Origin of the sequence: Leptolyngbya sp. GB1-A1 (assembly GCF_039962475.1) — a bacterium.
Classification (GTDB): Bacteria; Cyanobacteriota; Cyanobacteriia; order Elainellales; family Elainellaceae; genus Leptolyngbya_A.
In genome coordinates this window covers 1-41,711 of sequence record NZ_JAMPLI010000044.1, presented here as the reverse complement: position 1 = coordinate 41,711, position 41,711 = coordinate 1, and the positions used below count along the sequence as shown (strand labels likewise).

At 51.1% G+C, this 41,711-nt stretch carries 31 protein-coding genes and 2 pseudogenes; 7 read left to right on the top strand and 26 right to left on the bottom strand.

The window, feature by feature from the left end; translation table 11 throughout:
- Window positions 1–436: 436 nt before the first annotated feature.
- Together NDI45_RS24995 and NDI45_RS24990 are read right to left on the bottom strand one after the other, a co-directional pair.
- Window positions 437–1,810: a glutathionylspermidine synthase family protein gene (locus NDI45_RS24995; protein WP_190794876.1), complete on the bottom strand. Its 1,374-nt coding sequence runs from the start codon at window positions 1,808–1,810 to the stop codon at window positions 437–439.
- A 2-nt stretch (window positions 1,811–1,812) separates the two neighbouring features.
- Window positions 1,813–2,349 carry a phage tailspike protein gene (locus NDI45_RS24990; protein ID WP_190794877.1) on the bottom strand — a complete coding sequence of 179 codons (537 nt, stop codon included), beginning with the start codon at window positions 2,347–2,349 and terminating at the stop codon, window positions 1,813–1,815.
- Window positions 2,350–3,312: 963 nt separating this feature from the next.
- Here NDI45_RS24990 and NDI45_RS24985 point away from each other — a divergent pair.
- A complete protein-coding gene (locus NDI45_RS24985) occupies window positions 3,313–3,645 on the top strand; it encodes a hypothetical protein (protein ID WP_348249294.1) in 333 nt (110 codons plus the stop codon).
- Here the strand turns inward: NDI45_RS24985 and NDI45_RS24980 are convergent.
- The 7 genes from NDI45_RS24980 to NDI45_RS24950 form a co-directional block, all read right to left on the bottom strand.
- Window positions 3,614–4,129, bottom strand: coding sequence for a DUF1579 domain-containing protein (locus tag NDI45_RS24980; protein ID WP_348249293.1), 516 nt, complete (start codon window positions 4,127–4,129; stop codon window positions 3,614–3,616). The two genes, NDI45_RS24985 and NDI45_RS24980, sit on opposite strands and share 32 nt — an antisense overlap.
- A 69-nt stretch (window positions 4,130–4,198) precedes the next feature.
- A complete protein-coding gene (locus tag NDI45_RS24975) occupies window positions 4,199–4,927 on the bottom strand; it encodes a DUF899 domain-containing protein (protein ID WP_190789747.1) in 729 nt (242 codons plus the stop codon).
- 88 nt (window positions 4,928–5,015) lie between these two features.
- Window positions 5,016–5,417, bottom strand: coding sequence for a VOC family protein (locus NDI45_RS24970; RefSeq protein WP_190789748.1), 402 nt, complete (start codon window positions 5,415–5,417; stop codon window positions 5,016–5,018).
- A gap of 65 nt (window positions 5,418–5,482) precedes the next feature.
- A complete protein-coding gene (locus NDI45_RS24965; RefSeq protein WP_190789749.1) occupies window positions 5,483–5,893 on the bottom strand; it encodes a VOC family protein in 411 nt (136 codons plus the stop codon).
- An 84-nt stretch (window positions 5,894–5,977) separates the two neighbouring features.
- Complete coding sequence (locus NDI45_RS24960; protein WP_348249292.1) at window positions 5,978–6,409, bottom strand: YciI family protein; 432 nt, start codon at window positions 6,407–6,409, stop codon at window positions 5,978–5,980.
- An 87-nt stretch (window positions 6,410–6,496) separates the two neighbouring features.
- Window positions 6,497–6,994 carry a VOC family protein gene (locus NDI45_RS24955; RefSeq protein ID WP_190789751.1) on the bottom strand — a complete coding sequence of 166 codons (498 nt, stop codon included), beginning with the start codon at window positions 6,992–6,994 and terminating at the stop codon, window positions 6,497–6,499.
- Between the two features lie 35 nt (window positions 6,995–7,029).
- On the bottom strand, window positions 7,030–7,389 hold the full coding sequence (locus tag NDI45_RS24950) for a YciI family protein (protein WP_190789752.1): 360 nt from the start codon (window positions 7,387–7,389) through the stop codon (window positions 7,030–7,032).
- 160 nt (window positions 7,390–7,549) lie between these two features.
- Between NDI45_RS24950 and NDI45_RS24945 the strand changes: the two genes are divergently transcribed.
- Window positions 7,550–8,827: an RNA polymerase sigma factor gene (locus NDI45_RS24945; RefSeq protein WP_190789753.1), complete on the top strand. Its 1,278-nt coding sequence runs from the start codon at window positions 7,550–7,552 to the stop codon at window positions 8,825–8,827.
- A gap of 59 nt (window positions 8,828–8,886) precedes the next feature.
- On the opposite strand, the gene NDI45_RS24940 is transcribed toward NDI45_RS24945, so the two are convergent.
- The 5 genes from NDI45_RS24940 to NDI45_RS24920 form a co-directional block, all read right to left on the bottom strand.
- A complete protein-coding gene (locus NDI45_RS24940; RefSeq protein WP_348249291.1) occupies window positions 8,887–9,135 on the bottom strand; it encodes a dihydrofolate reductase family protein in 249 nt (82 codons plus the stop codon).
- Window positions 9,136–9,312: 177 nt separating this feature from the next.
- The gene (locus NDI45_RS24935) at window positions 9,313–10,611 is read right to left on the bottom strand and encodes an SPFH domain-containing protein (RefSeq protein ID WP_348249290.1); all 1,299 of its coding nucleotides are present in this window, start codon (window positions 10,609–10,611) and stop codon (window positions 9,313–9,315) included.
- Window positions 10,608–12,026, bottom strand: coding sequence for an SPFH domain-containing protein (locus NDI45_RS24930; RefSeq protein ID WP_190789939.1), 1,419 nt, complete (start codon window positions 12,024–12,026; stop codon window positions 10,608–10,610). Before NDI45_RS24930 ends, NDI45_RS24935 begins: the two co-directional genes overlap by 4 nt.
- A 108-nt stretch (window positions 12,027–12,134) precedes the next feature.
- The gene (locus NDI45_RS24925) at window positions 12,135–12,758 is read right to left on the bottom strand and encodes an NfeD family protein (RefSeq protein WP_348249289.1); all 624 of its coding nucleotides are present in this window, start codon (window positions 12,756–12,758) and stop codon (window positions 12,135–12,137) included.
- Window positions 12,759–12,937: 179 nt separating this feature from the next.
- Window positions 12,938–13,681 carry an IS6 family transposase gene (locus NDI45_RS24920; protein ID WP_348249288.1) on the bottom strand — a complete coding sequence of 248 codons (744 nt, stop codon included), beginning with the start codon at window positions 13,679–13,681 and terminating at the stop codon, window positions 12,938–12,940.
- A 174-nt stretch (window positions 13,682–13,855) separates the two neighbouring features.
- On the opposite strand from NDI45_RS24920, the pseudogene NDI45_RS24915 reads away from it, so the two are divergent.
- Window positions 13,856–13,954 (top strand): annotated as a pseudogene (locus NDI45_RS24915) (DDE-type integrase/transposase/recombinase); the annotation flags it as partial.
- Between the two features lie 55 nt (window positions 13,955–14,009).
- On the opposite strand, the gene NDI45_RS24910 reads toward NDI45_RS24915, so the two are convergent.
- From NDI45_RS24910 to NDI45_RS24875, 8 genes are all read right to left on the bottom strand, one after another.
- Window positions 14,010–16,160 (bottom strand): alkaline phosphatase D family protein, encoded by a 2,151-nt coding sequence (locus tag NDI45_RS24910; protein WP_348249287.1) that lies wholly within the window; start codon window positions 16,158–16,160, stop codon window positions 14,010–14,012.
- Between the two features lie 485 nt (window positions 16,161–16,645).
- Window positions 16,646–17,272 carry a 2OG-Fe(II) oxygenase gene (locus NDI45_RS24905; RefSeq protein WP_190791481.1) on the bottom strand — a complete coding sequence of 209 codons (627 nt, stop codon included), beginning with the start codon at window positions 17,270–17,272 and terminating at the stop codon, window positions 16,646–16,648.
- Window positions 17,273–17,431: 159 nt separating this feature from the next.
- The gene (locus NDI45_RS24900) at window positions 17,432–17,656 is read right to left on the bottom strand and encodes a hypothetical protein (RefSeq protein ID WP_348249286.1); all 225 of its coding nucleotides are present in this window, start codon (window positions 17,654–17,656) and stop codon (window positions 17,432–17,434) included.
- 169 nt (window positions 17,657–17,825) lie between these two features.
- Complete coding sequence (locus tag NDI45_RS24895) at window positions 17,826–19,670, bottom strand: hypothetical protein (protein WP_348249285.1); 1,845 nt, start codon at window positions 19,668–19,670, stop codon at window positions 17,826–17,828.
- Window positions 19,670–25,282: a hypothetical protein gene (locus NDI45_RS24890; RefSeq protein WP_348249284.1), complete on the bottom strand. Its 5,613-nt coding sequence runs from the start codon at window positions 25,280–25,282 to the stop codon at window positions 19,670–19,672. The genes NDI45_RS24895 and NDI45_RS24890 overlap by 1 nt, the downstream gene beginning before the upstream one ends.
- Before the next feature lie 71 nt (window positions 25,283–25,353).
- Window positions 25,354–28,743 (bottom strand): hypothetical protein, encoded by a 3,390-nt coding sequence (locus NDI45_RS24885; RefSeq protein ID WP_348249283.1) that lies wholly within the window; start codon window positions 28,741–28,743, stop codon window positions 25,354–25,356.
- Window positions 28,740–32,162 carry a DUF6603 domain-containing protein gene (locus tag NDI45_RS24880; RefSeq protein ID WP_348249282.1) on the bottom strand — a complete coding sequence of 1,141 codons (3,423 nt, stop codon included), beginning with the start codon at window positions 32,160–32,162 and terminating at the stop codon, window positions 28,740–28,742. Before NDI45_RS24880 ends, NDI45_RS24885 begins: the two co-directional genes overlap by 4 nt.
- A gap of 23 nt (window positions 32,163–32,185) precedes the next feature.
- Window positions 32,186–34,681, bottom strand: a complete 2,496-nt coding sequence (locus NDI45_RS24875) for a hypothetical protein (RefSeq protein WP_348249281.1) — start codon at window positions 34,679–34,681, stop codon at window positions 32,186–32,188.
- Between the two features lie 705 nt (window positions 34,682–35,386).
- On the opposite strand from NDI45_RS24875, the pseudogene NDI45_RS24870 reads away from it, so the two are divergent.
- Both NDI45_RS24870 and NDI45_RS24865 read left to right on the top strand, forming a co-directional pair.
- A pseudogene (locus tag NDI45_RS24870) lies at window positions 35,387–35,584 on the top strand (DDE-type integrase/transposase/recombinase); the annotation flags it as partial.
- A 296-nt stretch (window positions 35,585–35,880) separates the two neighbouring features.
- Window positions 35,881–36,072 carry a hypothetical protein gene (locus NDI45_RS24865; RefSeq protein ID WP_348249280.1) on the top strand — a complete coding sequence of 64 codons (192 nt, stop codon included), beginning with the start codon at window positions 35,881–35,883 and terminating at the stop codon, window positions 36,070–36,072.
- Window positions 36,073–36,091: 19 nt separating this feature from the next.
- Here the strand turns inward: NDI45_RS24865 and NDI45_RS24860 are convergent, their stop codons facing one another.
- The 3 genes from NDI45_RS24860 to NDI45_RS24850 all read right to left on the bottom strand — a co-directional run bounded on the left by NDI45_RS24860 (window position 36,092) and on the right by NDI45_RS24850 (window position 38,631).
- Window positions 36,092–37,291, bottom strand: coding sequence for a YeeE/YedE family protein (locus NDI45_RS24860; RefSeq protein WP_348249279.1), 1,200 nt, complete (start codon window positions 37,289–37,291; stop codon window positions 36,092–36,094).
- A 16-nt stretch (window positions 37,292–37,307) separates the two neighbouring features.
- The gene (locus tag NDI45_RS24855; protein WP_348249278.1) at window positions 37,308–37,523 is read right to left on the bottom strand and encodes a hypothetical protein; all 216 of its coding nucleotides are present in this window, start codon (window positions 37,521–37,523) and stop codon (window positions 37,308–37,310) included.
- Between the two features lie 124 nt (window positions 37,524–37,647).
- Window positions 37,648–38,631 (bottom strand): sulfurtransferase, encoded by a 984-nt coding sequence (locus NDI45_RS24850; protein WP_348249277.1) that lies wholly within the window; start codon window positions 38,629–38,631, stop codon window positions 37,648–37,650.
- Between the two features lie 493 nt (window positions 38,632–39,124).
- Here NDI45_RS24850 and NDI45_RS24845 point away from each other — a divergent pair, with 493 nt between their 5' ends.
- Complete coding sequence (locus tag NDI45_RS24845; protein WP_348249276.1) at window positions 39,125–40,030, top strand: AraC family transcriptional regulator; 906 nt, start codon at window positions 39,125–39,127, stop codon at window positions 40,028–40,030.
- A gap of 70 nt (window positions 40,031–40,100) precedes the next feature.
- Window positions 40,101–41,093 carry an SDR family NAD(P)-dependent oxidoreductase gene (locus NDI45_RS24840; RefSeq protein ID WP_190792608.1) on the top strand — a complete coding sequence of 331 codons (993 nt, stop codon included), beginning with the start codon at window positions 40,101–40,103 and terminating at the stop codon, window positions 41,091–41,093.
- A gap of 215 nt (window positions 41,094–41,308) precedes the next feature.
- On the opposite strand, the gene NDI45_RS24835 is transcribed toward NDI45_RS24840, so the two are convergent.
- Window positions 41,309–41,503: a hypothetical protein gene (locus tag NDI45_RS24835; RefSeq protein ID WP_190792607.1), complete on the bottom strand. Its 195-nt coding sequence runs from the start codon at window positions 41,501–41,503 to the stop codon at window positions 41,309–41,311.
- Window positions 41,504–41,711 lie beyond the last annotated feature (208 nt).

Sequence of the window (41,711 nt, the reverse complement as noted above, 5' to 3'; positions counted from 1 at the left end):
GAACGGTTTCGCACCATTGAGCGAGTCTTCGCTTGGGAGGATAAATTCAAGCGCTTATTGCTGCGCTTCGAGCGGATCAGCAAGTTGCACTATGCCTTGAAAACTCTGGCTTACACTCTGATCAATCTGCGGCATTTCTGCCAGGGTTAACCCATTTGTCATTCATCCCTTTTGAGGTCTCGGCAATAGAGACTCAGAGTTGTCGTGCTTTGAAGTCAGAAATATGGGCAAGAGTAGCAGGAAATCGATCCTAATCGATCGTTCTGTTCCTTTAAAAGCTCAACTTGGCCTTGCTATTCAATCTCTCCTATCAACTTTTATGCAAAACCCGCAACCAGTTATAACAAACCGCCGTAGCGATCGTTTGGGTCTGAGTATCAGATAGCGGTTGAGGGGTGTGATGAGTGTTCATTGGAGTGAACTCGGAGGGATGAGGTTACAGGGCAACGGGAATCCACAAGCCCTGCTTTGCATCAATTACCCGTTTAGATTGCGGTACAGCGCGACAGCCAATGCCTGTGGCTCGACCTGTTGATGACAGGTAAACGGTAAACATCAGCAATAGCGATTCATCTTCAAACGAGTAAGTGGGCATTGGGCAGTCCTCCTGATAAACCGCCAACATGTTCTTATACCAGTCCTTATCATCAAAGCTGGGGTCATAGGTATCGATCACTGCTTCATTGTCCTCCCACAGAACAATCCCTGCCCCTTCTCGACCGTAGATGGGCTTTTCCCACACCTGTCCTAGCTGATGAGACTTTGCCTCTTCATAGGTGCAGTAGGTTTGAGGAATGAGCGTTTTGATCCAGTGTTGGGTGTCCGGATCAAAGCGATCCGAGTGAACGCCTTCCCACAGGAATGCGAAGAAACCTTTATTTTGAATGACTTCAGACCGGATGGGCGGCACCCGATAAAGCTGATGCTCCAGCACAAGCTGCTGAAGATAGTCCCATGGTCTTGCCGCAGGAATGGTGCTAAAGTCATGGTCGCTAACCATTTCACCCGTATCTTCAACTAGCCATTCGTTGGGATAGTGAAGAAACAGGTATTGAACGACATCACCCTCCGGTGTCTTCAGGGCAACGTTTTTGGCGATGTCTGTTTCAATCACCAAGTCCTCAGTGTATAGAAATTTAGCCTTGCCGCCAAGCTGCTGGAAGTATCCTATTCTGGCATCGAACGACAGAATATCCTCATGCGCTCCAGCATACGGAAAGGAAAAGTAGACCACATCCTTCCCGTGTCGATAACTTGGGAAAGCCTTCTTAAGGTACTGAACAAAGTCCTGGGTCTGAACCTCTCCCAAGTGTTTGTTTGGACACTGATATCCAAAATGCTCGGCAATCAGCGTGTTGAACACGAATGTCTCTGCCCAGAATCCCGGTGTCGCAGCGTTCGCTTCCAGTACTTTGAAGTCGCTTAGCTGAAACTGACCTTGACTGAAAGCGATGGGATTGACAGCAATATCTAGCCGCATTTCTAAAGCGGGAGTGTTGCATGCCAGGAACTGAGGAACATAATCCTCAGGATAACCCCATTCTAAAATTTCTATATCTGTCAAATTTTGGAAAATCTGAGCGGTTGACGTGGAAAGTGCCCAAAATTCTTCAGCCGCTTTTCGGATGGCTTGACAGAAATTAGAACTGACTACCAGCGGGTCAAAGACAAGATAGGGTCGATGATCTTTGTCGCTTCCTTCGAACAAAGTTAGAACGTCAGCGGGAAGATTGGAATACGCTTCCTCAGATAAGCGATCGAAGAACTGTTTTTTTGATTGGCTACTTAGAGCATCCTGTAGTGATTTCATGTCTAACCTCCAACTCCTCTAGATCCACTACGACCAAAGCTGAGTCCTCGACTGGCACTGGTTGTTTTTCCAGCATTGACCCTGCCAACGCCCGGTGCGTCAAATGAGGCGGTGGAACGAACGGGAGTTGTATTGATCGTTGTTGAAGTGCTCCTTGAAGTTGATGTGATTACCGAATCGCCGTTCATCAACGGACTACCGGATTGATTTGTAATGACCGGGGCTTTTAGAGGAACTGTACCGCCTGTGTTCGTTTGATATCGAGGAACATTTCGTTCCACAACAACTGGATCTCCAGTTCCACTGCGGTAGAAAATGGTGGAGCTACCGGGGTTGTAGTAGTAGCCAGAAGAACCATTGTTGTTATTACAATCGTCTTGGAAGGCAGGCGTGCGCTGTTGATAATCGCAGACCTTGGCACCGTTTACTTCATACACTTGCGTATCTTTTGGAATCGAAGCTTCACATCCGCTGAGGTAAAGCGCAGTGATTAATCCAAGAGAGCCGTAAATCAGAAAGCGCAAATATTTCTTAACCATAATAGGATATACGCTAGGCTTACCTTACTATTCACCAATTTTTCGACACAGCCGGCTTAAGGGGCTAGAAGATACTCGCTTGAAGGAATTTAGGAAGCGTTCCGCACTTCAACAGGGGTAAGTTTAGACTACACCTGGAAGAGAACCAATCCCTAAAGATTATTAAAGCAAGCCAGCAGGTTGTGTCGCAAAAACCATTTATGAAGCCTGTGATGCAGTTTATCCGCTAGAGCCAGAGTTTGACGATCGGGCTGATTTATATTGTCTAATCTGGTATCTTAGTCCCAGGTATTATTCTCCTCACCCTGATGACATTGAGGCTAATAATGCGATCGTTGATCCTATCTTAAAAAGATCTTAAAAAGATATTTCGGTTAGCATTTCGATAACAGATTGAAGAAAATATCAGCCATAATGTACGCAGTCTCAGAAATTTCAGATTAATTTCAGTAGAAATTAAAACAATGATGGCTCACTTTTCTAGTCAGCAAAATATGTGACGATCGCGGTGATTAGCTTTACAGCCTTATTTCTCCTCTGGTTCATATCTCCTGTTTTATCTCAGGAATTGACAGAAGAGAAAGTATTCGGCGAAGTGTGGCAAAGTTAATGAGAATTTCCATGATGAAGATTTTAACGGTATTGGCTGGATGGTGATACAGAAAAAATATATGAGCATTGATATCTTTACGAACGCTAATCATCCCAATTAATCAATAAAGCGAACCTTAATCATTCACTTCAGCTTGCGCGCCACCAGCCAGAAAGTAAGAGCCGAGAATTCTATGAGCGCAACCAGATCAATAACGATGTGCTGGAGCATAGGTTTTAGCAACGTTTGTTTTAAGGCTGACGCTGCATAGGTTGCCGGACTCAAATATCCAATGATCTAAACAGTTTCTGGAAGACGACTGGCAGGCAATAAAACGGATCCAACAAACAGTGCCAGCTATCAGTCTCGCAATGTTAACAGCCATTGGTGTAGCATTGGTGATTCGTAGTCTCCTGTATCTTCCTCAATGGAAACGAAAGATCCACGCGACACCCAAATGGCAGATAATATTGGGCATCGCATGGATGTTTTTTCCGTTTGTTGTAGCGCTTGTGGTGTCCTGGCTAATGGGAATGACAAGCGATCTCGAAGAGATATCTGCTAAAGCAGATCGCATCTTCAACTACCAGCAACTATTTCGAGCTATGCCGGATGCCATGCTTTGGCTCAGTCGTTGTGCAGGACTTGGTTTCATCAACGGAACGATACGTCTTATTGCTTGCGCCAATAATGGGCGGTCATGAAGTGCTGCCACTGCCCGTCATCTCTCAACATATGGGAGGTCAATACCCGGTGATCATCGCTTTTGAACTCGATCACATCTTTGTACTTTCCTATTTTCTCCTCACCCGTCATGACAGGTCCATCAGAGTTGAGCGTCAGCACGGTTTCCCCTGCATCTAATTCACCCTCGTATTGCCAGAGATACGTCATCATTGAGCCGATCCAGGTGCCCACATAACGTTGCTTCTGTGGGTCGTAGCCGAGGGTCATTAGCGTTGTTGCATGACCAGTGCAAGGCATCTCGCCCTGTCCTTCTGCCAATATCCAAAGTCCACCCAGTGAGCGCACAGTTTCTGCTCCCGTTGATTTTACGGGAGGTTGATCGGGTCCTATCATCGCTTCGGTTTCATAGGTCCACTCACCGATGAGTTTCTGGAGCCACTGATGTTCTTTTTGAGGTTGAGCAGGCATAGGTGAAGTTTGTTGAGTTTGCGTAGTTTCCATTTTTTGTCTCCTTGTGATGAATGATGGAGGATTCAGATTGCAGTAAAACTGGCGTAGAAGTGCCGCGTCTCATCCATACGTCGGCTTTTGCGGATACCCAGGTGGTGAGTCTTCAAAGTCTTCCTGCCGTCCGTAGGGAGTCATATCCAGCAGGCTGTAGGCGTCGGTCAGAGATTCAACGCCACGGGCGTAAGTCGAGTAGGTGTGGAAAACATCGTTACCCAAGCGGAAGAAAACGCTGAGTCCGTGACTCTCGCCTTGCATTACATTCGGTCCATTTCGTTTCTTTAACTCCGCTTTGTCCCGATAGTTGTATTCAATAGGCGCGATGTTTTCGTCTAGCGTGACATGGAAATCGTAGTTAAAATCGCTGCCAAAGGAGGAATACCAGGGAACCGTCCATCCCTTCAGCCTCTTGTAGGCTTCCAGTTTGGGGAATGGGGCACGGGAGACCAGCACGAAGGTTGTGTCACGCTCATTCAACGTTGACAGATCACCCAAGGCATTCACGTAGCCTGTGCAACCCATACAGCCATTCTCCCATTCTGGAGCAAACATGAAGTGATAGACGATCAGTTGGGTTCGTTCCTCAAACAAATCAACGAGTTTGGTAGAACCATTTGACCCTTCAAAGGTATATTCCTTCTCAAGTTTGACCATTGGTAGTCTGCGTCGTTCTACGTTGATCCGATCGCGATGCTTGGTCAATTCTTTCTCATGTTCAAGCAATGTTTTACGAGCAGACAGCCATTCGTCTCTTCCAACGATTTCTGGATGTGCAATTGCATTTTGAATCATGCAGATCTCCATAGTGTAATGGTTGAACTCAGATCAAAAGCTATGTTGCTGTGATAGCTTACACCTATACCTTCTGGGTAGATTCAGCTTAATCGCTTGCGCTGGGTTCCATGTAAACCAGTTCCCAAATATGACCATCTAAATCTTGAAATCCATGACCATACATAAATCCATGGTCTTGCGGCTCTTTATAGGTTGTGCCACCAAAGGCGACTGCTTGACGAACCATCTCGTCTATTTTTGCTCGGCTCTGAGCCGATAGGCATACCAGCACTTCGGTACTTTGGGTAGCATCACAAATCGCATTTGGCGTGAACGTCTTGAACTTTTCATGAGTCAAGAGCATCACGAAGATGTTCTCAGAAACAATCATGCAAGTGGCCGTTTCGTCGGTAAATTCAGGATTGAATTGAAAACCGAGTTGTGTAAAAAACTCGATCGATTGCTTGAGATTTTTGACAGGTAGATTGACGAAAATTTGAGTACTCATGGTTTCTCCTGTGTAGTGTGTTGTAGGACAGTCTGTGAAACTAGAGGTGAAGGGCGGTAAGAGGGTCAAACAACCTGCTCACAGTTGACCATCCAAGGTGTACCGAACTGATCGACCAACATACCAAAGCGAACTGACCAGAAGGTTGGGGCGATCGCCATTTTCACTTTGCCGTTTTCTGCCAGAGCGTGAAAAATTCGTTCTGCTTCGGATGGTTCAGGTACACTAACCTGCACGTAGAAACCTTGAGGGGTTTCAAAATATCCGGGTGGGCAGTCAGATCCCATTAAGAGGCGATCGTCCAACTCAAGACAGGCGTGCATAATTTTGTCATGCCATTCCGGTGAGACCTCTTCTGCGGAAGGTGCTTCTTTGTGAGTCATCATCATAGTGATTTTGCCGCCGAGACATTGCTCGTAGAACTTGAACGCTGCCTCACAGTTGCCGTTGAACATCAGGTAAGGATTGAATTGCATTGATTTCTCCTTTCTTAATTGATTCTGCGTTTTGATAAGCTGATCGTTCGCGCGTGAACATCATTTGCGCGGCAGCTGATGAAGTTACTCTTGCTGTTGCGTTTCAACCTGGGCACGAATGCGGTCTTCCTGCTCCCTTAATTCGGGGGTCAGGGCTTCACCAAAATCCTCTGCTTCGAATATGGGACGGATCTCAATCTCGGATTCTCCTGGCATTGGGTTAGGGCAGCGCTTCACCCAAGCGATCGCGTCTTCAATTGAGTTCACCTGCCACAGCCAGTACCCTGCAACTAGTTCCTGCGCTGGAGTGAATGGTCCCTTAATGACAGTGCGATCCGTTCCTGAAAAGTGAACTCGCACCCCTTTTGAGCTAGGATGAAGCCCCTCACCAGCTAGCAAGATACCGGCCCTGGCTAATTCTTCGTTGTACTGTCCCATTTCAGTCAAAAGCTGTTCGCTTGGCATGATGCCAGTTTCGGAGTCTTGGGTTGCTTTGACGATGACCATGACTTTCATTGTGAAATCTCCTGTTGAGTGGTTTTAAGTTGAATTGCTAGGGGTTTGGTGTGCTGATTAGCGCAAAGCGCAACTCCGAAGGAACCGCTAACTCGCAGCGACACGCTTGAGTTCATCAATTTCGATCTTCTTCATTTGCAGCATGGCAGTTGTAACTTTTTGAGATGTTGCCGCATCGGGGTGATTGAGCAATTCAATGAGAATGCGAGGAATAATTTGCCACGAGACGCCATATTGATCTTTGAGCCAGCCGCATTGCTGTGCGGTTTCATCCCCACTTACAGACAGTTTTTGCCAGTAATCGTCCACTTCCTCCTGGGTATCGCAAGAGACCTGGAAGGAAATTGCCTCGTTAAATTTGAAGGCCGGACCTCCGTTCAGCGCTGTGAACGGCTGACCATCTAGTTCAAAGCTGACGGTCATAACGGTTCCGGCTGGTTTTCCGTGAATTTCCTGCCCTGCTTCTCCATATCGGCTGATGTGGACGATCTTGGAATTGCGAAAAATTGACGTATAAAACTGAGCGGCTGCTTCGGCTTGATCATCAAACCATAAACAGGGAGTGATTTTGGGATTGTTTTGCATGAAGGTTCTCCTTAAGTTCAAGCGGTTGAGGACGGTCATGACTGTGCTGGTAGTCCCGCAACTTCAATTACAGGACGGATTTCGACGGTACCGACTTTTGCACCTGGGATTTGGGTGGCGATCGCAATGGCTTCATCCAAATCCTGAGCATTAACGAGGAAGAATCCGCCCAATTGTTCGCGGGTTTCGGCAAACGGTCCATCTGTCACCAGTGATTTGCCGTCACGGACTTGAACACTGGTTGCGGTTGCCACAGGATGGAGTGGAGCCGTTGCCACAAATTGTCCCTTCGTATGGAGATCCTGGGCGACTTGGGCAGATTCCACGTAGCAATGCTCTCGCTCAGAGTCGCTCATGGCGGTTTCGTCCATATATATCAGCAGCAAATATTTCATTGGGTTGCCTCCTTTGTAGTTAAGTCGAATGGGAATTACTCAAATCGACATCTTGTTGAAAAACTTCTATTTAGTACAATTGAACCTTACTGCCTTTGTTACTCAGTCGAACGAGAACTCCTCAAATCGACACCTTGCTAAAAAAACTTTGTGTCTTTTTATGACAGGTATGGCTTCAACTCCAAAATCAGATGTTGCTCAAGCAATTGCCTCGATTTATCGAACTGAATGGGGACGCATTGTTGCTATCCTGATTCGGCTGCTAGGAGATTTTGATCTGGCTGAAGAAGCCGCACAGGAGGCGTTTGCAGCAGCAGTGAACCAGTGGGAAACCAGTGGTATTCCCGATCTTCCCCGTGCCTGGATCATCCGAACCGCACGGTACAAGGCGATCGATCGCCTCCGACGACGGACACGACTGACCGAAAAACTAGACTGGTACGCGGCATCAGGGTTGATTCCATCGAGCGAAGAACCAACCTACGACAGCGATGAAATTGGAGATGATCGCCTGCGATTAATCTTCACCTGCTGCCACCCGGCACTAGCGATCGAAACTCAGGTGGCATTGACCCTACGAATGCTCGGTGGACTGGAAACTGACGAAATTGCTCGCGCCTTTCTGGTTCCTACTGCAACGATGGCGCAACGACTAGTTCGTGCCAAACGCAAAATTCGAGACGCAGGCATTCCCTACAAAGTGCCTGACATAACTGATCTATATCCGAGGATAGAGGCAGTATTGGCAGTAATCTACCTCATCTTTAACGAAGGTTATGCCGCGACGAAAGGAGACTCGATGGTGCGGGCGGACCTCTGCACTGAAGCGATTCGACTGGGACAACTGGTGCGGCAATTGATGTCACCCCAACCCCCGTCTGAAGTCACAGCACTGGTGGCACTGATGTTGCTGCACGACTCGCGGCGCGATGCCCGTCTGGATGAAGCTGGCAATCTGATTCTGTTGCAAGATCAGGATCGGAGTCGTTGGAACCACCAACAAATTGCGGAGGCTTTGCCCTTGGTGGAAGAAGCCCTACGCAGTGGAACGGGAGTGTATGCCCTGCAAGCAGCGATCGCCGCCCTGCACTGCCAGGCTGGACGAGCCGAAGAAACAGATTGGGCACAAATCGTGCGGCTCTATGAGGTGTTGGAACGCCTGCAGCCTTCACCCATTGTGACCTTGAATCGAGCGGTGGCGATCGCGATGGCAGATAGTCCTCAAGCGGCGTTTGAACTGATTGATAGCCTTGCCCCAGAACTTGACAGCTATCATCTGTTTCACGCCACCCGTGCGGATTTATTACGGCGTGTCGGAGCATCAGAGGAAGCGACCCAGAGCTATAGGCGAGCACTAGAATTGGTGACAAATGACAGTGAGCGCCGCTTCCTAAAGCGTCGGTTGAGCGAAGTTCAGTCTAACATCCAATCTAATTAGAGATTTGCAACAGTTTAGATTGAGTAAAAGATATGAAAGCTGTCCACTTTCCATATCTCCTAACTGCGTTTCGGCTCGTAATTCAGAGCAACAATACCGTATTCAAATGATGTTGATTTTACTAATGTCAAATCTTGTCTACGGTCAAGTTCTCTGAAAATAGCCATTCCATTACCAATTGCAACTGAATTAATAAACAAATAAATCTCATCAATGAGTTTGTGTTGGATGAGAGCCAATACAAAGGTCGCACCGCCATAAGCAATGATATCGTTCCCCTCCTGGTTTTGGATTAACGACGCGAGCATAGAATTGGCACGCCATTGCTACCTATCCCACATTAGTTTAATGCACCACTAAAAACCGCGACTAGAAAGAGAGCTAAAAAGCTGGATCGTGCACCGTGCCAACCCAGATAGGCTGCAAGGTTTACTGGATTCGAGTAATCTGATTCATAGGGTTTCATAGTTGGAATGTGGTAATTCTCATGAAACCCTTTCCTGCTCTTCCTGTGCAAGTTTTTGTCCCGTACTGAGCTCTGAAGGAAGCTGCTGAGAACTCGTCAAACGTTGTAGAGTTTCTGATAAATCAACGCCCGTCGTTTGCCGGAACTGCTCTATAAAGGCAGTGAGTTTAGTGGCTGTCGTGCCGCCCTGAGCATCAATCACTGTCAGATTGTGCACCACGACATCCGGTACAGCCTCGGTGAGCGTTTTGAGCAAGGTTTCCAGTCGCTGAAGCAGGTAAATATCGCGGGCGTTGGGTCCAGCCGATCGCCAGGATTCTGCCAGACGGCGGGTTCCTTCAGCTCTTGCTTTCCCTTCTTCGATAATTTGGGAAGCATTCCCCTGCGCACGGGCAATCGCTTCCTTACAGCCTGCTTCTGCGAGGGCTACAACATCAGCCTGGAGTTGTTGTTCAACCTGCTTGATCCGCTCGTGCTGGACAGGCACTTCAGCCTGAATCCGCACCAGTTCTGAAGCAATTTCTGCCAGGGCTTCTGCAATTACGGCATCGCGTTTGGTAATGGCATCTTTCACTCGGCGATCGGCATCCGCTCTTGCAATCCCGGTATCACGCTCAATCCGGCTCAGTGCCGTAATTTTTTCGTTCTCAGCCGTTTGGATTGACGATTCAGATTTTGCCTTAGCTTCGGCAATCCGGGCATCGCGCAGCATATCTGCTTGTTGTTTGCGCCCGATCGAATTGAGGTAGCGCACATCATCGGAAATATTCTGGATTTGCAGCGTATCCAGCACCAGTCCCAGTTTGCCCAGATCTTCTTCAGCTTCGTCCAGCAGGCTTTTCGCAAACGCAATTTTGTCTTCGTTCACCTGCTCTGGTGTCAGGCTTGCTAATACGCCGCGCAGATTCCCTTCCAGGGTTTCCTTTGCCATTTGTTCAATCTCCTGGCGGCTCTTCCCCAGCAAACGCTCGATCGCATTATGGATCGCAGGTTCTTCCCCCGCAATTTTAATGTTTGCTACCCCTTCCACCGTCAGCGGAATGCCGCCTCTGGAGTAGGCGTTCGATACACGCAGATCAATAATCATATTGGTTAAATCCATGCGCAGCACCCGCTCTAACAGCGGAACTCGCACACTGCTGCCGCCTTTCACCAGGCGATACCCCACCTTACGACCGTCGCCAAGCTCGTGAGAACTGCCTGCAAAAATCAGCACTTCGTTGGGCTGGCAGATGTAATACAGGTTGCGAATGACGAAAAATCCGGTTCCGGTTCCCGCTCCTAAAATTGCCAGTAAAGCGACGAGTGCCTCAATCATGACTGTTCTCCGTTGTAACCCTTATGGCCCTTATGACCGTTATAACCGTTGCGATGTTTTAGCGTAGCGGCGACATCGATGCCCAAAGTTTGATCAACGCGATCGAGGAATTGACGCACAACTTCGGGATAGACGTTGATTAAGCTCGCGAGTGCCTTGCCGTCACCGTTGTCGATTACGCTCACCTGTTGCAGATTCAACCGAGTTGGAATTTTTGCCGCTTCTTGCAGCACCATCTCAATCTGCTGAATCAGAAAGACTTCTGCCGCATCGACTCCCGTTTCCTGCCACACTTTGGACAGCATATCGTTGACCAGTGCTGCTGCTTTGGCATTTTCTGCAAGCTGAGCCGCACTGCCTTTTGCCTGCAATGCTTTTGCCTGTTTCTCCGCCTCAGCAGGAAGAACCTGATCCGCTTCCAGACGTAACCGCTCCAGTTCAGCGCGAACCGTTTGAAGCTCCTGTTCCGCACGAGCACGGGCTTCCTTTTCGGCAGCTTTGGTTCGTTCTTCTTCCGATCGTGCCTGCTGCTCCAGTTCTGCCTTAATTTTGCGTAGCTCGTTCTGCTTCTGCTGAATGACTGCCAGTGCTTGGGATTTTGCCACCGCTGCCTGCTGGTGACAGTCTGCTTCAATCCGCTCTGCCTGGCTCATTGCTTCCGCTTCCGCGATTTCGGCATCTCGGACAATCTGAGAAATGCGCTTGCGTCCAATCGAGCTGAGATAGTCCACATCGTCAGCAACGCTTTGAATTTTGAGAATGTCCAGCTGCAAGCCCAGTTTTGCCAGATCCCGCGACACATCTCCAGCCATACGTTCAGCAAACTGTAGTCGATCTTCGTTGATCTGTTCCGGCGTGAGCATGGCAACAACGCCCCGCAAGTTGCCTTCCAGGGTTTCGCGCGCCACACGGGAAATTTCAGACCGATCGCGTCCCAAAAACCGCTCGATTGCATTGCCGACTACAACCGGATCGCTAGATACTTTGACATTGGCGATCGCCTGGATTCGCAGCGGAATACCGCCCTTAGAATACGCATTTTTGACTTCTACCGGAACGGGCATCGTAGTCAAGTCCATCCGTGTCACGGTTTCCAGAATGGGTATGACGATCGTGCGTCCGCCAAAAATTACCCGATAGCCAACTTCTTGCCCTTCCTTGGTTCGATGCTTACGCCCCGATAGAATTAAGATTTCGTTGGGATTGCAGATCTGCATGAAGCATTTGACAAACCAGACAAACAGAATGGCTCCCAGGATAGATAGTCCAAACAGCGGAGCCATCGACAGCAAAGAGGATGAGTCGTTTGTTCGATTCTCTCCTCCGATATTCGCCTGAGCAATTTCAACGGTTACACCTTCCGATGTCTGTGCTGCTTTGAATTGATATCTAGGTTCAGTAAATTGTTTGCTCATCACATTCTGCTATCTATTCATTAAATCGGAAAAATCGCTTCTTTTTTGATGTACTAGCACTGCTTCTAAGAAGCTGCGCTATCACTGGTTCAGTACTCGTTTAACCCTCTATCCCAGATTCTTATCCTCCTCACCTAAACTCTCTGCGGCTACAACCCACAGGCGATTCTGCTCTCTGCCAATAACCAGCACTCGGTCTCCCACGTTCAAGGATTTATCGTCACTGGTATAGGCGATCGAATCGATCAAGTTCCCTTTAATCTGTAACCGCACCTTCCCGCGACTCTCCTTGTCAAACGGTAGCTCGACCGTTCCAGTTAATCCCACTAAATCATCAGACCGAATCAGGCTATTCGATTTTTGCTGGCGTAATGCCCGCAGACTACCTGCAACGAGAGCTCCGCATAGGATGCCCATCAGGATGGAAACGATCGCTACTACCAGTGGAGCCACAGAAAAAGAAAGGTGGGATAATACCAGCCCGGTCAGCCCAAAGAAACAAATGCTGAACGTCCAAAACTTGAGGCTACTGAAGATACGGAGCGCGGAAGACCAAGAGTTTTGCTGGTAGATAGAAGCTTGCTGAGGACAATCGGCTGCATCCAACAGCTCTACATCGGGATCGAAGGGAACATCAGCATCGCCAAAATCTGCGCCGTCAATTCCACCCAGGACAGCCAGAAGTACAAATGCCCCACCGATCGCGAAACAGAGCCAGTAAACGTTCAACATGACGGACGATCAGGAAAATCATCCCCATCTTGGCACCTATTTCTGGCAGACGCTTTAATTCGGAACGATTGTTAATCTATGGCAGTCCGGGTTTAAGTAGCATTGAAACAATAAACAATGCTAAAGCTAGAACCTTGAGTTTACAGGGCTTTCAGGAGGGGTTGTGTCGCAAGAACTTGTTAAGGACAAACGATGGTATCGTCTGCATTCTCGTAACCAGCAATTCTAAAGATCGCTTCGATAAATTTTACTTGAGACATACTGTCCCCTTGTTTGATGCCGTTTACTTGTCCTTTGCAGACCATGTTCATCGCCTCGATCCCATGCAAAGTGCTTCTCGCGCTGTTGAACGTCTTAAATTCCATCATCGGTTTCACAACGCGTTTAATCGATCGATGCTCTTGCTCAATCCCATTATTCAAATATCCGCCCTGCCTTAATTTGGTCTCTTTTTCCATCGTCTCATCTGCTTTGAGAGCGTCTATTGCCACTGGGTAAGCCGCATTCTTGTCCACTGTAATCACTCGTGGAGCTTGAGTGTGCTGACTCTTGAGCACTTTGCGCAAGAACCGGGCAGCTGCCTTGCCACCCCGCTGGGCACTCAGCATAAAGTCCAGCGTGTTACCCTCTGAATCGACCGCTCGGTACAAATACTTCCACACGCCCTTGGCTTTGATATACGTCTCGTCCACCCTCCAGGAATCGTTCGTTGGCTTTAGATGCGGTCGAATCCGTTTGTTCAGCTCTGGCACATACTTCAGCACCCAACGATTGATCGTCGAATGATCCACTCCCATCCCCCGCTCCTGCATCATCTCCTCCAGGTCTCGATAGCTGGGGGAGTAACAGCAGTACCAGCGGGCATTGAGCAGGATGATTTCAGGCAGAAAGTGCTGCCACTTAAACAGAGCAGCAGTAGACATCGGAGGGCAAGGGGAGAAGTTTGAGCCTGCTCACTTTACCATTGGCTGTTTTTTGCGACACAACCCTTAGGTTCACATATAACTCATACGACATCTGGCTTGACCGACTGCTAGGGGTACAGAAGTATCAACTACCAGCGTGACCGGAGCCGATGACTCTTGTAGTGGGGACAGTTAAAGCCGACGACTGATTCCTGGAAGGTGGACGAGACGTATATCAAAATTAGGGATGTGTGGAAATATCTGTATCACGCAGTCGATTCGGAAGGTAATAGATTTTTTGTTCTCCACCCGTTACGATCGCCACTTTCCAATCATTCAGTAGCATTTAGATAAAGTCAGCTCCTGTTATCTGTATTGCATTACTGTTGTTAAGAACCGCTAGCGTTTTACCGTTCAATTCGATCGCCACATCATCATTTCGTTGCACGACCTCTAAATTGCTGAACTTCAATCCGTTCAACAACTGTAGACGATCGCGGCTATCCTGATAAGTTTGAATAATGGCAAGTCCGCCTTGTTCAATCCCAAATGTATCCTGCCCTTGCTCACCGATATAGATATTGCGACCTTTTCCGCCGATCAAACTATCATTGCCGAAACCACCGACTAGCCGATCATCACCGCCTTTGCCGCGCAGAGTATCTTTACCCTCATTACCCAGCAAAATATCACGACCTGCCTTACCGTCCAACGTATCATTATTTCTGAGTCCCTTGATCCGGTCATTACCGCCTGTTCCAGACAGCACATCTTTCGCATCTGTTCCCAGTAAGCTAATTTGCTTCGGATTAAAGCCCACTGGATCAATTGTGAACTGGCTGACAATGAACGGTTGTTGTCCAGCAATAGCATCTGGATTTGCCTGTAAATCGGCTTGAGTATAAGGATTAACCCCATAGGTTGTTACTAACAACTTTTGAGTACGCGGGTTAATCTCAAACTCCGTCCAACCATAAGTATGAGCCGCAATATACTGACCTTGGAGCAGTTGAGCATTAATGCCTGAGCCTTCCAAGCCGATCGGATCATTGCCTAATGCTGTAATTCGAGTATCCAATACTTCTCGGACGAACTGATCTTTGGCAGCGCGATCGCTCAATCCAAGATATTGAGCTTGAGACTTGCCTTGAGTTGCCAGCAGACTCGGCGGTGTAAAGGCAACGGTTGCCGTTCCAAACGGAGCAGCAAAGGTTTGATTAAACGGCGCAGGTAAGAATGGAACAGTGAGTTGAATGCCAACCGGACTAGTCATCACATCCACTACCCCCGTCGGAATTTGTGGCTGACCGAATCCTTCTTGATAAGTGACGTTGTTAACTACATTGCCATGAAAATCTCCAGTGACAAATACAACATTCTCAATGTTGTTCTGCTGAATGAAACGCAGTAAATCAGCTCGCTCTGCGGCAAATCCTTCCCAGCGTTCTCCTAAAGTTGGTATGCCAAAATTTTGAATTGGTACGCTTGACATGACGAACTTCCAGGTCGTACCGGCTTTTTGAGCAGCTAATAAATCAGCTTTAAACTGCTGTAGCTGTGCTGCTCCCAGCATGGTGCGTCCAGGCTGAAAGGCGTTTTGCAAATACTGATTGACAGCATCAGGAGAAGCCGTTTCAGCCAAAAACGGTAGCGGTGCATCGCGGAACGATCGCACATCTAGGACAAAGGACGCAGCATCTCGCCCAAATTGGTTAAAGCGATATAGCTTTTGCTCATTGGATGTTCGAGGATCTGCCGTATTGCCATAAAACTCATCACGCAATGGCTTATGGTCTTGAAAGGCGCGCAGAGCTGCATCAAATACAGGCGTGTCGTTGACAAACCCTTCTGTCGCTGTACCAAAAATGCCTTGCTTCTGAGGCGATCGCGCTGGCGTCGCTCCACCAGCAAAGTCATTGGTAATTTCGTGATCGTCCCAAGTCGCATAGGTAGGCGTTGATGCTCTCAAATCAGCCCAGAAATTGCGTCCAAAGCGATCGCTATAGATCTCAGCATGTTTGATACGAAACTGTTCTAGAGTCTTTGCCTGTGTGACTCCAGGTAAAGCTGGAGATTCGCTATCTGCTTCTAGCGTATCGCCCACCTGCATAAAAAAATCTAAGTTACGTTCATCTGCGTTGCTAATTGAAGCATAGGGACTCAGTTCACCTTGCCAATCCCCCGAAACTCCAAATCGTAACCCCTGATAAAATCGTTGTGGGGCAGGCGTTCGAAAGCGACCAACTGTTGCCTGTCCAGTCGGGTCGGTCGCGCGGTAGTAATACTGTGTAGCAGGTTCCAACCCTTTAATCTGCACTTTAACGGGAATGGCTGGATCACTCACCTGTCGTCTTGCCTTGCCGAAAATTGACTTGAAACCAGCATCAGTAGCGTATTCAAACAGGACTCTACCAGGAGTGGTGCTGCGAGTCCAAAGCACTGTGGAAGTTTGAGTTGTGTCGCCGCTAGCCACACCATTTACGAGAGTTCCAGCCATAGAGTATTGAAAAGAATTACTTCTAAGCAGGTATCGCTAACTAGTTGAAAGAAGGGAGCTGAGGCTATACGCCTAGGCAGAGAATATACTCTTTTCAACCCCAAATTCTATCTTCAATAAAGCACCAACTTAGTTTGCTTAGTCGTTGTATCACAGTTAACCTTGCCTTCCATCATTTTCTATTTGAATTTAAGATTCTGTTTACATCAGGACTTACGATCCTTCAAGCTGCTTAACAAAAAAAAGGAGCAGGGAAGATATCTTTATGAATAAAGAGGCGAGATTGAATATTCAGCTTTGATAATTTCTTTGTCAACAGCAGTTCTCCAGAATGAGAGCCAATTTACCCTTTATTACATCAGACTGTTAAGCGCGATCGGCTAGAGTTGAGAAGTTACTGGCAGTCGGTGAATGTCGCCGTTAGGCACAAGAAACACATCTGTTAGGAAGATCAGCAGGGGAACTTGCTTACCAAAGCTATTGCTTCAACTTCTTTTTCTTCGCTTATTTCTCCCCTTCGCTACTCTAATTGCCCTTGACTCTAATTGGAGTTCTGGGATTTCCCTTAATTGAGCATCATCCAGGTTGTATTGTTCACAAACAAGGCTCAGGCGAATACCTGGACTCGTCACAGGATTCACTGAATGGGTCAAATCTCCCTGGAAAAATAGCAGGGTGTTTGGTTGAGGGCGAATTTGTCCAATTTGGCGTTTGTGTGATCGCAGCACCAGTTCCCCTCCGTCTAAATCTGTGGGTACCTCGACATAAAGAACGCTGACTACAACAGGAGGGGCGATCGTTTCGCAGTAGGAGCGCAGGGAGCGATCAATGTGGGGGTCTACCCGAGACCCTAGTTCGAGTAGTAGGGGGTTGAGGTAAAAAGCATTGCACTCTTGTTGCACTACCCGATTCAGGTAGAGCTTGAGATAAGGGAAACGCTGCTTGACCTCCATTAGATGAGACCGCCGAAATACTATAGAAAACCCCTTCGTCCCTACAAAATCACGATTTAGATTATTTACGGCAAAGTATGGACAAGCTAATATTTGTCCTTGCAACTCACTCAGGTAAGTTTGAGAAAACGCTTGGGGATACTGATGATAGTAGGACAAGGGAAGAAGTTATGCTTTGAGTTGAGCCATCAACATTCTACCTACTTATCTCCCTAGATCTACTAAGCAAAGCAAACTACAATACAACACCTCAGTTAGTTACTCTTTCAGGCTCAGTCCGTGCCTAACACATTCTCTGAGGAGGACGAGATCAGGTAGTCACTTAATCTGTTTCATTAGATACAGCCGTTGCCCGCGATGGAAATGCTGCTTCAGCCAATATTTGAGGATGGGCAACCACAGAGTTTTGAGATTCAACTGCGGCAGTTGTAGAAATCGTTGGAGATTCCGGCGGCGACTTTCAAATTGAATCGGTTGAGCAAACAAGGTGGCTAACCGCTCGATGCTCACACAGCGTTCCTGTTGTAACAGGGCAACCAACATTTTCAAAGTGATGAATTGGATTGAACTCAGTTGCGCTTGCAGACAAACCTGATAAATGGAAGCAACATTTTTTGATTCTGGGGTGAGTCTTCGGATTTACCCTATTTTTTCGGCCGCAAAGCGTCTCTCTCTGCTACCAGCCTTACCTCTCTGCCTTGCTGTCACCCCATCAGGCCAGGTAGTCAAAGCGTAGATTGCTGAATCCTTCCCCACGTCCGGTTTGCTTGCGGATTCCCAACCAGGTAGTCACGCTGCCGTTATGCCAGCGGGTGCGCTGAAAGGTCTGCATCACGCGAATACCCGCACGGGGGACTTCTTCTTCGTGGAGAAAATAGGCGGCATTGACGGCTCGCCCCTCGCCCAGTAAGGCAGTTCGCGGACGAATCTTTTCAACCATCGAGGCTGGATTGCGGGCAACAATGCGCGGTAAGGCAGATCGCTGAAGCTGAATTTGCCGATTGTCTCCCGGAACCTGCACAGGGATAAAGGGAATCCAGTTTTCCGGCACCTTATTGGACATCACCGTATAGCGAACCGGGGCAGCCGCAGGGGGTGGTTCTGGTGCAGGCGTGGCGTTTAGCAGACGATCGTAAAAGCGAGCCAGATCGATCGCCGCTTCGTGACCGGGGCGACTGCGCCCATGCGGGAGGGGAACACGTGTTTCGATACCCCAAACCATGTTTGCCATTTCATCACGAATCAGCAGCACATCCTCGATCGGATCGCTTTCCTGAATTTTAGGAACTGTGGGCAGCAGCACAAACCGCATATCCGCCTGCAAATCTTCTGTGCCGCTAATTGCCATCGTATACAGATTCCATCGCTGCCAATCTTCATCGGCTCCGCGTCCGGCAGCTTCGATCCAGGTGCGCTCGCCAAAAACATTCGTGACGGCTAAACCCTTGATGCGCGTGGTTGTTCCAATCGGCAGCGTCAGCGGAAACAGAAACCAGTCGTTGGCATAGACCAAACCAAACTCCATGAGCATCAGCTTAGAGAGATCCTTTGTGCCAGGGCTGAGGTTGCCGAAGTTGGTGCGGGAGTCTTCAAACGTCCACCAGCGCGTGTTGGGCATTCCTTCAAAGCTGAGCGGAACCGGAATAAAGGATTGGGTAGGCGGGGGAATTGTCTCTGGTGCTGAGTCAGGAGCGGCCGGTTCCAGCGTGGCGCGATCGGGATCGATGTCCAGGTTATACCAGTCGAGTCGCCCGTGATAGTACTCTTCTGCCTGCATTACTGGGCGATCGGTTTCATCGGGGGCAGAGATGGCAAATTGATATTCTAAATATTCTGGCTTCCAGGCATCGCTGCCATTTGCATCTGGCTCAGGAGCGGGCTGGTAATACAGGGCTTCAAACCAGGTGACAAATCGGGTTGCCAGATCGTTCACTGCGGCATGGTCGGCGGCGGAGATGGTTGTGCCGTCGTGAGCAGATCCGCCTGCTTTGAGATGCTGGTAGAGCTGATAGCCGTCCATCGCGCGTCCAGCAACAGCGGCAACGTGCTGCCAGGCTTCGAAATCGGCACAGACGGCTGCATTGGATCGATCGCTGGGGTCAGGTAGGGCGATCGGATAACGGTCGAGAAATTCCTGCCGAAAATTGCCGATTCGCTGCATTAGTTTGAGCCACTGTCGTCCCATCAGCAAACGCAGATCGAGGGCGATAAACTGTCCCTCCCGCTCAAAGGAAATCGTGCGCCGCTCCACCTGTGCTTCCAGCGGAATGTCGGTGTTGAAGGGCTGCGTCGAATGATCGCCTGCTTGAAACGCATCGAGACGTGCAGTGCTGAGGTGAATTTTGGCAAAAACGGGTGAACCGGCATCATCGCCCTTAAACTCGCCCATTTGCCACTGCTTCGTCAGCATCCACAGCGGGTCACGCACAGCGGCTTTGAGTGCCTCGTTGAAGTCATGGGTTCGGGGTCGCCCTTCCAGCCGATTCCACAAAGTAATGGTGGGAAAGCGACGCACCCGCATTGCCTGACGGATGTCGGTAATGGTAGGTTCAGGCATTATTCTTCCCTCGTTTGAAGATTAATTCGGTCATAAACCTGATTTGCCACGGCGTAATTGAGCGCGATCGTGATCGGATTGAACGTGACCGCCGTAATCGTTGCGGGTAAAAAGCGGGCATAATCAGTGCTGGCAATCTGATCGGGTTCGATCGCCCGCCGTTTGGCAAGCTCGATCGTTTCGTGCAGCGTATCGACTAAATCTGTCCATTCCCAGCGTCCGTTAATCTGCGGCGGTGTGACCAGCAGCATCACCTGCGGCGGTTCGGCACTAGGGCGATCGAAGTGAAAGGCAACGCTGGTCGTTTCCTCGGTCGTGGGAATAATCTCTGTCCATTCATCCAGCAACAAACCGCATTGGGGCAGGGTGCGATCGAAGGGGACGGCGAAATGTGCCGTGTATAGCAGCTTATCGGTATCAAACTTCAGATCCGGCGGGTAGGGCAGAGCCAGCCAGCGATCGTCCTTTTGGTAGGGCAATTGCAGCGGATGCAGAAGCAGTTCCCGATTCACAAACGCCTCGCTCAGCATCGTTGCCGTTTCCCAGTGCTGCATCATCGATCGCACACGGGCAACGCCGTACAGCCATTCATCAACAGGGAATTCGAGGTTGAGCGTGGCGGTCAGATAGGTGAGCAGCGTGTTTTTGTCGGTGTATGCCTTCTGGAGTTCGTCTGCCTGCGCCGAACCGAGCTGAAACTCTGGAACTACCTGGAAGTCATCACCCAGCAGCAAATGCGCCGCCTCGGTAAACGCAGACTCTCGATCGCGGGCAGTGGTTACCGTGCCGTATGCGGTCAGGCGATCGCTAATTTTTGCCAACCGCGCCTCGATATCCGTAACGATATTTTGAGCATTCGTGAGCAAATCGCCGCTGAACCGTACAATTTCATCTCCATCCGGGTCAAGCTCCAGCCGCACAAAATCGAAATCTGTCAGATTGGTGCTGGTGCTTTGAAGGTCTGCTAGCAGCGTTGCCAGATTGGGCGTTGACGTTTCCCTCAGGGCAGCGAACTGATTGCGTTTAGCAATAAACTGGGCGCGTCGATCGATCACGATTGCCCGATAGTCAGCAGGATTGGCAGGCAGGGGGTCGGTGAGAACGATCGCAACCTCAGCTTCGATATTCGCCAGCAGGGCAAAGCGATCGTCGTCGGTGGTTGCAGCGGGGAGGGCATCGTATTGCGTCAGCAAGGTATCGAAGGCATCGAGCTTATCCTGCCAGCGATTCAGCAAGTCTTCAATTTTGGCAATCAGGGCGCGGTAGCGCAGGCGTTTCCAGTCCAGGGCAAAGCCATAGCCCGTTTGCGGCAAGCCAAATTGGTTTAGAGCAGCGGCAGATTCGATGAAGCGATTCAGGCGATCGTCAATGTTGCTAATCAGCGCAGTGCGGTTGGCCCTCGGGTCGCTGAGCAAAGGCGTGAGTTCGCTTATGAGAGTTCGCAGGGGCTGAACGGGATTCCCTGAAGCAGTGAGGCGATCGCGCACATGGTTGAGCCGCTCCGTCCGGTATTCGGGCAGGGGTTGAGTCTTCGAGTCGGCTTCATTGGGGAGAATTAGATCGGCAGCATTGAGCGATCGTGCCCCCAGAAGCAGCCCTCGCAGTTCAGACATCAGAGCTGCCAGTTCAAAGAAAGCGAAGCGGGGGGCAATGCGCTGGGTATAAAGAATCGTGATCGGGGTGTCGGGTCGCTTTCCGGCACTGACGGATTTCACGATCTGATCGTCCAAAGCAGTCCTTCCCTGCTCGCCATCTAGATTCAGCAAATACAGCAGATCGATCGGCTGTAGCCCCAGTTCTGCCTGCGTCACAATTTGCTGTCCAGTCATTCCGTCCGCATCGACGTAAGACACCCTCACGCCAACTCGATCGGGTGGAGGCAGCAACCGGGCTAACCAGTGGTTGATCGCTGGCTCTGCACTGGCGCGAGGCGTAACTGCCAGACCAATCGGAGAATCGGTGGGCAACAGTCCGGGTTGCAGGTGGAGTCCGACGCGATGGGTCAATCCCTTGCCGCTGCGGGGTGTTTGAACCACATCGGGAATGGGCGGCAGATCGCCACTCGCAAACGCATCCACCGAAGCCGCAGCGCGATCGTAGTTGCCCTGCACCACCTGATGAATTCCCTCGGCGATGCCCAGATCGGCGACAGCATCGTGGGTATCGAGCAAGCGACGCACTTCGGCGTTGATCGCGTTTTGCTGGGCTGGTTCTGCGGGAGGCAGCCAGTTTTTGCCAAAAGGATAGGTGGCATTGCCCGTAGACTGAATATGCTCCACCAGAGCCACGCCATCAATCACGTTACGGGCTTCGATCGCTTCGATCGATTCTTGAGTATCGGCAGCACTATCCTCGACGGGGCGGGCAGTGTCGCGAATGCGATCGGCAACTAGGGGAAAGGCTTTTCGCAGCTTAAAGATAAACTGATCGACCTCGGCTTCCTCGTAGCGATCGTGCAGCCCGCGTTCAAACTGATAGCCCAGGAGTGCAGCCAGACTTTGCCCGCTGTGCATTCCTTCAACGATCGCCATTGCCCGCCGCACCCGTTCCGAAGAAAGGTTAACAGCAAACACGCCTGGATCTTCCGGGGTGGCATTGCGAGCATAGCCGTTTCGCAGCACTGCCGCCGTCACTGCATGGTTGGGAGAAGGCGCATGGACATAGCCCAGGTTATCGGCATCTCGCACCAGGGGCACATCCCCCTCGCGGTTAAAGACTTTCGCTAACTCAGGATCTCTCAGCGATACCGGAGTTTGCGCCTTATTTTTCGGACGCACCGCTTCCAGCCAGCCAAACGCCCCCAGATACAGCCCCGATCGCGCCTGTTCTTCCTCATCCACGCCAACATAGCGCATTACGGCAAGCTGATACTGCACCAATCCTTGCAGCCAGGCATCCAGCCGGTAGGTGCAGGTATCCAGGTGTTCCACAAAGGCGCGTTCGAGCTGAGCGGTAGACAAATTCTGTAATCGCTCCAGGGCAAGGATCTGTTCCTGCAAGCGGGCAGCATCATCGGCGGTAGACAGGATAGAGGTAATGTAGTCTGCGACGGTTTGACCTGCGGGACGGTCAGGAATATTCGCAATGTTGTCATAGAGAAGCTTGTAGCGGCTTTCGCTGCTTTCCGTTCCGGCTGCGATGTGGATAAAATTGGCTTCGCGGCGAATCTGCTGGAGTTGAGGCTGCGATAGATTGCCCGCCGTGAGGTTCAGCCGCAGGGCAGTGTCGTAATAGCCAAGCGTCAGCGCGTGTTTCAGCATCAGGTACAGCAGCGATGTAGGCTTTTCGTCTAATCCGGCTTGCTGACGAATCGTTTCGAGCGACGTGCGGGCAGCATCGATGAGCCACTGAATGTAGTTGCGTTTATCAGCGGTGTAGGCACGAATTCCTTCTGTTTCAGAAAGCGGCAGATCGTGGATCAGGTTCTCTGGATTGACCGCGTAGGGTTTGGCGAAAAAATACTTGTCCAGCAAATCGGGACGACCCAATCGATCGGGGTCATAGCCGTGGTCGCGCAGAATTTGGGTTCCCTGCATGAGTAGCGATAGCGTGACCAAAAGCTGATCGAGCCAGCCCTGCAAGTTGAAGGTGTTGATTACCTGCGCCAGGCTTTCCGCATACCGCTGGTCAAACTCAACCGACGTGGGATGCAGACCCAGCACATCCAGCAAAATCTGATGCGGATCGCCCGATTTGCCTACATAAGACACGCGATCGCGCAATGTGCCCCACACGCCATAGGCCCGCATCAGCACTTCGTAGAGCTTGGCAAGTCCTGGTGAGCCGCTGCTGCCAACACTCGCAAATAACGCCGCGCTGAAGCCTTCCTGCCGCGACCAGTTCATCCGGCTATAAACCGTAGCAGGCAAAATGCCATAGGGCTGCTGACCCATCCGAATCGCGCTTAGCATTCCCCGTCCGCTGACAAACCGCGTGAAAAACTGCCGCACAAATTCGATCGATCGATCGTCAAACACCTGCGCCAGCATCGTATCCATAAAGTAGCCCAGGGTTGCCGGAAACAAAGCCAGATTCATTGCCTGAGCATCGCGCACATCAGTCTGGTTTGCCCCCTGCACCTGCTGAAGCAAGGTTAGATCAATCCCTAGCAGCTCTGCCCACCACTGGCCATCGGCGCGATCGTACCAGTCGTCATTTCGCTCAAATAATCGTTTACTTTTGGTGAGGGTCTCATAGCTCGCATCCGCGTCCGCTGTGCTGGAAAAGCCAGACCCTTGCTCATCGGTATTGTTCGTCGGAGTGCCCTGCCGAATCAAACTGAGACCGCCCCGGCTGTAGTGATGGCTTCGCAATAGCTGCTCAAAAATTTGCTTGCTGTTTGTTTCGTCCGAGCTGAGCCGCACCCCCAGCACCAGCAGCTTATCAAAGCCCGCTGCATATTGCGCCTGGCTCAAGTTGACCCGAAATCCCATGCCAACCCGCACCGCTTCCTCAAAGTCCACCATCCAGCGCATTGCAGAACTGACGGCAATATCGTCTCCTTCCTGGCGAATCTGGTCGTCCTCGGCTGCCAGCGGGTCGGGTCCAACAATCAGCGGCGAGGGAATCGGGTTGCCCAGAGCTTGCAGCGTCAGGCTGTTGCCGCTGTAGCCCATGAGAACCAGGCGATCGGGCAACACAGAAACCTGCGGGGCACGCGACCAGGCGCGGCGTTTGGTCTGGGTGGCTTCGTCAGATTCAAAGGCGATCGTTGTGACGATCACGGCGGTTTCAGCGCGATCAGGAGAACCTGCGGGCGGCGGATCGTCCAGGTTAAAGGGGCGATAGTCTTTGAGAATGCGCTGTGCCTGCTCCTCGCCGACCGCTTCAGCCAGAAAATTTTGGGCATTTCTCAGCGCAACCGCATCATCATGGGCACGCCAGACCCGTTCCCAAAAGATGGCAGTTTGTTCAGCCATGCTCCCCGTCAGCGGCTCCCCGGTCGGAATCACTAGGACGATCGTTTGGTCATCGCGTTCGGGAATCTGATCCTCGTTGAGGGGACGGTAGTTTTCCACAATCCACAGTGCCCGCCCAGAACCATGACTGCCCACCAAATTGCGCCATGCTGCCCGCCGCAGCGTTTCATCCTTGCCTGCCCGCCAGACCTGCGCCCAATAGCGACGCGCATTGCGAACTTCGGTTTTGCTGAGGGCGGCTTCAAAGGTATCCACCGCGCAATCATCTGGGAAGACCCGCACCCAAAGCTGATACTGAACGCCCGTCCCGCTTTGCACCTGCTTGAAGCGAGTTTCGATTCGCAAAGGCAGCAGCAGTACCGGATATAGGTCGCTGAGCTGCTCCACCCGTTCGCGGGGGTCGCTGAGGACGGCAAACCGATCGAGGGTAGCTTGCAGCGTGGCATCGGTGGTAGCAACCTGTTCGCCGAGGCGATCGATCTGGCGCACGGTCTGGTCGTGCAGCGTTTGCAGTCGTTTTTGCTCGGCGCGATCGGCTTCTCGATCGGGGTCAAAGGTGCGGTCGAGCTGTGCCTGCTGGGTTTCGATTTGTTTTCGCTTCTCTTCGGTGAGGAAGAGGGACTGTTTATCCTGCTCAAGCTGCCGCCGCGACTGCTGCAACTGGCTCCTAAACATTGGAAACTCGGATACCATAGGACGACCTCGCTCAAGCAAAATAATAAGGATGAATCAGGGTGAAGATTCGGAGCGATTATTTCTAGCGATTATTCAGAAGTTTGGCGCGGCAGCATTTCGGCAGCGTGAACCGCGATCATGACCGGAACCTGATACAGGATGTATGCCACTTGCGCTGCATCCATGCCCGCCGACCAGCGCACCGATCGATCGTCCCTTGCTTGCTCCTGGCGAATATCCGTTGGACTGGGGAGAGTTGGCTCAACGCTGAGGGTGGGGCTGCTGCTGGTAATTTGCAGCATATCGCCGGGCTGCACGTTGGGAATCAGGTTTTCCCAGCCCAGATCATTCCAGGTATAGAGTTTGGGGCTGCTGCCGATGTCCAGCCCGAAACGGGGTTCGCCCGGTCGCTCTTTGATCACAAAAAACCAGCCCGGATCATCGTTCTCGGTTCCTTCCGTGCCGCCCAACGCTTCTTCAACGGTGAGATCAAAGCCGATAAAGGTAATATCTGGATTCACCTTTGCCTCGTAGAGCGGCGTTTTAATCACGTCTCGTGACGGGTTTTGGGCATCGCCAATGCCGGAATCTTCCAGCGCACGCGGTTTAGTGCGATCGATCGCGCCGCTATTGGTGCGAATCCATTTCGCTTTGTGGGCATAAATCACTGCATCGGGATATTTCTTGAGCAACTCGCCCCGAATCACCAGCACCACTTCTTCTTCGACTGCACCATCTTCTTCCCGGTGGTCATGCTGACCCAGCTTGGAGGTTCGCAGCCAGCGATGCAGCGGTGGAATGTCTTTTAGCTTTTCGCGCAGAGTTTCGCGATCGCGATTGGTCGCATCCAGATAACCACTGGGGTCCCAGAACTGGCGGAAGTAGCTGCCGCGCTGATCTGTCACATATTCACGCCACAGCAACTCGCGGGCAAACTCGTGGTTTAAGCCCACCAGGTATGCCTCAATAAATGGCTGATTGCTTTCCAGCAGCGAGATTGTGTTTTGCTCAATGTATTTCAAATTCGGCAAAAAAGACTCTTCCGACGCTTCTACCAGCGGACGATACATCGGCAAATCGATTTCCGGATATGCCATCACTTCCACAAACTGATCGTTTAGGGATTCACTCACCTGGTCGCGAATTCGATCGGGAATTTCGAGCTGCTGACCCACGTAGCGCGGAATCGTAACGCTGGGATTTATCCCCGTCACCAGTCGATCGATCGTTTGATTCAGGTTTAACCGCTGTCGCACCGGTCGTAGAGGCACGCTAACCGTGCGGCTTGCCTGAATAATCGTGTAGGCATCGCGCAGTGCCGCTTTATAGTTCACGGCTTCGCGACTGTCGCTGTTGCCCGCGGTCGGTCGAAACGGATCATTCGGATCAGTAATCACGCGAAAATCTGGGCTTTGGGGCAAATTATCCACCCGATCGGGCGTTTGATTGTCCTCGCGCACACTGACCGACGGAGCCATTAAATCCTGCCATCGCTGCACCAGGGGAATCAGCCAGGCGATCGCCAGAATCACGGGAGCCAGCAAAGCCCCAAACCCTCTCAGCAAAACTGCCAGCACAATCAGCAGCACAATCAGCAAAATCAGGGCTTGCAGCAGCCAGGGAAACCGCCGCAGCAAATTTTTAATGATGTCCGGCACAGTGTTATCTGGCGGTTCAAGTGCGTCTGCCAGATCATCCAGCGTTGGTGCGCCCTCCAACGGAGCCTTGGGCAGATTTGCCGTCACTTCTCCCCGATTGACCCGATCGACCAAATTGCCGGGATTGCGCCCGCTGTCGAAGGGCAGGGTTTTCATTAATCGACTGCCGGGACGCAAGATTCGCCGCGCTTCCGTCGAGAACAGCACCTGCGGCACAATGCTGGTTTTCACCTGCTGATAGACCGTAACGCGATCGGCAAGGATACGCGATCGGACAGGCATGATCAGCGAAAGAGCCAGTTCCCGTTTGGCGGCATTTCTTGCCAGCGGCAGCACCGTTTGCACATACCAACTCCGAGCCACAAATTTGGCGAGCTGTGCCTGTCGAATCTTGCGGTTTGCCTCCAGCACATCGCCAATCTGTTCCCAGGCAGCATTCATATAGGTTTCCTGGTTGCGCTGCACGACTTCCGTGCCAAAATTGGCAGCAATCCGATGGCGCGGGTCGAGGTTGAGCTGATGCACCCAGTTGTCGTTGGGCGTGACTGCTGTGCCGTCTCGTTCAGTTAAAAGGCGAGGCGTGAGCGAATGCCAGCGTCCATATAGCGGCGGCGTAATCAGCGGGTCGGGATCGGTCTGCGTTTCACCCGGATTGCCTGGGTCAGGAATCGTCGCCTCGTAGGAGCTGTCATTATGCGCTTGCAGGGCAGTTTTCTGCTGATAGTCGTCCGCCAAGTTAATAAATGCTGCCAGATCGCGCTGAAACGCCTGGGGATAGCCCGATCGATCCCAGCGATCGTATAACTCAAACTCTTGCTTCTGATCATCATCCAGCGTCTTAAACGGAACGCGCAGTGCCCCACCCAGCCGCAGCACCCCCTTTAGCTTTGGATCAGTGATGCCGCTGATATTCGAGCCGGGAAACTGAACATCAAACTCGCGTTGACCCACCCGGCTATCGATCGGGCGCGGTTCCAGCAGGCGCACCAGATATTCAAAATCGCCCACAGTTGAAGTGATAAACGTCCAGCGATAGTAATAAGGAAAGAAATTGGGTTCTGTTTTGCCGCCGCTCGGTTCCCAGGCTCCGTGATTAACGCTGGGCGCACCTGCCGGATCGTGTCCCAGTCCTGCCAATCGGCCCGATTCAAACGAGGGAACCAGAAAGGCATGATAAGTCGTGCTGGCATCCAGCTTGCGCGGACACAAAAGGCGGGAATAGGCGACATCCGGGTTTTGTCGCAGCACCGCTTCCAGTTTCAGCAGTACAGCATCCATGTTGTTGCTGATGATTTCCTGCGCGTTACTCGCCAGATCTTGATTGACGTGGATATGTGCCCAGGCCCAAAGCTGATCGATCGGCGGAAACACAGCTTCGGGCGCATCGACGTTGAGATAAGGCAGAGGACGGTCTGTCGTTTGCGCGGCTTCGGTGAACTCATCCTCCTTCAGCACCACCAGCGCGATCCAGGGACGCAGGCGATCGTTGTTTGGCACTTCCGGGGTGTATCGCCAGGGAAAATCTTCGTCGTAGAACGCGATATAGGGCAGATAGTTTGGCTCAAAGTTGGTGATCCAGTGCAGCGGCTCAGTTTTGATAATGGCGCGGCGATCGATTCCGATAATGTCGCCGGGACCAAAGAAAGGCACATTGCGGGGAATCGTTCGGGTGAGTTTTGTGCCGTCCAGTCCGGCCCCTTCCAGCGTCAGGACAACCGGAATCGTGGCGCGACTGCCGCTGATGCTGCTGGGATCGATCTGGTTGGCAAGACCCTGCCGCAGCCAGGGAAAGAACGAATAGGAACCGATTTGAGGACTCATCTGCTCACATTTGCCTCATCGAAGGGGATGACGTGCATCGCTTTTGCCTGCTTGGGATTGGCAGCCGCGCGATCGCGCAAATATTCCCGCGCCAGTGCCTCGCTACGAAACTGCTGCGCCTCCGCCGCCACGGGCTTGTTGTCGGCAAGATTAGCAACCGTAAACAGCGGACTCTTCACTGCCACCCGATCGTCAAATGGCTGAAGATCTTTTTTGTGCTTGTGCGACAGTTCTGATTTGCTAACGGCGGCTCCGGCAATAAAATGCACAAACAGCCCAATCCAGAACGCGAAGAAGGCGATCGGGTTTCGCCTGTATTCGGTGTCAATGACGATCGTTTCGTAGCGCACATTGCGCTTCACCAGGCGACTGCTTCGCACCTGTTTGCCGCTCGCTGCCAGCCGCAGTCCTCCCGGCACGGGCTGAAACGCCGGACGCGAGAGCTTTTCGGTATCCGAGAGTTTCTGGAACTGCGCCATCGGGAACAGTTCTTCGCGATCGCCCTGTTTTGCCAGGGTGGAGGTGCTGACGCTGAGGGTAAATTGGTTTGCGTCCGTTGCCTGCTTGCTGCCGACTTGATCGATCTTTACGCCCAACGGCACGGCTCTTTGGCTGACGATCAGTTCCCCGATCGGATGCAGCACCAGCGCATCACTTGCGGCTTCCAGTTTCCGCAGCGACACCAGGAGATTGTTGCCGGGAGGCAGTTCTGCCAGCCAGTTTGTCTCCTTTTCTAGCTCGCCTGCAATCAGCGGCATCACGGCTTCGCCCGGCAGCACCGTATCCACCGTTTCGCCCCAGGTTTCATCCACATCTACATCGATCGAGAAAAACAGGATAGAAACCGATGCTGCTCCCCGCAGCCGCCACGGGGTTGGACCTTCCAGCAAACCGCGCAGCCGCACCGAAAACAGCCCTGCACCGAACACCTTGAGTGAAATCGATGCTGAGATTTCAACAATGAAATAGAAAGGCGAAAACTGAAACAGCACATCCAGCCCCAAATGCCCTTCAAGACTAAGGCTGTCGAAGCCAAAGAACAGCTCTGCGCGTGCCCCAAACTGCACTGTGTTCGATGTGACCGCAAAATATGCCATCACCCGAATTCGTGCCAGCGGATAATTCAGAATATTAATCGCCAGGCGATCGGGAATCGGGAAGGGCAGCGGCGGCGGGGTGAACTGCGGATGAAAGCCACCCACCGAAATCACAAAATTGCTTTCGTTGCCCCAGGCAACCAGGACACCCAGTCCGCCTTCCAGCGTCATCTGCAAAATCCGCGAATCGTAGAGCGTGGCATAAAACCAGGCACGCTGACGGTCTGGCTCAAATGCTCCCAAAAAGCCGACCTTGAGCTGCAACAAAGCTGCCTCTGGCGTGGGCAACTGCACCAGCAGTACGCCCAGAATTGCCACGGTACCAGGCGGAATCTGAATAATCACGCCCAGGGATAGCGTCACCAGCGTCGGCGTACCCCAGCCCAGCTTCAGCATTCCGCCGATCAGGAAAGTATTGTTGAGTGGGGGGAAAAAGGCACGTAAATCGCTAATAATCCGCGAGGCGTTGGCAACAATATTGCGCGGAAACAGAATTCGCTCTGCCGCACCGCTCTTGATGCCTGCTGCCATTGCCTCCAACCGCATCGTGCGATTCAGTCCCAAAATGCCGCCAATGCCGTTCAGCGTAAAGCCCAATCCAAGCTGAAACGCCGGACTAAACTCAACCGCCAGAATTGCCAGCAGTGAAAAGCTATCGCTTCCATCCGGCAAGCGCGTCGTAATCAAACCGATCGCCGTCACCGTCAGCGTTAATTTACTCAGCGCGATACTCAGTTCTAGCCCACCCGCATATTCCTGGCGATCGGGATCAAATAATAGAAAACCTCCGCCCCGAACCGCCACCGCATCGACGGCAAGACCCACCCCATTCGGCGGTTTGAATCCGAGCGTGAACTTGCCGCTTTCAAAAATTACCAGTCCCGCTAAGCCAATCCGATCGACCGATGCCTGCAGCGACCCCAGATCCAGCCCAAAGCTGAGGGACGCTTCCAGTTTGATGCCCGGTTCCTCGCCTGCCGTTTCACCGATCGCCAGCCCCACGGTCAGCGTGTGCATCTTCACAAACAGTACAGTCTCATGCAGCGGCAAACTCATCATCAAGCCCATGCCGCCGCCCACAAACCATTTGCGCTTTTTATAGCCAAAATTAAAGTCAAATTCGGTTTCTAGCTTGCCATTGCTGGTCACAGCATCCAGCATCTTTTTCAGGAAACCATCTGCTGCTTTGGTTGCCAGCACAAAGGCATTTTCTTTTAGCTCTAACTTGAAGCTCTGATCGTTAGGACCAGCTTCCCCTTCCAGCTTCGCGCTGCCAATCCGCAGGTGGATGCCGTTGCGATCGCCCCAGATAACCTCCTTTGCTTCCTCTGGCTCGCCCGCTTCTGACTCGGACGGTGGCTTGGATTTATAGATCAGGCTAATACCCAGCGAAGCATCCGTAGACTCCGGGAAATCCAGCGACCCATCGCCGAAATAAATTAGAAAATCAGGACCGTTGACATCGATCTTGAAGCTCAAATTTTTAGTGATCGGCACTTCCAGCGAGCCGTTGCCTTTGATGCGCGTCAGCACCCCCACGCCGCCATGATCGCGCGGCACCAATACCAGGCTCAGCAGCAGCGACCCTTCGACTTCGTTCTCTTCGGCATCTTTGGTTTTGCCTTTGATCTTCAGCGTCAGCGTTCGGTTCGAGGCAGCATCGGCGATCGGGCTTTCGCTGAGTAGTCCTGCATCGTAGCCATAAACAAACTCACATTCAACCAGCGAGGCGATCGCCACCCCTAAAACAAACAGAATCACATCAGAGGCGCGTTTGGCATCTTCGTCGGTTTGCATATCGTCGATCGACACGCCAATGCTTTCAAAGTATTCGCCGATGCGAAACAAAAGCTGCGTAATGCCGCCAAAGCGAATTCCCTGCTCTTCGATTAGCCTCAGGGCACTGGCTGTAATGTAAACGCCCGGATTTCGCACTCGCAAATAGCCAAGTACGATCGACTCCAGATAAAAGCTAACTGCTTCCTCGACGACAAACCCTGCGGGAGCATCGCTATCCGCCGCTGCCGCCGCTGCGACTAAGTCAATCAGTGCCTGAACAACTCGTGTGATGTCCGACAGCACGCTAATAAAGGCTTGCAAATCAACATCGTCCGCCGCCTGCTGCCGATAAGCGTCAATGCTGGCAAGCGATGCCGGGGGAATCTTGAGCGCGGGGGTTGAGCCAGACGGGTTTAGCCCCAGCGACAGCAAAATCTCGCGCCGGATGCCTTCATCGCTGACGCTTTTGGAAATCGGCTCCAGGATGTCGCGAATCTCACTCACCAGCCGCTGCAAATCGTTGCGAATGTTCTCCGAACTCACCCTTTCCCCCTCTCCGTGCCGGACTAAGAAATTGTTGGCTGACTGTCTGATGTAGAAACTAGCGTCAGGCTGTACACCGTGTATTCCTGCGGATCGTCGTCTTTTTTGTCTTGCGGATGGTCATAGATCAGCGCGTGCTGCAACCCGCGATCGACATTCGTGCCTGTAAACCGCACCAGTCCAAAGTTCGAGGCAAACACCACCGATCGGGCAATTTTGGCTTCGAGCTGCTTTTCGCCCCGCCCCAGCACTGCTACATAGCCAGCCTCCGAGTCCGCCGGAATTAAATCGGGCTGAATCCGCGTCGCCTGAGCATCTTCGGGGCGGGCTTCGCCGCTTTCGTTATCGGGTCGATTATCCTTCATCAAACTGGTGCGCCAAGCCCAATCCGACGGTTCGTCAATGCTGCTGCCCGTTACCCAGCCTTCTGCCGGCAGCACAACCGGAGTACGACGCAGCAGGGCGCGTTTACTGCGAGGAATCGCTCCTCCTGGCACGTTCACCCGACCCACCAGATCGATCGGACTATCCCAGCCCAGCCGCGCCACCGGATAAAAAGCTTTGTGCAATAGCTCCTGCACGGTCACGGTTTCGAGCGATCGCTTGGCGACTGCACTCCATTCATTCTTGAGGGCACTGGATGTAACCTGCACAAATCGCGTCGGTGTGGGCTGGCCGCGCTTCCAGTAGTCCATTTCTGCGCTGTAGCTGTAGTGAACATCGCCACTGAGAATCACAACTTTTTTGAACTGATTCAATCGGGCAAACAACGCTTCTAACTGAGGTGCGTCTAGCGACCATGCCTCCATGTCAAATTCCATGTAGCCCGTAATCTTCGGCGTTTGATTCCAGATCACGGACATAAAGAAATCGGCGTATCCGCGTGCCCCCAGCGGCTGTGCCACTTCTTCGATCAGTGCCAGACCCAGAACCGGAGCCGCTGACACGACAAACAGCAATTCTGCCCCCGGTGAAGGAGCCAGGGACGCAGGCAGTTGGGCATCCAGGCTAGCAGCACTGATCAATCCCGGTGGATTATAGCGACCGACATAGCTGCGCCTTGTGCGGGTATCGAGCACTGCCGTTGTCGTTGGACCTGTAGGCACGGTAAAGTGCCAGTCAATTTTTGGATCTATTCCCCCCAAGCCAAACAGCGTATCGATCTGGTTTGCGACTAAGGTAACAGGTCCGCCTGCTGTCGGAAACAGTGCCTGGGCTTGCGTCAGCAGTTGGGCGTGATCGCCGGTTTCAAATCGCTTCGGATGATTACCCCAGGCTTGAAACAGCGCAAAACTCAGCAGTCCATTTCGCACCACCGTAACCCCCAGCGGACTGGTCAATACCCGGTCGCGCCAATCCTGCGTCAGATACCAATCATCCGTCACCTCATGATCGTCAAAGATCATATAAGTCGGAACATTTGCTAAAACTCGCTGCACATAGGGCAGAGCCTTTTTGAAGGTCTTCACCTCCTCTAGCTGTTTCTTGTAATCCTCTCGTAGTTTGTTGCGATCGTCGATGCGGTCTTTGCGATCGTTTCTAGAACTTCCGGGAGGGGGTGGCGGATACAGATCGCGCAAATGAGCAGGCAATCCGGAGACGATTGTGTTGGCATCCCGACATCGATCGTCCGGGCATTCGGGAAACAGCGTGTCTTTGCTGGCGAAATCGTCCCACAGCACATTCGACCAGTAAAACAAATACAGCGCGCAGAACTCGCCAAACGACAGGACATGGCTGGACGCTTCTCCGCTGCTCATCCTGGCTTGTTGCCGCACGAGTTCCTGCCGCCAAGTCGTCGGAAAGTTGGCAGTCGTGACCTGCACGTTTTGCGTTCCGCTAGAAGTTGTGAGCGGCAGGGTTTCAGGCGCGCCCAGCAGCGCATTTCCCGCCACGGTGAGCTGGGGCAAAAGCATCATCGGCACATCGTCTGCATAAACCTGATCGCCGGTAAGAAAGAGCTGGTGTGGTCGCTGCAAGGGTTCTGCGCGCGTGCGCTCAATCACTTTGTCCAGTGCCACCAGTCCATCTGCCCCATGTCCATGTGCCTTGCGGCAGGAGCCATGCACAATCCGCAAATTTTCGATTTCGGCTGGAGGCAGCGCAAAGGTTGGTAGCCGCCCAGCTAAGTAACCTAATGCTAGCCGTGTAGGTTCGATCGCCGGACCCTTATCTTCTAAATACTTTTCGGTACTGAGGTCTTTGTTATTTGGACCTGTGAAAACGAGGTTGTAAGCGTAATTTTGACCAGGAATTAGCGGCGAAGCCGTCAGGTCGATCGTCGCCAGCGCAAAGTGCAGCTTTTCGCCAATCCGAATTGAAGCGGTACTGCGTCGATGGGCAGCTCCTGCACTGCCAAAAAAGTCGCTAGCAGTTGGCACGACGATTTCACCTACCCACAGCGCCAGTTCCACCGTCCGCGCCGCCGATAATGCAATCCACACCGAAACCAGCGTTGGCTCAACTCGCCGCACGATCGGACCCGCAAGGATCAGCGGTAGCGCATTAAAATCTGGCATAAGGCAACCCATCCTGCTGAGGAGAAATCGAAGATGTGGCGTACCCTGATATCAATCTCCTGATATTGGTCCTGATGCAGCATACTGAATGAAATAAGCTGAATCAAGTGTGCTAAACCAAATGTGTTAAACGGAAAATGACCTGAAGATAACCTGGAGATAATCCCCAAGAGAACAGAACCTGAGCAAGATCGTTGAGGAAACTGTAACGCTGAGGGATGCACCTCAAACACATTAGTCTCCTACTAATTCAATAACAAATTGCCATAAACAAAGTGTGGCACAACTTTTTCAGCAGGTGAGGAAATGACGGATATATTTACAAATTCACCTCAATATGACGATGAAATTCTGAATCGTTCTATACAAGATTTGAAGTCAAGTTTTTCTTAACAAAGATGAAAGCAACAATAGGGTAAATGTATCGAAAATGATGGAGATAAAGGAAAGGAAGCATGAGAAGAGTTGTTGACCTAAGCAGGTAGGTTGCCCCCTGCTCGGTTTCGAAACCATATTTGTCGTAAGGCAGGCGACCAACGAGTGACCATTGCTGGTCTTTTCTCAATTGGCATTCCTGACTCAAACCGCTCCCCTAGCCCCTCAAAATTGAGGAAACTAAACCAGATTAACCTTACTTTCAAAGTTCCCCTCGCACTTAAAGCGCGGCAAAAAACAATTTGAGGGATTTAGGGAGCGACATAGCACATTGAACAGGATCATCGGAACATCAAGCGGGTTGTGAAGCTGATGATGGGGTTCAAGTCGTTTAACAGTGCCAGAAAAACTCTGAGCGGGATCGAGGCAATGAATAGGATGAGAAAAGGACAAGTCAAAGATATAGAACGAGGAGATGTAATTGCTCAGGCAGCACTCGTGTGTCAAATTTTTGGAGCCGTAGCATAGCCTCGTTCTCTGTACAAGAATCATCTGTCCTCAAGAATTATTCGCGATACAACCGTGCTTGGCGCAGAGAAGTGAAATTCATGGCGATGTCCTCTAAGTTCAATTACCTTCGGTTTTTATTAAGCGAAAAACCAAATCTATATCGTTAATGCTTGACATTGCGCTCTGTTTATTCAACTTGTGGTTTCAGGCTTATTCAGCGCTGGTCAAATTCGGGTAGTTGGCGCAACTGCTCTTGAAACCAGCGATCGAATCCCCGCTTTGCCGATCGCACCCGCAGCCAGTTCATCACGATTATGAATAATCTAAACCTGAGCTATCCCAAGAAAATGAATCAGGCAGTATCGGCAAATGAATGCTGCGGTGACTTTATTTCTGACGAAGATCTCAGACTTTTAGTCACAGCAACTCATGATGGACAGGCGAAAGAAGAAGTGACGATATTTATGAATACCGAAAGTCACAATTATTTTGCCATGTATATCTAAAACGCATATCTAGGCAGCCTTAGTTGGAGAGCCGAAACAGCGATCGCAGCCGAATCCCCAATCCTGTTCCTAGTAAAGCAAAGGTAATCCACAGCCAGCCATGCAAACTGGTGGAAGCGATGCCGCTGAAGTAAGCTCCCACATTGCAGCCAAACGCCAGCCTTGCCCCGTAGCCCATCATCAAGCCCCCGATTAGCGCAGCGGCGATCGCCCACCTGGAAACAGGTTTTTTGACCGTCAAGCGTCCTGCCAGCGCAGCAGCGAGGGCAGCTCCCAGCACAATGCCGAAATTCATCACGGAGGTAATGTCAGCAAATATGCTCTGCTCCAGTGCCTCGGCTCCCATCCCCTGACTCCAGAATTCGCTGGTTGCCGGATTCCAGCCCAACGCCTGCGCAATTTTGGCTGTCCACAGGGTAAATCCCCAGGTAACACCCCAGGGTCGACCTGCGATGAGCAGCGTCAATCCATTCAGGATGGCAAGAGCAATTGCACCGAACACGAGCGACCAGGGACCATACAGTAAATGCTTCAGATTAAAAGGCTCAGCAGGAGTAGGGGTTATATCATCCGCAGTCTGATTAGATTTGCCCCATTGCCATAGCAGCAAAGCGATCGCACCCAGCAGAACAAGCTGTAATCCAACCCCTGCCCATCCCCAGGATTTGAGGAGGGAAATGGGGTCAGTCGCAGGAAGTCCTGCCCACACTGATCCGGTCAGACTTGCCCAAAAAGAACCGATGCCAAAGGTCAGCAATGTTAACAGCATCATGCTACTGCCGCCGCCGATCGTGTAGAGCGTACCGCAGGCACAACCGCTGCCTAACTGCATCCCAACACCAAACAAAAATGCGCCGATCGCTCCCTGGACGCCCACTGGCGCAACCGCTGCCCGTAAGCTCTGACCAAAAGCACTTCCGGCTAACAGGAATGGTGCAAAGAGCAGCGTTGCGATCGCCAGCATCAGAAGTTGTGCCAGTACGCCTCTCACATCACGGTGGACAAACAGTTTTCGGTAGGACGAGGCAAAGCCAAAGCTAGCGTGATACAGGCTTATTCCAAACAGTCCGCCAATCAAAAATAAAACACTTTGCTTTAGCCCACCAAAGGGACTGACAACGATCCCTCCCAGCGCAAACAGCCCAAACAGAACGGCGATCGGGATTGTTTGAGGACGGGGAGAAGATTGCGGATACTGGGATAGGGCAATGTTAGACATGGAACTTCTGCGGCGGTTACGACTGAGAAGACGGAGACGGAGACGGAGACGGTGTTGGAGAAGATTCCTGGGAGGAACCCTCTTTCTTGGGTTCTTCGGGCTGACTGGGGGCGCAGCTTGCGATGTATCCCAGGCTAGTTGAACTCACTTCAACCATCCACGAAAGAAGAGCCAAACCCAGAACAGATGTAGTGGCGATCGCTCCACCAAACAGTAAAAAAATAAATCGCATGAGATGACGCAGAAGAGTAATGAGACATTAAGCAAAAAGGAACAGGAATGGAAAGTAGGGAATAGTTAGCTAAGTTTTTGATGCTCCTGCGATCCCATCCTCCACTTTCCTCAAAATACCTGCATTAAGCACCGGCACCTGTCTCTACAGGCAAGTCTGGATTGGAGGAATATTCTGTCCAAGATCCTTCGTAAACCCGAACGTTGGGGTATCCTAACAGGTGCTTCAGAACGTGATACTGCAACGTTGCTTCACGTCCAGTACTGCAGGTCACGATAATGTTGTCTGTGGGTTTCACATTGCGCGATGCCAGAATTTGACGAATTTCATCCAGAGGCTTCAGTTGGTGGAAGTTTGATTCTCCCACGGTAAATGAAACCCAGGGGATATTTTTAGCACCAGGAATATGTCCATTTCGCGCCCAAACCTGCTGCTGCCCGGAGAACAGTTCCGGTGGACGAGGATCAATGAAAGTCACGCCAAGTTTACCAATTAACTGTCTGACCTCAGCTAAAGTCACTCGTACGGTGGGCTGATCGCGTACTGTAAAACGTCCAAGATCGTAAGCAGGAAACTCCTTACTAATGGGCAATCCGGCTGCTTTGTACCCTGCAAAGCCCCCATCCAAAACCGCAGCATCGGCATGTCCAGTGCGTTCGAGCAGATAAGCGACCATCGTTGCTCCTAACACATCCCGACCATCGGAATAAACGAGGACTTTACTATCGTCACTCACGCCTGCCTGAGAAAAGAGCGATCGTAATTTATCGGCTTCCCAGTACTGCACGGGAAGTGTACCATTGGGTCCCCGGAAAGTGTTATCTGCAATATGCACTGCATTCGGGATATGTCCACCAAAGTAATCGAACGGACTAATTCGGACATCCAGGATGCGAAGTTTAGGATCGTTCGCGTGCTGAGTTAACCAAGTGGGCTGCACAAATTGCACATCAGATGTTTCAGTCGCTAGCGAGGGCAGAATTGATAGAGATGGAATTACGATCGCTGCCAGAAACATTGAAACAACAAATGCAAATCCTTTAATTCGCAAGGATTTTGCCGTCCATAATTTCAGCTTGAGACAACCTTGCCAAAGTCTAGAAGCCATGCCATTACTCCATTAGAGAAACCAAAATTAAGGCGAAATTAGTCAGAAGCCGTCCATTTCTGATGGCTTGAAAGTAAACGTCTTCTATCATTTCTATAAAGTACGGTAAATACATCGACTTACCGTGGATGCTAAAGAATATCCCATAATGCTGGATCGATTGCAAGGAGAATCTGCTCGATCAGGTATTTAAGCGGATTAAAGTAGGAGTAACCGCAAATTAAGAATGGGGGTACATCAGTCGACATCAGGTTGAACCTACGAACCCCCGCACGATATTTTTGTTCAGGAATCCTTAACGGCGGTTGTGTCGCAAGAACTTGTTAAGGACAAACGATGGTAACGTTTGTATTCCCTTAAGCAGCAATGCCAAATACCTCAATAGCAGAGGCTATCAAGCACAGAAAATTTCTCTATGTAGGGACAGTAATCAGAAGATTGCCTGTAGAGTGATTTCAGTCCAAAATATACTTAAAATCACTTCCTACTGCCAATGTCAGATAGCCGGATTCATCTGGTCAACAGTCAAACTGGAAATATCTTTCCGGCTGCTCCTGCTGGAAGTGTGTTGTTTTCGAGCGTGAATGCAGGTTGGCAGGGAATCACTGTTGAACTTCACCGAATTTCATCGTTTGAACTGCCCGAACACTATATCGATGGACATCGTTTGGCGGTCAACATTGGTCAACCTGTTTACTACGAATGGAAAGAGGGCAAGCGTTGGCGACAAACGACTTTGAACCCAGGTGATTTTTGCTTACAGACACATGGAGATATCAACTTTCCTCGATGGTGGGGAAACTTTGAGCTTTTGGCGATCGCCCTTGACCCTCAATTTGTTCGCCAAGCGTTTCAAGATACGGGTGCTTCAGAAAACATTAGTTTTCTAACCCGTCGAGGTGAAGCTGATACAACAATTGCTGACTTTACTCGTCGCTTTAGAGCAGAATTAGCTTCTGGAAGCTACTGTGGCACGCTTTATGGTGAATCGCTTGCGGTCGCCTTTGCTCTTCATCTGATTGAGTATCACAGCGGTCGTTCCCAAAAACTGCGTAAAGCAGCTGGAAAGCTCTCATCACAGCAGCTAAAGCAGATTATCGAGTACGTTCATGAACATCTAAGCGAGGAGTTGAGTTTAGTTGACTTAGCCGAACAGATGAACCTGAGCGCATTTCACTTTGCGCGTCTCTTCAAAAATTCGTTGGGACTTTCCCCACATCAATATCTGTTGCAAAACCGAGTCGAGCGTGCCAAGAAGCTGATTGCGATCGCCGGTAAACCAGATCTGACAGAGATCGGGTTGCAGGTGGGCTTCTACGATCAAGCGCATTTTACCAAAGCCTTTAAGCGAGTCGTCGGCATTCCACCCAAAAGCTTCTTCAAGCAGGTTGCAAGCTAAGCAAGATTTTACAATTTTTCGACACGGCTGTTTCGATAAGCTGTCCTCAGAGTTTAGGAGGAGCGAACCAGTGAAGAAGCTAAATCGTTCACGTCGTGGATTAATCAAAGGTGCTGCCTTGGCTGCAACTGGAATGACACTAGGAGCAGGACTATCCCCTTTACGAACCCAAAAAGCAACAGCACAGGCTCCCACTCAGCCCGCTGCACAGCCTCAACCCTCCAGCCCGCTTCCTTTGACTGGAAAGGTCGCATTCGTTACTGGAGCGGCGCGAGGGATTGGACGGGCAATTTCAGAAGTTTTCGCAATGAATGGTGCCGATGTTGCCATGTTGGATATTGCCGATCCCTCTCGTCTGAACTCTTCACGGGGTTATCGTGTTGCCAACCTGGATGAGTTTAGCGCAGCCGTTGCTTCTGTCAAGCAATACGGCACAAAGGTGCTGCAAATTCAGGTTGATGTTCGAGATTTAGCAGCAATGCAGTCTGCGGCAGAACGCACGAACCGGGAATTGGGTGGAATTGATGTTGTCGTTGCCAATGCAGGCTATGTGGCATGGCACAGCTTTGAGGATGGAACCCCTCAACTCTGGCACGATGTATTCGATGTCAATGTTCACGGGGTTTTCAATACAGCAAAAGCTGCCGTTCCGTTTCTCAAGCAGCGGGGTGGTGGACGCATCATCAATATGGCATCTGTGGGGGGCAGGGCTGGATTTGCTGGAAACGGTGCTTATACATCGACGAAGTGGGCTGTGATTGGGATGACTAAGCAAGCTGCTCAAGAGTTGGGGCAATACAACATCACAGTGAACGCGATCGCGCCAGGTGCAGTCAACACGGCGATGTATCGTAGTGAGGGACAGATGCGATCAATGGGTGTCTCCACTCCAGAGCAACAGGACGCACTAATTAATCCAGTGAGTCCACTGGGCAGTGCTGGAGCGATTGAGCCAGAGGATATTGCCCAAACAGCACTTTTCCTGGCAAGCAATGCAGCAAAAACAATTTCAGGAACGACGATCGATAATGCGCTGGGCTTCAATGCGAGCTATACAGCGTGAGCCTCGTTTCTTGAATGTTGAGTATATTATCCTACTGTCTAACAATTGCGTTGCAGCTGCAGACGAAAGATTTTGGTCTAAATATAGAAGCTACCTGCCGCCGCTGAACGCAGCCTTTAACACTCAACACACTGCCAAAAATGACTAGGAACGGCAGCGCTCCTTGCCCCCATCCTCGATAGAGCGAGGCTCTAGGGCGTATTACAGGCGATCGCTCAGCGTTTATTTTCGGCAGTGTGGTTTAGCTCAAGGTTGATGTAGCGGTGGTAAGTGGGACGGCTAATTCCCAAATGCTCACAGATGGAAGTGACCGATCGCTTTGGATCTGCTGCTAACGATCGCCCAATCTCAATCTCTTGGGGTGGCAGCTTCTGCTGTCGTCCCCCTTTCCGACCTCTGGCTCTTGCCACTTGTAGTCCTGTTTGGGTGCGTTCTTGGGCGTTGCAGAATGGGGATATGAAACCAGGGTAAAACCAATGCAATGTTCCGAATGTCGCTCAACTGATATTAACCTGGCAAGTATAGAGAGTGCATAAGGTCAGGCAGCATAAGCAATGGCAGGATGTTTAAAGTACCGCACGATGCGCCCCGGCAACTTCTGAAGCTTATGCAGATGAG

Coding starts and splice junctions, on each gene's coding strand:
- NDI45_RS24995 (WP_190794876.1), bottom strand. CDS start 1,810: ATGAAATCACTACAGGATGCTCTAAGTAGCCAATCAAAAAAACAGTTC.
- NDI45_RS24990 (WP_190794877.1), bottom strand. CDS start 2,349: ATGGTTAAGAAATATTTGCGCTTTCTGATTTACGGCTCTCTTGGATTA.
- NDI45_RS24985 (WP_348249294.1), top strand. CDS start 3,313: ATGTTAACAGCCATTGGTGTAGCATTGGTGATTCGTAGTCTCCTGTAT.
- NDI45_RS24980 (WP_348249293.1), bottom strand. CDS start 4,129: ATGGAAACTACGCAAACTCAACAAACTTCACCTATGCCTGCTCAACCT.
- NDI45_RS24975 (WP_190789747.1), bottom strand. CDS start 4,927: ATGATTCAAAATGCAATTGCACATCCAGAAATCGTTGGAAGAGACGAA.
- NDI45_RS24970 (WP_190789748.1), bottom strand. CDS start 5,417: ATGAGTACTCAAATTTTCGTCAATCTACCTGTCAAAAATCTCAAGCAA.
- NDI45_RS24965 (WP_190789749.1), bottom strand. CDS start 5,893: ATGCAATTCAATCCTTACCTGATGTTCAACGGCAACTGTGAGGCAGCG.
- NDI45_RS24960 (WP_348249292.1), bottom strand. CDS start 6,409: ATGAAAGTCATGGTCATCGTCAAAGCAACCCAAGACTCCGAAACTGGC.
- NDI45_RS24955 (WP_190789751.1), bottom strand. CDS start 6,994: ATGCAAAACAATCCCAAAATCACTCCCTGTTTATGGTTTGATGATCAA.
- NDI45_RS24950 (WP_190789752.1), bottom strand. CDS start 7,389: ATGAAATATTTGCTGCTGATATATATGGACGAAACCGCCATGAGCGAC.
- NDI45_RS24945 (WP_190789753.1), top strand. CDS start 7,550: ATGACAGGTATGGCTTCAACTCCAAAATCAGATGTTGCTCAAGCAATT.
- NDI45_RS24940 (WP_348249291.1), bottom strand. CDS start 9,135: ATGCTCGCGTCGTTAATCCAAAACCAGGAGGGGAACGATATCATTGCT.
- NDI45_RS24935 (WP_348249290.1), bottom strand. CDS start 10,611: ATGATTGAGGCACTCGTCGCTTTACTGGCAATTTTAGGAGCGGGAACC.
- NDI45_RS24930 (WP_190789939.1), bottom strand. CDS start 12,026: ATGAGCAAACAATTTACTGAACCTAGATATCAATTCAAAGCAGCACAG.
- NDI45_RS24925 (WP_348249289.1), bottom strand. CDS start 12,758: ATGTTGAACGTTTACTGGCTCTGTTTCGCGATCGGTGGGGCATTTGTA.
- NDI45_RS24920 (WP_348249288.1), bottom strand. CDS start 13,681: ATGTCTACTGCTGCTCTGTTTAAGTGGCAGCACTTTCTGCCTGAAATC.
- NDI45_RS24910 (WP_348249287.1), bottom strand. CDS start 16,160: ATGGCTGGAACTCTCGTAAATGGTGTGGCTAGCGGCGACACAACTCAA.
- NDI45_RS24900 (WP_348249286.1), bottom strand. CDS start 17,656: ATGTTGGTTGCCCTGTTACAACAGGAACGCTGTGTGAGCATCGAGCGG.
- NDI45_RS24895 (WP_348249285.1), bottom strand. CDS start 19,670: ATGCCTGAACCTACCATTACCGACATCCGTCAGGCAATGCGGGTGCGT.
- NDI45_RS24890 (WP_348249284.1), bottom strand. CDS start 25,282: ATGGTATCCGAGTTTCCAATGTTTAGGAGCCAGTTGCAGCAGTCGCGG.
- NDI45_RS24885 (WP_348249283.1), bottom strand. CDS start 28,743: ATGAGTCCTCAAATCGGTTCCTATTCGTTCTTTCCCTGGCTGCGGCAG.
- NDI45_RS24875 (WP_348249281.1), bottom strand. CDS start 34,681: ATGCCAGATTTTAATGCGCTACCGCTGATCCTTGCGGGTCCGATCGTG.
- NDI45_RS24865 (WP_348249280.1), top strand. CDS start 35,881: ATGAATAATCTAAACCTGAGCTATCCCAAGAAAATGAATCAGGCAGTA.
- NDI45_RS24860 (WP_348249279.1), bottom strand. CDS start 37,291: ATGTCTAACATTGCCCTATCCCAGTATCCGCAATCTTCTCCCCGTCCT.
- NDI45_RS24855 (WP_348249278.1), bottom strand. CDS start 37,523: ATGCGATTTATTTTTTTACTGTTTGGTGGAGCGATCGCCACTACATCT.
- NDI45_RS24850 (WP_348249277.1), bottom strand. CDS start 38,631: ATGGCTTCTAGACTTTGGCAAGGTTGTCTCAAGCTGAAATTATGGACG.
- NDI45_RS24845 (WP_348249276.1), top strand. CDS start 39,125: ATGTCAGATAGCCGGATTCATCTGGTCAACAGTCAAACTGGAAATATC.